Raw genomic sequence first — 56,866 nt, 5'->3', positions numbered from 1 at the left:
TCGTTCCCCTTCTAAATCATATACAGGTATTTTCACTTCTTTATTTATTTCTGCATCATCCAAAATGACCTTTTGCCTTCTAACATCAATTGTTCCCCACTGGCCTAATTGTATTAACGGCCTTACATCACGAATCTCATTTTCAGCTAATTTTAAACTAAGTAAGTCTAACATTGATCCAAGAACTGACACATCTTTAATACGATTATCTGTAAGATTTAACCATTGTAAATTTTTTAATGAAGATAATGGAGTAGTATCTTCAATTTGATTATGAGATACATTCAAATTATTCAATTGTTTCATGTTTAAGATGAACTCAATATTTTTCAGACCTACTCCTTCCAAAGTGAGTTTTTCTAAGTTCATCATGTATTCTAAGCCCGTTATATCTTTTATCTCTTTTCCTTTTTCTTTAAGGATCTCTAATTTTTTAATCTGTAATAAATCTTCTTTTGTGATAGGAGCGTTTAAATTCTCTCTACCTAAATTCTCTTTATTAATATGTTGTTGTAAAGTTTTATCGAGAATTACATTTTCCTTTTGTTCATTATCCTCTTTTATTTCATCTAACCTTTCAACAACATTTTGAATTACTGTTCCATTAAACTTAATACGATTTTCTTCTGGCTTTATATCTAATATAAATTCGTATGTTTTTTCACCGGTAGTACTCCATTTAACAGAACCATTATTAACTATTCCATCTCCATTCTTTAATTGAATAGTATCGAGTGGCTCGCCTTGTAAATTATAGATAGGTATTTTAACTTCCTTATCTTTTTCTACATCATCTAAAAAGATTTTTTGTCTTTGAACGTCAATGTACATTCTTTTTCCTAACTCTTGAACCGGTCTAACATCACGAATTTCATTTGACGCTAGCTTTAAATCATATAAACCTGTTAATTGACTAAGTGGTGTTATATCTGAAATATAGTTTTCTTCTAAATTAAGTGATTGTACAGTAGACATTCTTGATAAAGGTTCGATGTTTTCTAATTCATTTTTAGAAAGGTCTAACTCTACTAATTTTTTCATTGGTGTAATATGTTCAATATTAGTAAGTCCATTGTTACTTAAAGATAAACTCTTCACATTCTTCAGTTGCTCAATCCCAGCAAGATTAGCATTACTAATTTGATTATTTGCTACAGTCAAAGTCCTTAAAGATTTCGCTGTAAATAATGGTTTAATATCTTTTATATAATTACTATTTAAATCTAGCAATTTAATCTTCTTCATTTGACTTAGTGGGCTTAAATCTGAAATTTTATTATTTCTCAAGCTTAAACTCTCAATATGTTCTAACTCAGCCAAAGGTCCAATATCTTCAAGTTCGCCATAGGTTATACTTAATGATTTCAATTGCCTCAAATTCGAGATAAATTTTATATTTTCTAACTTAACTTCTTCCAACGTTAAGTTTTCTAAGTTCTTCATATATTCTAGACCGCTTACGTCTTTTATTCCTTTACTTTTAGCTTCAACGACTATTAAAGATTTAACTTTTAATAAATCTTCCTTAGTTATTGGGGTATCTAAATTTTCTCTATTCAAGTTATATTTATTAATATGCTTTTGTAATTGCTTATCTAATATTACATTTCCATTTTCATCTTGTTGATCCACTTTATCCTCTTTATTTTCCTTTTGTTCTTCTGGAACATTATTTTCTAAATTTAATGTGTTTACTTCAAACTGTACTTGATACTTATTGTCATAAGCCATTGTCGGAATATAAATATGCATTTGCATATTATACCTTTTTCCTAATTCCCCTACTTCAAACTGAATCACTTTCGTTCCATTTTTCTTTTTATCTTCTGATATTACTTTCACATCATGAAACACACCAGGAGTATGTATATCCTCTGTTTTCAAGTATTGAAAGAAATCACTATCACTTAACGTTGCTGTTACAATTTTCTTTCCGTTCTCAACTGTTAATTTCGGATTTTTTATATAAACAGCTGCCATAGACTCTTCATTTGTTTTATCTTTATACGCTTTAATAACAGCGTCATATGTACCATCTTCTAAACCTTGTCCCGTTTTATTCGCCTCAATTGCTACTGCCGCTAAAGCAGGTGTTGAATAAACAGCAAACGGAAGTGATAACGTCGCCGCTATAATCATTGCATTTATATGTTTTCTTTTATTTCTTTTCAACTTGACATCTCCTCCAAAATATATAAGTTAAAATGTAATCATTTCTCGAATAAATGATAATGATTTTCATTATCAATGTCAACTAAAAAAATAAAAAGTTTACAAAAAAATAACCCCTCAAAAAGGGGTTATGCCATTTTTTCTCCGGATTCTTCTCTAAAAAAGCTCTTCATCGCATGGAATACATCTGCTTTTTGCTTTAAAATATAATATCTGAAGTTTTCATCTTTAATATTTTTATAGGCTGACATAAGTGTACTGTGGCGATTGTACTGGTTTAACTCTCTACCATATACACTTTTTTTCACGCACTAACAGAACGTATGTTTGATTCAAAAGTCATACTTTGTTATTATATAGTTAAATATTTCCTATATAGAAGGAGCCATTACATTACATGCTATTAACAACAAGACAATCTCAGATTTTAAACTTCCTACAGAAACGAATACAAGAATACGGTTATCCACCATCTATCAGAGAAATTGGTGAAGGAATAGGAATATCTTCCCCCTCTACAATCCATAGTCACTTATTAAAACTTGAAGAAAAAGGATTTATTCAAAGGGATAACTCCAAGCCAAGAGCAATAAGGATTTTAAAAAATAACTATTAAAAAAGGAGGATACTATTGTGATAACTAGTCAAACAGCAAATGAAAAAGACTAATTAATTAGAAGTATTTTAAAAACACAAAAGGAAATAGCCTCCTTATTATTAGATCATCCAAACCAGAGAAAAATATCTCATCTAATACACGAATGGCATTCTCATAGAAACTTCCTTATAAATAATGCTGCTATAACTAATTTCTCATTAAACGATTGAAAAGGAAAATATAATCAAATTATTATTGTATTTTCATCTTTAAGAATGTAAAATTTTTAAATGTAAACATATACCATTTAAGGGGATGAAAGCACTCATGAAAAAACTATTAGCATCAGCTACAGCATTCACACTATTAACAGTCGGGTATAGTTCCGCTGCATTTGCAGCCAAAAGTCCTAATGACACAAAAAACTGTGGACATTTTAAAAATCAACAAGAGGCTCAAGCTTTTTGGAATCAAAACGGATATGGTGTTGGAAACGATCCACATCGTTTAGACAATGATAAAGATGGCATTCCATGTGAAGATTATACGTATCAAACAAGTACAAGTACTACAACAGACAATAAAGGAACTAACCCCCAAGAACAAACTAAGCAGGAAAATACACAACAAAATAACCAAGTAACCAATAATAAACAACAAACTGAACAAACAGCTGTAAAGGCTGAAACAAAAAAACAAGGCGAAAAATTACCTAATACAGCATCTAACGGTGTTACAATGATGCTTGCAAGTGCTGCTTTAGTATTAGTTGGTTCAATCATTGTATTCCGTCGTAAAAAAACGAATGCTTAAACTAATACTTAAAACGGCAGGAATATCCTGTCGTTTTTAATATGGAGTGATAATCTTGAAAAAAATTGATTGGTTGGGGGTTATACTAATTACTATAGGGTCTTTGGCCTTTGTTTATTACTTTATAGATTGGTATGATGCGAGAAAAACAGTTGAATCCTTAACAAGCACTGAAATTCAACAATATCAAAATATACATCCTGTCACTAATGAGAAAAAAGATGCCAAAAACGAATCAAACAAAGAACAATCCCAACATACTCTACCACATCAAGAATCTAATTCTACAAACACTAGTGAACCATTACCGGAATCACAAAAACTGATTCCAGCTTCTCAAGTTCAACATCAAATGGGAGAACAAATTGCTTACATGGTTATACCGAAAATCAAACAAAAATATCAAGTTTATTGGGGCGCTGATGCTAAAACTTTAAAAAAAGGGGTAGGAATGTTTATTAGTAATATTACCACTACTCCTTCTGGTAATGGACATACTGTTTTAAGCGGACATCGTGACACAGTATTTACTAAATTGGCGGATTTACAAGAAAATGACTATATTTTAGTTGAATATGATAAAAGAATATACATATATCAAATTCAAAAACACTGGATTACAGGTGCAGATGATCGTACTGTGATTATCGAAAAAAATACACCAACGTTAACATTAACTACCTGTTATCCATTTAACTATATTGGGGATGCCCCTAATAGGTACATAATTGAAGCTTCTTTAGTTTCTATACAATAAATTGGTAAGATTTACTTAGTTTGAGGGGGACGATAATATGAAAATTGTTCAATCTATATTTAGGGGATTCCGTTTATTAAGCAAAATAGTTAATCCTATATTAAAGGCATTATCTAAAAGTAAATTTTAAATCTCATAAAAAAAATCCCCTTCTGCATATAAGTGCAAAAGGGGATTTTTTCAAATTAATCTATTCGTTCTACAGATACTGGTTCATAGATAAATAAGAAACGGTACCTTTACACTAACATCTATAAAGATGAAAATCAATATATAAGTACCTACCTATAGAATCAGATAGTATTTTTTATTCATAAAACTATTCTTTTGTATAGTAGTATTTAAGACCTTTCGCATCTAACCATGCAGTTGCTCTATCTAGCTCATTCCCTTGACGGTAATCTGTTTCAAAACGAACTAACCCTTGTTTGTCTCCATAAGAAACAATATTAGATTTATATCCAAGAGCATCCATCATTCCTAACATCTCAGGTACTAACGCTGTACCAAATTCATACGTAACAACTTTACTAAATTTATTCACGATAATCTCCACTCCTCCATCATTTGGGTTTGCTTGAATTGATTTGCCAACAATAACCTCAGCTACCGCTTTAGCTGCCTTATCAAAGTTAGCACGGTATTTTTGCATATCTGTTTCATTATCGATAAAGCAAATTTCAGGGAGTAATCCAGTCTTAGTTTTATTAATCCATCCTAAATCCGTAGAAAATTTAATCCCTCGATCTCTCAATCCAAATGCATCAGCCATTGCCTTTGAAATCTTTGCCGCCAATTCTCTATTTCCGTATGAAGGATGTAACCACACTTCACAACCTGTACCGCCTGGAGTGGCATTTAAATGAAACTGTAAATCTACATCACTATCCACTACACGTAAATGGTTATTGGCTGCATTATTCCAAACATCGTATTTTGTCGTTCCTACTTCGTCAGAACAATTCACATACTTCCATCCAGCTGCTTGTACATATTTAGCAACTGCGTCAAGAAACCTTCTATCCTCCACATGTTCTTTCCCATAAGCGCTATTTGCACCTTGTACGATACTATTGTGACCACCTGATCCTGCGAAACAACCCATTATTCAACATCTCCTTTTAGTGTAAGTTATTTTTTTGTAATACATCTTTTTGTTGTAATCCTTTATTGCTTAAATAGTTATTCTTCCATGCCATATATAGAGTGAAAGCTCCTGTAATTACTGCCACTAAATCATTTGTAATTTTGTCATCAATCGTTTGGTACCCAATAAGATTCAAAACACTGTTAATCACAGCGATTACTAATACGACATAACGACTAATTGAAGCTGCATCAAAGTTTTTCATAACCTCACCTCCTTTCAATAAAAAAAGTGACCGTATATACGATCACTTCCCTGCGAATTTAAAAAGAGCCATTATCCCACCCGTGATAATAGCTCCAACTACTGTAGTACCAATCCAAAATACAAATTTATCTAATCGATCAATCCTTAAATGAGCGCTTTTCGCTGACTGCTGCGCTTCAATTGCAACATCCTTAACGTTGCCAAGCGTATCTAACTTTGTTTCCACCCTTGTTAATCCAACTAATAATTCCTTAAAGTCATCATGTTTTTGTTCTGGCATTTATTAAGCCTCCTTTTAAGCTGCAAAGCAACTTGGATCCATTCCGAAAATATCTGCAATATCTTCCTCACTCCTATCTTTTAAATAGGATTGTGTTGTCGAAATATCCGAATGATTTGCAAGTGATTTTAATTTTTCGAGTGGTACACCTTGAACTTTTAAATTATCTAATCTGCTATGACGAAAACAGTGAGGATTCATTTTATATTCCTTACCTTCTTTTTCGTATAACATCTTAGCAAATATCTTGCACCAATAATTAAATACGCTCTTATTTAACGTTCTTCGTTCACCATTCTTATAAACTCTTACAAACAAATCCGGAATAGTATCTTTACCTCGTTGATTTATATATAAACGAATACATTTCTGTACTCGGGGATTATAATACAATCTGAATTTCTTACCTCGCTTACCACGTACTACATTCGTAAAATAACGTTCTGTTAGTTCTTCTTTTTGAACTTGGTAAATTTCATTCTTCCTTGCTGCACTGTAGTAAGAAAGTGCCAAATAAGTCGCTAACATATATTTTTCTTGTTCAAGTAATTCATCGATTAACCACTCAATTTGTTCTTCAGTTATAAAAGTGATTTCTCTGACTGGATTCTTAGGTAGTCCTCTAACCCGTGAGCCTACATTAAATTCATAATCATAGTCGTCATCATCCGCACAAAACTCTAACGCGGACCTTAATGCACTCATCAGTCCATTTACACGTGCATTAGACATTCCTAGCTCTTGAAAAATAATAGATAAGTTTCGAATATCCTTACGTGTTAATTCAATTAGATTTTTATTTTCGAAGTGTTGATGTAATAGAAACAAAATAATTCGTAAATCCCAATGATATTGCTGTAAAGTGCTTGCCGCTTTCCCTTGTGCTTTCTTTTCGATTAGAAAATCTTTGACTAGGTTTTTGTTTTCTTGGCTAACATACTTTTCATAAATTGCTTGGTCTACTATTCGTTTCACACTGATCATCTCCTCAAAATAAAAAGAGAAGCGAAGTCGCTCCTCCTGATCTATGAATTGAATTTTTACTCAAAGCCGTATTTTGTTCAGTTTTAATTTGTTTTTATAATAAAACTACTAATTGATAAAGTGCTACCCATAAAACTATTGAGAATAAGCCACCCCAAAATAACCCTACAAAGAAATTAACGTCTTTTTTCATAATATATATCCTCTTATATCTATGTGTATTTTCCCTTAGAATATAATAGCATTGTGTACTAACGATGTATTACTTGTGTTTTTTTAATATATTTTTACCTGCTTATCAGAAAATAAAAAAGCCCACTATTGTGCGCTATCGGTAATTAAATCAGCTCTTCCATTATCAGTTAGGTATTTATCAATACGCTCCTTGTACACCTTCATTTTGATAATAATAAACGAATACGTAAAGGCTCCATCGATAACACGTTGTGCCATATATTCAGCCATTAGTTACTACCTCCTTCTTGTGTTTCTGGAGTATTAGAAATGATGAGATCATCAATCGCCGATTGCATAAGGACCAAGCGTTTCTTTAACTCTGCTAATTCATCTGGAGTTGGATTTTGTATAATCATTTCATCTATAGCTTGCTGCATTAATCCCTGCTGTTTCTTAATTTTTTCTAATTCCGATGGTTCTTCTGGTTGCGGTTCTTCTGGCTTCGGCTCAACTGTTTTCACCCATTTACCTTCCTTGAATACAGGTTCGTAAGCTAACCACGGGCAAACTTCTAAAGTACAGTTTTCAGGGATGTCAGGCTCATACCCTACAATGACATCCTCCTCGTATGGTACTTTAATAGGTTCATACTCTACGTTATACATCACACAATCAGGGCATTCTTCTTTAGGAATTGGTTCTGCTGCGTCCTCTTGATCCGACTCATACGTGCCATCTTCAATGGATTGGTGAAGCTCACAAAGTTTTTCTTCTGTGACAACTTCTTTTTGTTCTTCTCGGTAAAAAGTTTGTTTCTCGTAAATCGGTTTCTCATCGATGGGAATCATCTCAGTGAACTTCCCGTTTTCGTCATAACAATAACCATATTGTCTAGCCATGTGATCTCCTCCTTAGTTAACCACAAAAGTCTCTGTAATATAAACGTTCTTACCATTCACACCTAGTCTAACTGTCCCGTCTATGTTAAAAACTACATGGACAGACGTGCCGTCTGTAGCTAGGTAATGCCTGCTTAAAGTTGTAACAGGTCGCATATCAACAGGTAAAGTCGTCACTAAATTCGCCACCGAACCTGTTTTAAGCGCAATAGCCCCTGATATCGTAACTGTGTTCCCTCGTCTATCAGCTACAGGCAGAAAACTTGTATCAAAGTTAATTGCATCAGCTGTCAAGACTAAATCTGCCCGTCCGTCTTTATCTCGCATAGCTACAGGTTTATTTTTATAGGTAAACTTAGTATCACTTACAATTAAAGCTGTAGGTGCATCCCATGGAGCGCTTCCCCATCCCATGTAAGCCTCACCTACAACACCTGAATTGCCCCTTGCGTATCCAATACCTCCGACAGCGGCCTTTGATGTTTCATCAATATAGAGAATCCCTCTGGCACTTGGTGCGTTTGGCATCTCTTGGCGGATCATAGCGCCTGATGTTAATGTGATGTTTCCTGTCATCGTACCACCTGTAGTCTTCAATACGTTCCCATCAGATATAACACTAAATCTCTTGCCTACTGGGTCATATTGCCATACTCTCGCGGCGGATTTATAGTCGTATAAGATCAACTCCCCTGTCGTAGAAGTTTCTAGTCCGTACATCGTCCCCGCGGCATCTCTCCAACGGTAACCTTTGCTCTTAGACCCGACTGAAATATCCATGTCAACATTACCCGTCATCGTACCGCCTGACTTAGGAAGAGCGCCCTTTGCTAATTCCCCGGCTGCAATAAGTTTATCGAAATCCTCACCCTCAAAGTCTTTAAACTTCTCACCTGCGACCATGATTTTATCAAATATTTGAAACTCATTTGTAGATTCAATTGAGTCATTTGATGCAATTGAAGAACGTACTTTAAAACTAAAATCATAAGTATTCACACGTTTTCTTGTTCCATCTTCTGTGCGTTCAATAGAAATTTGACCTTTAACATCCCCAGCTTTCACAAGAGTCTGTGATGTTAATAAGACTTTAATTTTCCCTTTTTCTTTATCTAACAACTCCACTTCTTTATCTTGAAATACGACTGTTTTATCTGGTTTCTCAAAATATACAATGATTTTATCCGTGTCATTTAAAGTGAAGTTTGTTCCATCTTCAGTAATATTAAAGATAAGTTCTGAAATATTTAGATTGTTTTGGGAAAATTCTATATTAGAATGACTAATAGATTTCCGTGTATCTACAGTAATTTCGTATGACTGATTGTTCATTGATTACACTCCTTTTAATCAAAATAAAAAAGACCAGCTTATGAATGCTGCTCTGATTTCTCATTTATAATTTTTGAACTAACATTTTTTCTAAAACCTCAATTCTACGATTCATCTGTTTGTTTGCTTCTTTTAATGCATTGATTTCAGCATCCTTTGCAATTTTTTCTTCTTGAAACGCTCTAATTTGAAGAGATAAAGAAGAATATATTTCAGCTGCATTTCTTTCTTTTGTAACGAAACACTCAGGAGTATTTTCATCATCTGCAATCCAACCATATCGAATTGGAATATCATTTGTAGTAAATATAGTCGAATCGTCTTCTTGACGATTCATCCGCATTTCATACAATTGTTCCATTTCTGTTTTCAAATTATATTGTTGAATATTTAATCCCATAATTTTTTCTAAAGCATTAATCTGTACATCTTTAATGTTCGTTTTATACTTACGTTGTGATGATGTTTCAAAATTACTCGCCATTACAGGTGCATACGAAGTACCCGAACCAGATTTAACCTGTAATTTACCTGCATAACCAGGTACTGCTCCATTTCTAAGTAATAATGTTTGAAATCGTAAATCCGTTTCTCCATTGTTATCCACTACATCAAGCATATTTTTTCCGTTTAAGCTGCAAACAATAGAAGACTGACTTTCCAACCATACGGTTTTAGCCCCGCCGTTTAATGTTATCCCGCCCGTTGCCTCTGCCCAAAACGAGCCACCTTGCGCATAATGACCTATACCTTTACCAGATTTAACAGTTACATTACCATTCATTCCGGCACTAAGATTCAAATCACCTGATCTTTTGAAAGCAACTGAACTTACGAAATAAGGGTCTCCATAAGAATCTTTTCCATTTATTATTCCTAAGAATCCTTGCGTTGGCTGTTTACTTAAGACAACAGAACCGTCTTGAAAACTAGAATCCCCTCCCAATACAACTGTTGGTTGAATTTGACCTGTGCGATCATTATAGTATCCAAGAAAAACTCTGCATAAATCCGACTCCATTAAACGGATGAATTGCTTTTGAATGTGAACATAGTTCCAACCGTCGTTTGTGCGTAAGGTTGAACCAGTTACCTCACCGCCACGTACTAAATCACCAGTAAGTGTTCCAGCGGTAATAAAATCCGCAACAATTCGTCCATCATTTGTAATAGCTGTTCCATAGGGTCCATTTATTCCTCTAGAAGAATACCCCAATCCATTGATATTCCATTGCCAAACCTTTTTAGCAGTCATTTCATCCTTGGTATCCATAATTAAAATACGATCAGGATAAACACGAACATGCCCACCAAACCCAGAGTTAATAAGGTTTGTTGCGTTTTCCTTTGCGGCTTCTAATATAGAGCTGGGCATTTCTAAAATTTCATTTTGAATTTGATCTAATTTGCCAACCACATTTGTAAAAGACTCTTTAAAATTACCTAAAGTTATTTCTATATATTCTTTTTTTATTGGATCATATTTATAAGAAATAGCTTTCGCTTGAATATCAAGATTATCTTCTTTATGTTTAACAGTGACGGTATCACCTAAATATACCTGCTGTAAAACAGCATAATCTTTATACTCCTCTGTTTGAGAAAGTTCTTGGAATTCAACTTTATATGTAGCTTTTGGAAGATCAACCTTTTGAATCGTGTACATGTCCTCGGCGGCTCGACGTAATAATCTATACGCTTCCTCTAAAGGAACAGCATCTTTATCATCTGCATATTCACCAATTGCTGCTTTAATATGTTTAAATTCCATCACTCTTATTTTAGGGTGAGGGTATTTAATAATATTTGGACTATCTACATATTTTTCTGGAAGAAGTAGACCATCAAATCCTTGAGGCATAATTTTAGTGATAGGACTTTTCCAATCAACACTCCCTTCATAGCCAAGTAAATTTTTCTTATGTTCAATCACAACACCACGATTCATGCCACGATTTCTCAACATTTTCACATCAAAGTTATCTCTCTGTAACTCGCCGCCCCAACGATTTATAAATGAATTATCTTGCCCCTTATCTAAAAGAGCTTCGACCGGGTTTTTCCTTACGATACGCGCACTTGCTGTTGTTGTAATGTCAGAGTAAAAAACAAAAGGATGTTTGTATTGACACCCTGTAGATAAACGGTTCATTGCTCCGTTTCCATTTGTTGATTGTATAAATATATCTTCAATCAGATTTTCTGTTAAATCATAAAAAATGTGATAACATTGTACCGTTAATTCGCCCATATTTGGTCGTGGATTAACTACACGGAATAATTGTTCACCATCTGGTGTAGGGACTTTAATAATACTCATACCATCAATTTTGATTCCATGTGGTGCAAATAAAGGATAACTAAATGTAAATGCAAATAAACCGTTGAGTTCTTCCTCAACAGTTGCGTTATAAATATGTTTATCTAAAATACCAATTCCATTGTTAGTAAAATTAGTCTCATCTGCTTTGTATAGCGTAATCATAAATATCTCCACCGTGGTTTTATTTGTATATATTCAACATTTTCTGACCACTGTATGTTATTAGGTCCTACTTTTAGTATTGGAAATTCCCCTTCCATCACATTATTTAATGATACGGTATCTAAATATGCTTCTAATATCTCAGAATCTACTACTACAGAACCTATAACATTCTTTATTCTAAAAGAAATATCATTAATTGTTACTCTTAAATTTCCAACACCAACAATCCATAGTTTTGGTTCTGATTCGAACGTTCCAGGATTATAAATAACACCAGGCTTATCTAGTTTTAAACTTATATCTTCAGTGTATTCAAAAGGGTCAAGAGTAAATTCAACTTGAAACTCTCCATACTCTTCAATCTCATTTGCGATATCACCAATTTCTACAGATTTAATTTTTCGATACACATTATCATCAGTGAAATATAGTGTTTTGCCATTCATGAGCCATGCCTTGATGCGTCGGATTAAAGGTTTTATATTTTCTTCTTCCAATAAGTTAAACTTAATTTTTAAAGGGACGTCCTCGAACGCCCCTTTTTTTGTTAATGCACCATGTCTACCTGGTACTTCTATATATTCTATTTTTTGTTTTGCTGTTGGAATAGCGGGACGATCTACCATGCATATTTTATAGTCACTCGCTAATTCCTTATCAATTCCCATATCTAGCAAATCAATTCCTCCCTATTCCAATATTTAAGTTACGTCCTTTTTGCGTAAACCAATCATCGGCTTTTTCAAACATGCGGTCAATATCTTTATCATTTCGTACAGTATTATAAAAATTAACTTCAATTGGTTGCTGATTAGCACCACCAGAAGTTGTTACAGCCATATTAGGTACACTTTGTAAAAGTGCTTCTCCTAATGCGTTTGATCCATCATCAGCGTTAATTTTGGATAATTGAGAAGCTACATTTTGGATTGTATTAGCTACACTTTGCTTCATGGTTTCTACAACCTCAAACAATTGATTATTCGAAGGCAAATTCTGCATTGTAGCCGCAATTCCTTCACCAATTGATCCGAGTGTTTTTTTATTCAAAGGTAACACCGCTTCCGGTCCGGCTTCGCCAGCACCTTGTAAATTTCCACCGTTCATCCCGAAAATTGTGGGCTTAGTGAAGATGCCACCTTTTGCATACCAGTCTACGTTAATACCCGCTGGAATAGTAAAAGCTTTTCCCATAAATGTCATTGTGCTAGTTTGCAAGCTAAAGTGTGGTAATTTCGGCATTGTAGGACTAGGAATTCTCAGTTTTAAATTACTAAAGAATCCTTTGATTTTATCAATAAAACCGCCCACCTTATTAACCGCTTCCCTAATTGGATCAACAATATAGTTCTTTGCTGCTTCAAACTTTTCGAGAGCCGCATTTTTCACAGAATCAAATTTTGTTCTTGCTGCATTAGCTAAACTATCAAATTTTTCCCTCGTTGAATTGTAGGCTGAAATAACTGGATTGATTATATATTTATAAACTAACTGCCACGCTGCAAGTGTATAAGATTTTATAGATTCCCAATTCCCTAATATCCAGTTGGCTAAATCCGAAATCTTTTGTTTCGTCCAGCTCCACAATTCTTGGACTGGTTGAATTACATACTGTTTTATCAATTTCCACCCTGCTAGTGTGTAAGATTTCGCTAATTCCCACTGTGAACCAAGCCAAGAAACTAAATCACTAAATTTCCGCTTCACTAAAGCCCAAGTTTCCAGGACTGGTTGAATAATATATTGCTTGAATAATCCCCAAGCAACTTGCGCCATAGCCTTGGCAATTTCCCACTGCGTACCAAGCCATGTAACCAATTCTCCAATTTTTGCACGTACCGAATTATAAGCGTCTTGAATTGGTTGGATAATATATTGAGATATTAACATCCAAGCAATTTGTGCTCCCGCTTGTATTAATAACCACCCTGCCTCAAGAATCGTAGAAATAAACGAAATAATAGGATCTAAGAATGTAACTATAGAATTCCATGTTTCTTGCCATTTTTGGAACAATTGCATAAAGAATTGAGATGCCGTTCCAACTAAGTTCGACCACCAAGTTGACGCCGTTTCAACCAAAGAAGAGAGCCACCCTACTACTGTTTCAACTAAAGAAGATAACCATGAGGAAGCCGTCTCTACTAAAGATGCCCAATAAGTCAATGCCGTTTCAACCAAGGAAGAGAACCATATTTTCGTTGATTCTACTAAAGATGACCACCAGCCAGACACTGATTCTACAAGAATAGATAACCAAGTTGATGCCGTTTCAACTATTCCGCTCCAAATTTGCGATAGATATTCGCCTATAGAATTAAAAATATCGATCGTCCATTTTTTTATGGAATCAAAATTTTCATATATCGTAATACTTAAAGCGACTACCGCGGCTACAATGACGGCAAATAGAGCTATCCATCCCATCATGGCAGCCCCTATCCCCGATATAACGACAACTATTGGTGCTAACGCCATAAATGCTCCTGAAATCACACCAATAGCTACTGCTACAGCTGCTAATGTAGCCGCTAATTTAGGGTTGTTAGAAATCCAATCTGCGATTTTAGCAACAACATCAGCTATAACCCCAAGAACAGGTTTGAGAGCCGTTTGCAAGTCTTGCATTGCCTTTTGGAACTTAACTGCTGGGTTCGCATCCATTTTCTTAATGGAATCATTCAATTGTTCCTGCTGCTTTCCGAAATCAATAGTTTTATCTTTCGCGCCTAGCAAAGTATTAATAATGTTTTGCCCTTGATCTTCATACATTGTTCCGAAAAACTTAACACCTAATTCATTCCGTTTGGTTTCATCGTCAACCTCTGATAAAGCCTTTGCAATTTCAGTCATTGCTACTGAACCTGCTTTACCACCGTTTGCTACAGCTACTCCCCATTTTTGAACCTGTTCTGCTGAAATTTTTGTACCTTCAAGAGCTTCTGTCATAGCTTTATCGACACCTTGACCGAATTCAGCCGCTTTAATACGACCTTCTTTCAGACCATCTAAGAGATTATCAATCATTTATATTCAACGTGATTCGCAACGTCACGCCCGTTCTCTTATGAACTGCTATACGTCACCGCATAGATTAGACTATATCTTCAACTACTTGAGTTGCTCCCCGTTTCGAGTGTCATTTGCTTACACCCTACGTCTTTCGACTAGTCGTTGCACGTTCCTTAATAAAAAGGCTTCGCTCAGTATTGTCTCATTTGAGAGTTTCACTGAATTAAAGGAGTTTTTCATTGTATGTCGCCATACAAGGGAACTATAATCTAATTCCAGGTGCCTGTTTCAACCCCAGCTGCCATAATCGCTTGTACTTCTTCAGCATTGTAGCCAGCTCGCGTAAGCTGCCCGCCGTATTCAGCAATGATATCTAATTGTTCTGGTGGGAAACCCATATTAAGCAAGGCATTTGTTAATCCAAGAGCGCCTTCCTGTGTAAGACCTAATTCGCTACCTACTTCATTTACCTCTTGAATTAATTCCGTGAAATCAATACCTGCATATGATTGAGAAATAACAGCTGCGCTTTTTACAAAAGAAGCATTTGCTTCATCACTAACATCTTTATTTAATGCCCATTGTCTCCTTACACCTTCAAGAGCTTCTTCAGCATCTAATCCATATGCTGAAATGCCCCTTACAGCTTCCTCTACAGATTTTTTAGAGGATTCCGGGACATTGAAACTTATGTCAATTTTGGTTTGTAGCTTTGACATATCCATCGATTTTTCAATAGCGGCTGCAATTCCGCCACCTGCTGCCATACCACCGATAACATTTTCAAGTCCTACTTTTAGCCCTTCAAACTTCTTCTCTGTTCTTTCGGCTTCTTGCTGCAGGTTTCTTAATTCATTTTGCACTTGCCGTATTGAATTACCATCATCTACAGACCGGAGAGCCCTTTGTAATTTCTCTATATCCGTTTCTGCTCCTAATGCTTCCCGTCCAATACGTTTAATAGCCTCATCTAATTGAGAAGATGAGGCTGTTCCTTGCTTAATCGCTGACGTTAAATGACCACCTAATGCATTCGCAAAATGATCTACACTAGTTCCAGTTGCTTCAAAAAGAGTTTCTAATTGCTTGGTTGAACTTGCTACTCTTTTTGCTTCATCTTCTTGTTCTTTCAGACTTCGATTTGTGGTTTCAATTTGGTTTTTCAGTTGTTGCTCTGCTGTATTTAACTGTAATAACTTCGTTTCTAGTTTATTAACTTCAGCGGAATTTTCACCATACTGTGATTTAGCTGCCGCTAACTGTTGTTCACAGTTTTTCGTTTGTTGTGCGGCGTTTTGTTGCGCTTGACTTAGGTACTGAAGCTTTGCACCTAACTTTTCTGATTCTGTAGCGTTATTGCCTAATGATGCGCGTTGCAAATCATACTCTGCACGTAATTTCGCTGATTTATTTACAAGCTCTGTTTCTTCTGTTCCTAGTTTATTTATAGCTTGTGCTGTACTACTGTTTTGTTGCTCTAATCTTTGTAAAGCTGATTCGGTTTCTTTGATCTGATTCGAAAATTTTTGTTCAGCAATTTGAGCGTTTCCTAGCTGACGAGATAATTTTTCAACTTCAGTAGAATTTTCACCATACATTTCTTTAGCTTTACTTAATTGCTGTTCTGTAGCTGCAACCTTTTGTGCAGCTAATTGCTGTTGCTGTTGTAAGTATCCTAACTTAGCATTTAATTTTTCGGTTTCTGTCCCACTTAATTTAAGTTGTTCTTGTTGCAATGTGAACTCTTGGCGTAACTTAGAACTTTCATTCTTCATTTCGCCCATTGCTTTATTAAATTCTTGATTAAAAACCTTAAACGTTATTCTTGACTCTGGTCCATTCGCCATATTTTCACCTGCCTTTTCTTAGCGTGGATTAGCTTTCCAACTATCAAAGGCAAGCTTCCCTTCTGCTATTCGCTCCACCGATGCGACGGGAAAATGCCAAAAAACTTCTGGATCAATCCCATAAATTAAAACGTAGAGAACATATTTGTCCTCTACGCATTCAATGTTTATTTTCGGTGGCTTTATTTCTTTTTTCCGCCAGACTTTGCACTACCCGCTAAACCTTTAGCAAAATTATTTTTCTTTCCATTTGTTATATTTGAAATTAACTTAGAATACAGCTCCATTGTTTCTTCAAAAGAATAATGGAATATTTCAATGAATTCTTCAAAGTTATATGGAAATTGTTTATTCGCCCCAAGGCATCCTAAATAAATAATTTTTTGCATCTCAATTTCATTGAAACCCTGTAATGCATCGCTATCGATTTCGTTTGGATTCACGTTTGCTAAATTATTCATTTTAAATAAACTTTGCATAAGTGATTGTTCGATTAAACCTAAACTTTGTCCTCGTTGCATTGCAGCATTCGTAATAAAGCAAGGAACTGTTTGATGATTTTTTTCAATTGCCTTAAAGTACCCATCTACATTTACAACTTCTACTTCTTTTAATTTTACGATTTCGACTTTCATAGGTTACTTGTCCCCTTTTTTGATTGAGTTGTTACTGTTATTTTTACAGTTTTACAAGACTTGGCGTGAATTGTGTATGCCATTTCTCTTTTACCTGCACATCGTCCACTTCATCAAATAATGCTTCATAATAAAATTCACCGTTACTATCTTTAAGTGCTGTAAATTCTAATTCCGTTTCTGCTAATTCATCCGCACCGTTTTCTACCTTGAATTTGAATCCCGTCGTAGATGCACAGTTAGAAAAGGCAACCATTTTCTTTAAATCTGCAAATTCATCAATTACATCCGCTGTTAAAACAAATGATTTTCCTTTTGATTTTGTCCCGTAAGACCATACACCAGCTTTTAAGCCCTCTGTCTTAATTCCAAAAATCTTTCTAAGTACGTCTACACGTAAATGACCAGAAAGAGTCAAAGTCATTTTAGTAGGCTTAGAAACCTTTTTAACCTCTAACCCTTCGCATTTTTTTACCATCTCAAGCATTTCCGTTTCACCTTCAATTGTTCCGACGCAACCGAACTTTGTTCCGGTTTGCTGAACACCACCTTCAATAAATTGAATACCTACGTTTGTAAATGACATAGAATCAAATTCTTCAATAACTGTTTTTGCCATTATGATTAACCTCCTAATGTTTGATTGATAACCTTATCTAATTCTGTATTTAAGCGTTCTGATATCTTCGGCGTAGCTGTTTGCAAACCACGCTCTAATATTTTTCGCGGTGTGTTTTTCTTTGAATTTCCTATCCCTAAATCGGGATACTTTAAATAATTGAATCTAGGTGTTGGGCGAATCATAAAACCTAAGTTTAATTTGCTATTCGTTAAAGCTTTTTGATCTTTGGCGTGTTTTTTATTTCTCACTCGCCCTTTCCACGTAGAAACTGGAATTTTAGGCTGAATGAACTCGACTGCAAGATTCACACCGTCAGTATGCAAAACTCTATTAAGTGTTTGCTCTGATTTCCTTGGTATTTGTTTCATTTTTCTTTCTAAGGCTTCAATATCACCAAACTCAACACTCCATGAATTAGCAGCCATATTTAACACTTCTCGTTACATAAATTTCAATTTCATCAACGTATTCGTCAGTTTCTCCTTTTTGAATAGATGTTTTATCAGAACGCTGAAAAGAATGTCCTGTAGCTTCAAGTGTTGCAATAATATCTAGCATTCTTTCGTCTAAGTCATCTCGATTTTCAGAGTAATAACGAATTAAAACGTGTTGCCTAAGTGTGAATTGGTTTTCTGTTTTTTCAAAGCCACCTGTTTCAAATATGAAGTAATGATAATTTTCTTCTTCATCTTCACTTACTTGATCCTGGTAAATCTCTACATTGAATGCTTCATTTAATTTTTTTATTAACAAGCTATTCATTTTCTGGAGTCGCTTTTTTGATTGTTCGTTACTCAGCAATATGTCCACCTACTTCCTGTAAATAGAAATATAAATACTGTTTATCTGAATCAACTTTTATGACATCGTATTCCAATTGATCTATAACTACTTTTAATTTGTTTTTATTAACAGAACGAAATGAAGGAGGGAATAAAGTCTTTACCTTTTTATCTAACTTTGCATTTAATAATCCGCAAGATTGATAGTCACTGTCCCTTGCTGACAATTCTCTAAAAGCTAGTTTTCCTTCTTCTGAAAAAATACCTTTGATCCGCTTTGCATTTTCACTACGCTTCGTTTCTGTACGTCCGTATTTTAGAAAACCATCATTAAATGTTTCATTGTATGACTTCACCTTTTGCCCTCTCTTTCAAGGCAGATTCTATAATTAAACGCTGCAATTCTCCTCGGAAATTCTTTTCAAAATCCTCCAAGGCGTTGTTATACTCATATCTGCATCGTTCAATAAGTAATTGCTTAACTTGATCTTCTTCTTCAAAAGAAAAAGACGTACCACAAAGTTTTTGTAAATACGCCTTTCCACGTTCAATTGTTTTTATTAATTGTTTATCTTCATCATTCCAAGTGATCCTTAAACGGCTTTTCACATCTTCAAGTAATGCTTCACTTAATGTTTGTTCCATTTTAATCACCACTTGTTGCTGCTTCTTCTACAATTTTTCGGATATCCTCTTTTAATGTCGCTGAAGAAATATCTATATTATATTGATTTGCATAAGCAACTAATTCTGGTTTTAACATACTATTAAAATCAACTTCCTCCACTCTTAATGTGGAGGATTTATTAGGGTGTAGGCGTTTCATTATCAGCATTTAAACCACTGATATCAAATACTAAGAATGATTCGTTATCTTTCGGACGACCATTCGCATATTGTTTAGATAGATACACTGTTTCATCTTCTAAGAATTTATATTCTGTTGATGTTTCAATTTTTTGAGTTGAACCAACACCCATAAAATAATCTCGTGCAATTCCTGCAACCATTTTTCCTTTTGGAACAGCTAGAGATTGAAGAACTGTTGCTGGAATTGGTAATACACCAGATACATATGCACCATTTTGTGTTAAGAACGTTGTTGCTGGAAAGATTTTTTCCCAATAATCAAGTGGATTCACAATCATTAACGCATTACTTACTGCACGACGACCATCTTTTGTAAGTGGTGCCATTACTTCTTTACCTAATGCTTTGGGCGATAAACTAGTAAGTGCGATTGCCTTTTTATCTGGATAAACACCTGCAGTAACTGCTCCATTAAGATCTTTCATCATTCCAATCGGTTGATCTTTACCAGTACCATTTACAATTGCCTCTTCTAATGCAATAGCCATTGATTCAGTTAAAATTTCACGAACATAACGATCCAACCAAATCGGGCCCAAATCTAACATTGCGTTACAAACTGGAACGTATGCGCTTAGTTTATATAGATTAGTTGTTATAACTTCAAATCCATCATCCAATAATTCTTTAATTTCTTCACAAAGTTTTCCCCACCAAGCAGACTGTACATTTCCCTTTTTGACAATCCAGTCTGTAACGCCAGTAGTATTTACAAATTCAATGTAGTTCAATAGTGCGTGGTTTGTACGTAAATATTCAAATACACGTTCGAATACAGTTGCCGGAACTAACGTTTCTACACCTGCAAAACCTTTATTAGCAATAACAGTGTTGTAATATGTTTGTTCATCTTTCGTTAAAACTTGTAGCCCTCTACTTACCATTACTTGTTGATCTGTTAAATCTTCGTTTACAGCTTGTCGCGCTTCATTGATAATGTTTTCTTGAATAGAGTTTGCAAAATCAATCATAGCGGTCGCTGCTTGTTCCTCATCACCACTATTCATTGCATTTAATAACTTCTCTCTCATTTCATTTTGTTTTTGAGTTTCACGATCTAAATTTTTCATTTTTAAATTCCTCCTATTTTTATACAAAATAAAAAACACTACCGTTTCGGAGTGTTTAAAGCTGTTAGTAATGTAAATAATGCGTTTTTGCTATTATGAGTAGTTTCTTTTGGTTCTTCTTGTTTTTTGACGGATGACTTATATTTGTTTAATATCTTTGCCTTTGGTTCTAACTCATCACCTTCATCATCTTCTGGGATTTCTATTTCATCTGAAATTTCATCACAGAAACCAAACGTTTTACATTCTTCAGCGGTTAACCAAGTCTCTTCTGCTAGCAGTGTTTCAAGTTCACTTTTCTCTCCTACAAAACGAGTTGTATAACTTTCTGTTACTGCCGTATCAATTTTTTCTAATTGATTAGCTACTTTTCTTAAATCCTCTGAATTACCTGCTGCATATGTCCATGCCTTGTGAATCATCATCATCGTATTTTTCGGCATAATAATTTTATCTGCTGCCATTGCGATAACAGAACCACCTGATGCCGCTAAACCATCAATATAAACATTAACCTTCGCTTTATGATTTTTAAGAAGATTATGGATTGCAATAGATTCGAATACATCACCACCTGGTGAATTGATATGAATATTAATCGTACCGGTAGAAATGTTGTCCAATTTATATTTCACGTCATCAGCCGTAATATCAGCAAACCAACCTGAACCAATAGAACCATATAAAAACAGGTCGGTTTCATCATTTTCTACTTTATTAAATACTTCAAAACGTTTATTAATTTTTGGAATTTGGATTGTTGTCACCTTTTACACCTCCTTTCATCGCTTCTGCGCTTTCAACTGATTCATAGTTCTTAGTAACATAACGCATTTCTGCCCATTCCTCATCTATAGGTTCACGCCCTAACATTCGTAAAATATCATTAATTGAATTTACACCAATTCGGAAAAATACATCACAAGCATTTGCAAGCTCTGTAATGTCCACATGTTTAATTCGACTTGTATCAACTTTCAAATATGTTCGCCCTAAGTACTCTTCTTTTGTATAAAACTTCCGATTTATTTCATCTGTAATTAATTCTATAAGTGGATTGATACAAAACATAAGGAAATTATCCGTTTGTTTAGATACATCAACCACATCACCTTTTAACATTCCTTTTGGTACATGAAAAGCCATAGAAACAAAATCAATAATGTCATCTACCAATGATTTAATATCTCGACTATCTAATTTATTTCCCTTTGAAGTATTGCTGAAATTATCTAATTCGTATCCATCTTGTAATTGGAAAACGGCACCTGCATTATCCGCTTCGAAAAATGTTTTAAACTGGTCATTAAACATTGCATCAATTTGTTCTTGCATCTCATCAGTTTGTGGTCTTAAAAAATCGCCTTTCACTACAACTCGCATAGCATTAGAGCGCTTATAAATGTTCGTTGCAGAAGTAATTAACTTTCCCCAGCTTCCATATAAACCATCTATTACATTCATGATATTTTCATCATTTAATTGAAAGTAAAAAACTTCACTCTCTTTAAATACCTTCTGGGTAAAAGTGAAATCATTTATTGTAACGTTTGTATACCAATTTTCTCTTAATGCAAATTCTTCTTTATTGAAGCTATCGGCTACATAAAGTTGATCGTTATGCATTATTACTAAACACTCGTTATCATAAATCAAATGTGAAACTAAGCTATGCATAAATTGAGATGCGTTTTGATTTTGATTTGGCTGTACATTAAATAAATAATGGTTTTCATTTCGGACTTCTTTTCCTTTTTCAAAAGTTTGGAACTCACAACGTACAAGCGTGTTCGCAATTAGATCTACACAAGTATTTACAGCTAATTTTTTAAAATAAAAATCAAGAGAAGACTCATACAAATAACTTTTTAGTACTTCCCTGTTTCTCTTTCCAAACCAACCGCCTATCCAATCTATTAATCCCATTCCTTCACCTACCTTTCTAATAAGTTCTTACTTTGAACGTTCCCGGAGTGAGTTGTTTATGTTCACTTAATTCCGAATCAAAATTTAAGGCATGCAAAAAGGCGAAAAACCCATCTGTTTTCCGCTTTTCTTTATCAATCTTTTTATATTCAATATTTCCATTCATTTTTTCTTCTTTGTATACATTACCAACATACCAACGCATAAGAGGATCATCGCCAAAAACAATTGTTTGCTTAATAAACATCTCCTCTACAAGCGGGGCTAACATGCTATGTGTGGCTGGTCCACGACGTACAATTTCAACTTCAAATCCTGCTGTAGTTAATGCTTCTTTTAAAATTGTAGAACGATACAAGTCCATGCTAACTTTCTTAATACGATATGTCTTATTCATCATGACAAACCAATTTAATACATGTTCTGCACTTATTGATTTATCATATACAACCGTTAACAGACCTTTTTCAATAGCTATTTTAATTATGTCTTGATTAATGTCTTGTAATTTAGGAGCTGTATGATGCATGAATGTATGTTGCATCCAATAACGTTTCCCGTCTTTTTTAAATAAAATCCCTACTGAACAAAAGTCGCGTATTTGCGCAAAGTCAACAGCTCCTATACATTCTATTCCTTGGATATCGTCAGGAAATGGCTGCTCTGTAGCTAACCTTTCCTCATAGGTAGCAACTTCTTTCCTTGTATCCTCGACAGGTAAATTCATTCTTTTTGTCATGAACTCAATTCGCAATGCACTATTGCGTTTCATATCGTGATATTCTTTACGCATTTTATGCTGTAAATTTTCATTATATCGATATGAAGGATTTGCCTTTTCCCACATTGACTCATCATGAACTTCTTGTTCCTCATCCAGTTTGCATATAAAAGGAAATAGTGTAGAGTCCGGTAATTCTTTATTCAAAACCATTTGTGCTTCTTCTTTCATATCATCCAGCACTCCACCACGAACATTTCCATCTGTCGTAATATAGAAAATCCTTGGGTCTTTCTTTTTACCTAGGCCGGATGTAAAGACTTTTATATTCGAATAGTCCTCATACTCATGTAACTCATCAAATATAACAGTTCCACTTCGCTTACCATCTTTCGTACGAGCATTTGACGTATTAAATTCAAACTTAGACTTTGTTTTTATATGTTTAATGAGTATTTTTGATTTGTAAAAAACTTTTTTTAACTTTCTTGCAAATTTAGGAGTTTCTAAAATATTTAACACATCTTCGAATGATGTTTTCGCCTGATCTTCTGAAGTCGCCACAATGTCTATATCATAATTTTTAATTCCATGATGACCACTTAACATATAAAAGCAATCATAACTGATATACCCGTTTTTACCTGCCCCACGACCAAGTAATAACAAATACCTGTCAAACATAAGACGACCATCTGCATAACGCACACCGTAAATAAACGCATTACAGAACCTCTGCCAAGCAAAAAGAGAAAAAGGAAAGTAAGGGGCTGGCTTCTCTACTGATTTTTCAATAGCCTCTGCATCAATCACCACACCTGGTTTGTCTAACTTCCAACGAAGAAACTTCATAAGTAGCTTTTGTTCTTTGCAACTTTGAATTTCTCCATTCTCAACCATGCGCATATACTCATCGATGTATGGATGATATTGATATGTAGTTGGAAATCTAGATGTCATCGTCATCAGTACCTTCATCATATATTGGTTCTTTCAAGCCAAGCACTTTCAATAATTCCGTCATGCGCTTGTTTGTCTCACGAAATTCTTTTGTAGCTGGATTAGCCTTGACTCCCTTTTGACTCTCACTGTTTTGCCATTCAATCATAGGTCCATTCTTTTTCATTTCTCTTGCTAACTTATTTTTCGCATCAAACAATGTCATGTAATCATCAACAAGATCAACGTAGTGCATACCATGCAAACCGCTATTTTCCAATTGTTGTAATAAATCTTGCTTTATCTGTGCTTTTTTTGATAGTTTTCGCACAAGTACCCCCCCTCTTACTTTTTAATTCGCAAAAATGTTTTAACCGCTCTCCCCCTCCCGTTGAAAGCTCCCCCGAAGGAAAGTCGATTTTATTTTAAGGGGGGTACTTATTTAATTTGTATATATCGTTCAACAAAAGAAATAATATAATTTATTTCTTCTTCAGTAATTGGTAAGAACATTTGAACTCTATCTATATCTAAAAGTTGTTTTACTTTATCAATCGTTAAGTTATTACATCGATTACGATTAATAATATCTCTGACTTGTGTGTATCTATAATAAATAAAACGAGCACCAGCATTAAAGATGTCTCGCTCTACACTTGTTCTATCCTCTGGTTCTAGCATTGCCACTCTCTCAAGGTACTCAGTATCGTACTCACGACCGTTATCGTTTATTATCATGTTTTACCATCTCTCTTCATTAACAAACGCTGGTAGCTTTCCCTGTCCCCTTAAACGGTCATGCACTTCGTTATGGCATGTATTGCATAGAGACATAAGGTTATCGAATGTTAAAGCAAGCTCTGGATATTCTTTCACTTCCTTGATGTGATGAACACAATCAGCCTTACGATACTTCCCTTTATCTCTACACATACAACATTCAAAGTTATCTCTCTTTAATGCCTTGAGCCTTAGTTCACGCCATTCCCTAGACTTATAGAACTTCATAAGCTTGTTATCTCTTATTAACTGAATAAGCTCATGTGTTTCCATATCTTACACCTCACTCATTAACTTGCCTATTAAACTTGTTATCGCTTCTTTCTTTTCTTTCGGCTTCGTTCTTTTGTTTAACCTATTTAATTCTTTAACTACTGGTCGCAATGATTCTAATTCCACGTAATCTTTAAGATTCTCTTCACCAATAGCATTAAGGATTGTACCGATAGCAATCGCATTTTCAAGTTTAGTTAATTGCATTGCTCATTATCCTTTTCAATTAAATGTTCAAGACCTTCTAATGCTTCTTCACCATTCACATATATCGTTACATTTTTCAAAATAGAAATCACATCATCTAATGATTGGATTTTATTCGGATCAATCTTATATTGCTTTACAGTTTTAAGTACTAATGTTTTAGTTTCCACCCTTCATCCTCCTCAAAAATAAAAAGCACCCGAATGGATGCTTTTCTCTCAATAATTCATTTGTATTTTAATTGTGGTACGTGAAGTTTTATTCTTTTTCCAATCACCTAATGTTGTTGCCTTCATCTGCGCCAACCTTATTAAGTAACTGGAAGAAGAGCAAAAGCCCTTCTTCGCTTGAATAACATAAATTGCAATTGAATGTGAAATCAAGAAACAACTATCCATCCAATCTGCAACCATCGCCACCGGTCATGACGATCCATTTTCATTATCAGGAATTTTGTGAGAAATGTTTTCCGCCACTTCTCACAATACAAATATATCATGTTAAAAACCAAAACGTGTCCGTAAATAGTTCGCAAATAGTTCACGAATAGTTCGCGTTTTTTATTTCTGTATTTTTGCACATCGTTTTTCAGCTTCTTTTTGCATAGTTTTGAATAAATATGTTCTTTAATCCTTGAGAATGAATTAGCTATAAACTAGAGTGTGTTAAATTCACCTGTACGCATTTACCTCATATGTATCAAGCCTTCATGTATTATTACAGAAATGAATTTGACACGTTCAGTTTGTAGCTAATTCAAAAATTGATAAAAAAAGAAAGAAATTAGATTTTAAATTTCCTTTGATAATCATTTAATGTATCTTGTTCAATTCCGATATATCTCAATGTTTCTTTTTGCTCTGTATGATTTAGCATTTGCTGTAAAACCGCTACATCTCTAAACTGTTGATAATGATGATATCCGTACGTTTTACGTAAAGAATGTGTCCCAATACGTTCTAATCCAAACTCTTGCGCCGCTTGATTTAGTATCACATAAGCCATTGCCCTTGTAATTGGCTTATTTTTCCCGTTCCGACTTTTGATCAAATACTCGGTTTTCGGCTTTCCTTTTGTATAATCGCGAATTGCCTTCTTTAATTCTGATGGCATCTTAATATCTTTTATTTTCCTCGTCTTCTTTTCACGTATAACAATATTCCATCCCTCTACATCACGAACACGCAAGCGCAATATATCTGATATCCTAAAGCCTGTATTAATACCAAGAAGAAACAGAATGTAGTTTCTCTCATTCTGCTTCTTATAGAATTCCTTTATCTCTTGGATAATCTCTTTATTTCGAATCGGCTGTACAATGTTCATGCTGTTTCTACCTCTCCGTTTTGTGTACTTTGCTTAAACACTTCTTTTCGTAAACTAAAGGCCAAACGTAATAGAGCTTTCCCTTTCACTTTGTAATATGTAGTTCTACCTAATTTAACTTCATCCATTATGTCTGGATCGTACCCTTTATACTCTTCCATATAATACATATATATAATTTTTCTTTCTCTCTTTGGTAATCTATTAACTGCCCTATGAATCCATTTCATGAACCTTTCTCTAGCTTCTTCAAATTGAATTCTCTCAATAGCAATATTTTCTGTAGAGCTATTAAATTCATTCGTTACACATGGAGGAACAATTGAATACGATGGTGTTACTTTAGGAAGTAAATCACTCGGTAACATCGCTAAATATCGTCTGTACTCTTCAAATACTTCTTCTACTGAATCCTTTGTCTTTTCCTCATCAATAACAGGCATTTGAAATTCTAATTGTTTATTCACATTAATTCCTCCAATTTTTTATTTTTGTCTAAAAGCACCGCCATGACCACGCTCATATCTTGGTCTACGAATGCCCATTAATTCCTCTATATCTCGAACACTTAATTTTTCTTTCTTACGCTGCCTATTCTGTTCCTTTTGCTGCTGATTACGAATCTTTTTCATTCCCATCACCTCTAAGCAAAATAAAAAAAGCGGACACCAAACTACAGAGCAATATCACTAATGCTCTTTGTAGTTCAGTGTCCGCTGGTTCTTCCAGTAGGACTAAATGTTTAATTGCTATTATTATATCATTTTCTTGCATTTTTTTAACTTTTCAAAGGATTTTACTTAATAATTTCTAAATCTTCTTTTTCTCCACTTGTGGCGAAAAATTATCATTTTATCGCCAAAGGATTATTTTGTTTAGTTTTTGATCAGTTCAGGATTTTCATAGATATTCCCTACAACCTCTACATCGTCGTAATAATTACCATCTTTATCTTTCACCCCATGCAATCTCCACATCTCTCCATGTTGAAACGCTGGATATAAAATGAAACAAGGCGAACCATCTTGTCTCCAACGAACCTCGAATGTACCGTATGAACCAGTAGACCAAGCTTTTACAATGTCACCCTCATAGATATCAGTGCCGTTTTTATCTTTTAATCCTGTGTATTGAGTTACTTCGTATTCTGGATTATCAATAAATTCACCGATGTGGTAGTCTCTGATAAGGTCTCCTTCGTGAAAATGCTTATATACTTTATCCCATGCACGAAACTTAATTTCTTTCATTTCCCTCTTCCTCCCCTGAATAAAACTCAATATTCCGTCAATACTGTAGATGGAGGAATTTTTATATACCCATTAATTCCTCCCTTTCTTTAAGGGTTGGACAGTTAGTTTTCGCTAACTGTCCTTTATTCATTTGAATAATTAGCACAACTTTGTGCATACTATCTATAAGCTGCTTTCTTAACAGTGTTGGCAGCCCGGAATCTTTTGTCAAAAGGAGCAGTTAGCTTTTGCTAGCTGCTCTTTTATTTCGTATTATTCCAGCCTTGTTCTGTTAATTCCCACCCTTGATTACGCAATTCTAAAGCATCTGACTCTCTTCTTTGTGAAGCTCTTTTAATTGCTCTCTGTAAGCATTGAATTTCTTTTTGTTTGTATTCCAATTGGCGTTCAAACAATTCAATGTTTTTATCTTCATTTGTCACATATCTTTTATAAGCTTCAATTCTTTCTTCAGGCCACTTTTCCATATCCATTCCCCTTTTCAACAAAATGAAATTTTTATACTAATCTTCATCAAGTTCCGTAACAGTTATATAATTTCTAGCATTTTTCCGTTCCGCCACTCGCCTCTTGTATGCAGGCCTCTTATAAAATTTAACCGTTTCAGGACGTACGCCCAAATATTGGGCGCATTGCAATATGGTCCCGACACATACAAATGATTCACCTTTATAAACGGCGTACTCCTTCACTTTCACTGTCACAACCTCCAGTTCAATTAAATGTTTGAAATGTATAAGTAAATTGCAAGCATCGATAATACTAAGGCAATTCCAGCAAAAAACGCGTTGTATAAGTTACCTTTCGAGTGATCAACACAAAAGTATGCTGTTGTGTAAACTGAAAATGATATTATGCTAAAGCACCATACAAACGCCAGGAGTAAAACAGTTGCTATATACACATATTTCACCACTTTCTACTAAAATGTTTTTTGTTCCGGATTAAATTTCCGACTTGCAAATTACCATCCAATTTCCTTTAACCATGCACCTTCACTGTTATAAAAGTTAACTACCATATGTTTGTTTCTGTACTTTTTAGTAATGCTCCGGATTGCTGATTTCAACGATCCTTTATATGAAATAAATCTCTTTTTAATTTGGTTATTACGTCCCTTGAAAGTCATTTCGATTTTGAATGTGTCATTCCATAAATTCATTTTTTCACCTCGCCTTCTAATAATCTTTTGGACTATTTATAATTAATGGTTTTAATTGTATTCATCACACTTTTCATCTTCATCGACTACCTTTTGGTGTACCGAACAATACAGATTATTATCATCGTCTGATAATGAATTGCCGCAGTTTAAACAATCTTCTTTCATGTTTTATCCGCCCTTTTTATTAATTTGTTCCAAACTTTCACATTGTGGCCAAAACTATTTTTTATGCCAAATAGCGTTTTTGTTGAAAATGATGCCCTCATTTTTTTGGACACATTTACCAGTGTTTTTACAAAAAAATTCATGATATGGTTATTTAGTTGAGTACGTCATTACTTGACAATTACCCTTAGGAACCCCGCGGACAAACGGGGTTTCTTTTATTTAAATAACGATTTTTTCTTACTCCTCAACCAGCTAAAACTATGTTAAAATTAATCCATAATTTGTAAGGAGGTATATAAAATGCTCTCACTATATACATGTGTATCTTGTGATCAACCTCTCATACAACACGATGAACATTCGTTTATTCATTACTGTATTAATCCAAATTGCGAAGAAGCAAAACTGCACTTATCTCTGTTGGAAGAGATGGGGTTGTGAACCCTATCTCTTTTTCTATTCAAATACCGATTTTGTCTAAATCCATTCACTACTCTCATACTTTGACATACAATAATAGTGCCTTTCTAAATAATGTGAGTTCGTCACTGTCGTTATAATGAGGTATAAGGAGCGCTCTCGATTAGCGCTCTTTTTATTTAAATAAAGATTTTATTTAATTCCCATTCATCTTTTAGATTTCTTTGAATACATTAATATCATAAGAAATTCAATATGGTGCTCTGGTCCAGTTACCTTGAATTTCTTGCAGACCTTGAGAGAAGAATCCGTTTATAGCAAACGGGTTCTTTTATTTTTGGTCATACAATAAGAATTTTGTTTTAATACTCTACGCAATCCTCACACCAATACAAAATTTTGTTTTTATAACTCCAATCATTTATGCCTCGGATCTGGTTTATATTTAATTTCTTGTCACATAAGTAACAAGTTTTAACTTTTGTTTTTCTCCATCTTTGTTTCTTCATCGCCGCTCCTCTTTTCTTATTCGAATAACTATTTTGTTTGGTTTTTTGACTGTTCAAATGCTTTTTTCTCACAATCTACACATGCTACAATGTCGCCACCTTCATCAAATTGATATATAGACTTTTCTTCAATATCCTTATTTAAAAAGCAAATATCACAATTAAATTGCTGTTTCTTATCCACTAATTCGTCATTGATTTTCTTAGTTAGTTTTACCGTTCCAATATCCTCGTAAGGCTGAGCAATATATCCTTTATCATGTAGAGCTTTAACTACTTCTTGCATATCCTTCCAAGCTTCTGTACCTTGACCGAATTTAATAGTAACTGTATTCATTTTTCATTCCCCTTTACGAATATTCTTTTCCACATTACACATACTATCTACAAGTCAACTTCCCATGACTACACTCTTTTAAAACGGAGCTTGTTCCTCCGGACTGTTTTGGATCGCGGCAGGTAACTTAGTCAATTACCTGCCATTTTCTATTCAAATAACGCTTTGGTTAAAATTTTTGATTCTGCCATTCAGTAATACAAGCTGGTTCAATTTCTTCAAATTCTTGTGTTTCTACATCAAGATCAATGACAGAATAGCTAGGTACTACTAAAAATTCTTTTCCGCAAACGTTACAAGTAGGATCATCAAGTGCATAAACTCCTTTAATTGTGTCAGGATTTTGCAAATCAAAATCAGCATTTTCAAAAACTACAAGACCATTACATCCTTTAACGTTACATTTATGTGCTTCAATAGCCATTTCTCATTCCCCATTTCTTAATAAAATTCAAATTTGGTCTTACTTCACATCAGTACACTTGTGACTAGCTTCTCTACTAAATCCTGGTATAATTCCCCATAGAGAGGAGGTGATACTTATGAAGATTTCAGATTGGATACAAATATCTGGAATAATCGTTTCAACACTTGTCGCTATTACATCCATTTTTATAGCATTAAAATCATTAAAGTTAACTCGAAAATCTATCGAAGAGGCAAATCGACCTTATGTCACATGTTTTGTATCTGCAATTGATACAGGTTTTCAAGCGAAATACTTTATTATTAAAAATTTCGGCAAATCAGGTGCACGAATTATTAATATTGAGTTTAATAAGAGTTTGCCAGATCTTGGGCGTAATGGCACGATTGACTCAATCACTAATAGCCTCATAGCACCAAACCAAAAATTTATGACTGCCGTACCGTCCGAAATGGATGATATAGTTAATGTAAAAATTACATACGAGGACTTTAATAACAATTTATTTGAAGAATCCCATACTATTAATTTCGGATATTCTCAAGATTTAGTTTATACAACTGTTAAGCATTCTCACCTTAACGACACCGCTAATACCATGCAGAATGTTGCTCAATCTATAATCAAACATTTCATCTAAGTTATCTTGAATAACTTACATACTTTTTGTGAAGTTCAATTTCAAACTCAAGACGTTCTATTTCTATTTGAGAAATGTCTTGAGTTTCTCTAAGGCACCTTTGAATTTCTTCTTTTATAGATTCATCGTCACCTATAGGTATCGATATTTTTATATGTGTCTTTATTTTTTCAGTTTGTTTTTCTTCCATTTCTATAGCCCCTCATTTCTCACAAGATTTTTAATCGTATATTAAATTAACTGAGTTTTTCTTTCGTCCATGCGAATTACTTTTCCGTCTTTATAAGTAAATGATTGTTCACCAAATCCACCTTGAGGTGGTTGGATTAATTGAACTTGACCATTTTTAACGATGTAAATACCATTCGTTTTTAAATCTATTTCAGCTGTCATTTCCGCAATATTTTCTTTGATAATTGCCACCGAAACCACTCCCAAATGTGTTATAATTACTTTGTCGAGTAAGTTGAGAGTGATCTCAGCTTTTTTTATTTGTCTATAAATATTGCAAAACATTTTCTGGAACAAATGATTGTTCCGATGATAGATGGAGCCGAATTGGAATCGGCTCTTTTTCATCTCTTGCCCGCTTACAAATTTCTTCAGCTTCTTCCCATACAAATTGTTTATCCTCCGCTCGTTTATAACGCCAAATTCCAATCGCATACTCTTCAAATAACTCATAGCGTTCATCGGGTGCTGTCGTCGGTTTTAATTCCTCAATTGCTTTAGCTTGACGTGGTATTTGCACAACTACATCTGCATACCGTAGTTTTGAGTTCACGCGATGAATATGCGCTTTCTTAGGATCAAATGATACGACTGATTCCACATCAAAGATTGTTAGTTGCTTGGGCACCATTGCTTCTCTCCAATACTTGCAAGCTTGCGATTAATATTCCCTCTAGCTGCGTTAATGTTAGTTGATCTAATGTCTGGCCATTAATTTCTGATAATCCAAGGTCTAATAATTTACGAATAATTGCTAACTTTCTTCGCTCTACTTCCTGACGTAATAGCATTATTAAGCCTCCTGTTGTCTATCAAACTTTCGTTCTAAGCCTACAAACTTACTAAATTCTTTAATGAATGCTAATTCCACAACACCTACTGGACCATTTCTCTGTTTTGCTAAAATGATTTCTGTAATGTTTTTATTTTCGGTTTCACGGTCATAGTAATCTTCACGATATAAGAACGCGATTAAGTCCGCATCTTGCTCAATTTGTCCATTTTCACGTAAGTCTGAGAGTAAGGGCCTTTTATCCTGCCTGCTCTCAACAGCACGACTTAACTGCGATAATGCAACCACGCATACGTTTAGCTCTCGGGCCATAAGTTTTAACTTGCGGCTAATTTCTCCAATTTCTTGCATGCGATTTCCTTTATGCTTGGGATCACCTACAATAAGCTGTAAATAATCAATTGCGATTAAAACTTTTTTATCAGGGTGCTTACGCTTTAGCTTCCTAGTTTTAGCGTAAATCTCTTGCATCGTGACATTTGCTTTATCGTAAATTTCTAATGGCAAGTCATTTATCAATCCCATCGCCTGACTAATCTTCTCCCAATCCTTTAAATTGCAAAGCTTTTTAGGATTCTTCAATTTCGTAGCATCTACATTTCCAGTACTTGAGATCATTCGCTTAATTAATTGCTTTTCTCCCATCTCTAGCGAAAATACCCCTGTTGCTGTATGGGCACTGGCTGCATGAAAAGCGACGTTTAATACAAATGCTGTTTTCCCCATTGAAGGTCGAGCGCCAACAATGATTAAATCACCTTCTTGTAATCCAGCCGTCATTCTATTTAAATCATCGTAACCAGTTGGTATACCAGTTAAATCACCTACATCAACTTGCATTTCCTTATACAGATCCACAAGTGTTTCTTTTAAATTAAATTCATCTGAATAACCTGTTTCTTCAATGGCGCTTAGTTCATCAATCGAAGTACTAATTGCGCTCATATCTTTATCTTGCTGAAGACGGTTATATAAGTTACCAGCAACCTCTTGAGCATGTCTCATCTTCCAAGCTTCAATCACCAGCCCTTCGTGATATGAAAAGTTTTTAGTTGTGGTTACAACTTCTGTTAGATTTACAAAGAATTCAATCCCGCCAATTTGATGCATAAATCCTTCATCGAATTTTCCAATGAGAGCAACAAGATCTATCGGAGCCTCAGCATCCTCTAGCTCTCTCATCGCTTTAAAAATCACTTGATGTGTTGGTAAAGAAAACTGTTTTGCTTTTAGCTGGCAATCTTTAATTAAATCGCCTTCTTGAATAATGCTACCTAAAACACTTTGTTCAGCTTCTACGTTACGAATCATATCGTTACTCATTGAATCAACCATCCATTCTGTTGATTAAGTGCTGCAAGTTCTTCATCCGTTGGAATGTTTTGTTCCCATGATTCTTGCTGTTGTATCACGTTTTTAGTAGATTCCGATAAGCCTTTTTGTTGGTAAGGTACTTGTGACGACTGTTGTGCTTTTGCATATCGTTGAGCACGAAATTCTTTATCAGCGGTTTCAACGTCTGCTACTGTTTTTAAGCCTTTAAGATGCCAATCTCTTAAAATCGTATTTACGTAATTCATATTTCTAGTGTTTTTCTCTAAAGCAATTTCCATAGCTTTTACAACAAGCTCTGCATTTAAATCATCTATCCATCCGTGAATACCATCTGCGATATAAGGTGTAATGAATCCAAAGTTCTGCTCGTAAAAAGTAATTGGATTAACCGCAACAACTTCTTCCGCGCTTGTGCGTTCTTCTTGTTGTTGTTCTTCTTTTTCTTCTTCTTTTTCTTCTTCTTGTCCACCTGTCGTTGACGTATCGTCGGACGTATCGTTAGCATGAAGAAATTCTTCAAAAATAGCACGAATTTTATCGTTTTTAACTTTTGCTGCTACTAAAGCTACTAGGCTAGTATCTCCTACTCCATCTAGTTCTTTACGAATACAATCTTCTACTGGCTTCCCACCTCTATTGAGGTTGTATTTCCCCCAATTAATAATGGCTAGCTCTCGTGTTTCTGGATTATACTTAACTAATTTGTGATGCTTTTCAAATCGATCTAATAGCGCATTAACACTTTCCATTGAGTAACCTAAATCAAAAGCCATTTGCTTTTTCGTAATTTGGTAAACTCCTATTTGTGTAGTACGTGGATTAGTTAAAAGATACAGATTAAACAACTTATCTTCTGGAGTCATTTCCTCAATAACTTTTGCATCCTGCCAAAAAGAAACTTGTACTTGTCTATAAACCGCCATATTATTCATCCTCCCGTTTACATATCGCGAATCCGTCCTCTACACGTAATAAGCGATAATTCTTATATCCTGTTTTGAGATATTGCTTTACTAAGTAGATAAGGTGCTGCTCTGATGTCGATTGCTGAAGAAGTTTAGGATTCAGCAACACTCTATGTAATGATTTGTCTAAAAGCATGCAACACACTCCATTGTTATACAGCTTCTCATTTGGTATAATTATCCTAACTAAAATTATTAAAGCCATTTATTGATCTATCACTCTGCAAAGTGATAGATTTTTTTATTTCTTTCGAGTAACTAATGAAGCATTGATTCCTCTCGCTCGAAAATCCGTTATGATTACACGGTAACTTTTCGATGCCTCATAATCTTGTTTTGCTTCACGAAGCTCCATAAAGTCTTTTGAACAACGAATTAATTCTTCATCCCATCGATCCGCTTCTTCTTTTGTTTGAGCGTTAAATACGTTATGAACACAAGTCACCATACAATCATGTAACTCATTCGCAAACTCAAGATCCTTTGGAAGAACCAATTCAGCTAAACGATTATATTGAGTTTTCATAGGTCTCACCTCTTTCTATTACTCATTGATGCTGTACGCATCGTTACAACCAGAAAGGCTTATTGTAAGGGGATGGGAGGAACAATCCCTTTCTGGTCATAACGACAAGCACAGTGCTTGTCCAAATGATTTATATAATGTTATAATTGCTTTATCATATTTTTGTTAAGGCTACTGTTTCCTAGGCGGTAGCTTTTTCTTTTACCCATTTATGCTTTAAAACAAATGAAGCTTCTATAATTTTGATTCGAATTCCAATTAGTTTCTTCTCTCTTTTTAATTCCTCTAAGTTTTCATCCTCCGCGAATGTTTCCGCTAATTTAATTTCACCTGCTAGCTTTGCATCAAGACGTACTAACTTTTTATACTCTTCCAAACTAGGGTTTATATAATCCACTGTCACTGTTATTCCTCCTTACATTACTTTTGATAACTTCAATAAACTCTCAACCGAATGAACAACCACATTATCTGAAATGGCTTTTCTTAACCAATTACCTCTTACTTCCTCAAGCAATCCTGGATGTACACCCTCTAATGCTTGAATGACACATTGAGTCGCTTGTATCATGTCATATACCTCTTTAGCATGCTGCACGTATTCTTTTTTCTTTGAATCATTCATTTGCCAAGATCTTGTTGTGACTTGCAATTTCATAATCTCTTTTGCTGCTTTAATGCCGTCCTCAGCTTGCTTGATATAATTCATAATCTGTAAGTTCACATCACTCGTCAAACGTGGATCTGTAGGCGGTAATCCAACACCGTATATATGTTTAATCGCCTGCTTGTTTAATGGCGCCCTCGTTGCATCACACCAATCCATCGCTAGTTCAAATGGAACTTGTGAAGTACCAGCCTCAATATTTTTCAAGCGTTCATATGTAATTCCAAGATACGATGCAAGTCCTTTCTTCGTTGTTAACGTTTCATCTTCACAACTTTCTCTAGCTCCTTGTAATAACGCGCCTATTGATGAATTACTATATATACTTGTTCCCATATTCGTTCGCCTCCATATTAAGTTGTTAAGGTATTAAAATATTAATTAGCGGATACTTCCATATTGATTTTATGAATGACTTCATTGAGTCGCATAAGAACTGGATTTTTATTTTCTTGTTCTTTTTGAAACCAATGTTTTCGTTCTTCTGACGACATATTAACTAAGTTTGAATGAATTACTATTGTTACGTTTCCGGACTTAATTGTCTTGGTGTCTTTAACAGAAGATGCTTGTTTGATTACTGACATGTTTCCACCTACTTTTCTGCGTTATTACCGTTCGTTTTTCGCACTTACGTTTTAAAAATTTTTTCTACAGAACTCCCTAATACTTCTGATATTTTTAAAGCAACATCTAAAGACGGTTTATGTTTACCGTTTTCTAAATTAGATAAATACGCTCTAGTAATTCCAACCTTAACTGCTAGTTCTTCTTGAGTTATAGCCTTTTGTTTCCTAAGTTTAGTAATTTGGTTCAATTCATCGTCCCCTTTTTTGTTCGTTTTCCGAACCTTATAAACCTATAATACGTTCTTAAAACGCACATGTCAACACAAAAGTTCGTTTTACGCACTGTTTTTTTTACGCACATCAAATGATAAAATATAATTCATAAAGGAGGGTTATAGAAATGGCTTTTTCAAAAAAATTAAAAGAGTTAAGAGAGGGGAAAGGACTTTCTCAAGAAGAACTGGCTTTAAAATTAAATATCCCTCGTTCATCTATAACTCATTATGAGAATAGTGATGATCGGTTACCAAGAAAATCTCGCCTATTAGAAATTGCTGATTTTTTTAATGTATCAGTAGACTTTTTACTTAGTGATGCGAAGGAAGAAATTCAACTTAGCAAAAAAGAAGAACGTGATATAGCTCGTGATCTAGAAAGAACTCTAGAGCAATTAGATAATAGTGAAGATGCATTAATGTTTGATGGCGAACCTATCGATGACGATACAAAAGAATTAATTCGTATGTCACTTGAAAAATCTATGCGGATGGCTAAAAAAATGGCAAAACAAAAATTCACTCCAAACAAGTATAAAAAATAATGAATGGAGTGAATTGATATGGACATTAAAGAATACGTACTATACATCGCAGAAAAACACCAAACAACCAATCCATTCGAAATTGCTAGCCATAAAAATATCAGCGTTATGTTTGAAAACCTAGGAAATACACTTGGATTTTATAGCACTTATAAAAGAATGAAGTTTATCCATATAAACAATCAAATAGATGAAATTACACAACGGTTTGTATGTGCGCATGAACTTGGTCATGCGCTACTTCATCCAAAAGCAAACACCCCATTTTTGAGAAATCAAACTCTTTTCTCTGTGGATCGCTTAGAAGTTGAAGCAAATACATTCGCTGTTGAACTTTTATTATCTGATGACATGATTTTTGATTACGAAAATACTAATTTATCAATCCAAGAAGTTGCTGAGATACATGGTATTCCAAAAAGTTTTGCTCGTTTAAAGACTTATACATATTAACCAAGAGCAACTTCCTTATTGATTTTATGAATAATTTCGTTCAGTTTCATAAGAACTGGATTTTTTCGCTCTTGCTCTTTTTGAAACCATTCACGTCTTTCATCAGAGGTCATATGAACTAAATTAGAGTGAATGACAATTGTAACTTGTCCAGATTTAAAAGTTTTACTATCCATGTCTTCCCCTCCCTTTTGAATATGTATATGTTCACTTGGAGGGTGGACAACCTATAAAAGATAATGATCATTTCGACAAAAAGAATGCTTTTACCATTCTTTTTTTCTATGTCATTTTTGTGTATAGTGAATTTAATACAATTGTATAGAGGTGATTTAAATTGTATCGTCCTGAATCTCTTGATGTATGTATATATTTGAGAAAGAGTCGTAAAGACGTAGAAGAAGAACGACGTGCGTTAGAAGAAGGGAATAATTATAATGCCTTAGAACGCCATCGTAAACGTTTATTTGCCATAGCTAAAGCTGAAAATCATAATATTATCGATATATTTGAAGAGGTTGCTTCTGGAGAATCCATCCAAGAAAGACCTCAAATGCAACAATTACTTCGTAAATTAGACGGAAATGAAATTGACGGCGTGTTAGTAATTGACTTGGATCGACTTGGACGTGGTGACATGTTAGATGCTGGAATGATTGACCGTGCCTTCCGTTATTCTTCTACCAAAATAATTACTCCTACTGATGTGTACGATCCAGATGACGAATCATGGGAGCTTGTCTTTGGTATTAAATCTTTAATATCGCGACAAGAACTTAAATCTATTACGAAACGCCTTCAGAATGGAAGAATCGACTCCGTTAAAGAAGGGAAACACATTGGTAAAAAGCCGCCATATGGATATTTAAAAGATGAAAACTTAAGATTATATCCGGACCCCGAAAAGGCATGGGTAGTAAAAAAAATATTTGAATTAATGTGTGATGGTAAAGGAAGACAACTGATTGCTGCCGAATTGGACAAGCTAGGAGTAGATCCACCTGTAACCAAAAGAGGTGCTTGGGATGCTTCTACAATCACCTCTATCATAAAAAATGAAGTTTATACCGGGGTAATTGTATGGGGCAAATTTAAACATAAAAAAAGAAATGGGAAATATACGCGTCAGAAAACTCCTCAAGATAAATGGATTGTATATGAAAACGCTCATGAGCCAATCGTTTCTAAAGAATTATTTGATACTGCGAATGAAGCGCATAGTAGTAGACATAAACCTGCTGTCATTTCTTCTAAAGAATTAACGAACCCTTTAGCCGGTATTTTAAAATGTAAATTATGTGGATACACAATGTTAATTCAAACTAGAAAAGATAGACCACATAATTACTTACGTTGTAATAATCCTGCATGTAAAGGTAAACAAAAACAATCTGTATTTAATCTAGTAGAAGAAAAACTACTATATTCCTTGCAACAAATAGTAGATGAATACCAAGCTCAAAAAATAGAAGAGGTAGAAGTAGATGATTCGAAGCTTATATCATTTAAAGAGAAAGCAATAATTTCAAAAGAAAAAGAATTGAAAGAGCTGCAAAATCAAAAAGGAAATTTACATGACCTTCTTGAACAAGGTATTTATACTGTGGAAATTTTCTTAGAGAGACAAAAGAATCTTGTAGAACGGATTACCTCTATTGAAAATGATATAGAAGTACTGCAAAAAGAAATTGAAATAGAACAAGTTAAAGAACATAATAAAACAGAATTTATTCCAGCATTAAAAACAGTTATTGAATCTTACTATAAAACAACGAACATAACATTGAAAAATCAATTATTAAAAACTATACTAAGTACAGTCACGTATTATCGTCATCCAGACTGGAAAACAAATGAATTCGAAATTCAAGTTTACTTCAAAATATAAAAAAGCCTGTATTTACAGGCTTTCTCTAATTGTACACATGATAGTGTATTAAACTGATTCACTTCCCCATACCCAAACATATTACACTTCTTCATTAATTCTTCAACAAGTTTTACACATCTAGCATTATCTGATGTTAAATTATCACCGTCTGAAAAATGGAATGGATAAATATTATAGCGGTCTGGTGAGTATTTATTATCAATTAGCTCGAGTGCTTTTTTGTATACAGAAGAACAAATTGTTCCGCCACTTTCTCCTTTTGAGAAAAACTCTTCTTCTGGAACTACTTTTGCCTCTGTATGATGGGCAATAAATTCAATATCTACTGTTTCATACTTTGTACGTAGAAATCTCGTCATCCAGAAAAAGAAGCTCCGTGCCATATATTTCTCCCATATGCCCATCGATCCACTCGTATCCATCATCGCTAATACAACAGCTTTTGAATCTGGCTTTAATACTTCATTCCAAGTGCGGAACTTTAAATCTTCTTGATGAATTGGATGGAAAGATGCTTTACCACGCATCGCATTTCGTTTATATGCGGATATCATCGTTCTTTTCTTATCGATGTTGCCCCATAATCCCGTTTTTCTAATATCATTAAATTCAACATGTTCAATCCTGTTTTCATCCATTTCTTTTCTCTTTAAATTAGGCAGCTCTAACTCTTTGAAAAATGCTTGCTCTAATTCCAAAATAGAGACTTCAGCTTCATAATAATCTTCCCCAGCCGCATCCCCTGCTCCTTGCCCTTTTCCTGGTCCTTTTTGCTTTTGACCACCTGATCCATCTCTCGCAACGACATCACCAACTTTGCTGTCACCATTTCCTTGCCCAACGTGTTTGTTTTTATCATAATTGTACCTAATCTTATATTCATCTAAAGAACGAATTGGTATTTTTACAACATCCTTACCATTAGACATAACAATGCTTTCTTCTGTTACAAGATCGGGTAAATTATTCTTAATTGCCTCTTGTACTTTCTCTTGATGGCGTTGTTGGTCGTCATATCCTTTGCGATGGAGGGACCAGTTTTCCTGTGAAATCGTATAATTTGGTTGGTTTTCTTCACCCATTTCTTTCCCTCCTTACTGTAATTGTCTTCCTATATGAACAGCAAGCTAGAAATTTTGTTTTATACTGTACCAGCTAGAATGAAAGGTAACTGCCCATCGAAAATCATCCCATAAACATATATAACGTTTTTCATATAATACTCCGAGCATCCTAAACAAAATTTTGCCACTCACATACTAGAAAAGAATCATTCAGCCTTTGATAAGAAAGAAACACAATGCATAGTTGCACACATTTACACTTTGCAACATATTGTATTGTGTTGGCTTTTTTCGTATGAATGGTTGGTTACTCTATCATATGCATATTGTAAAAATAATTGACAATAAATTCATAAAATTGCATCTTAATTTATTACATTTGGACAAGGTATGACACTTTACACATATGACTGGATAATAAAACGCTGTCCCGCAAAATACAAGAGACAGCGTTTTGTTATCAAACTATCGATTTAGCAGGCTACCTACATAGCGTAATAATTCATTTGCTGAAGAAGAATTATAGCCGTGCTCATCAATTAAACGTGCAACAACATCATTAATTTTCTTCAGCTGATTTTCGTCTGGTGTTTTCGTTGATGTTGTAATTTTCACTATATCTTTTAAATCAGCAAATAGCTTCTTCTGAATCGCTTCACGAAGACGTTCGTGCGAATTATAGTCGAAGCGTTTTCCTTTACGTGCATAAGCAGAGATGCGAATTAATATTTCTTCCCGGAATGCTTTTTTAGCATTTTCTGAAATTCCAATTTGCTCCTCAATCGAGCGCATTAACTTTTCATCTGGGCTCATTTCTTCACCTGTTAACGGATCACGTAATTTCGACTTATTGCAGTACGCCTCAACGTTGTCTAAGTAATTATCCATAAGTGTCTTAGCGGATTCTTCATACGAATAAACAAACGCTTTTTGTACTTCTTTTTTAGCAATTTCATCATATTCTTTTCTTGCTAATGAAATGAAGTTCATATAGCGCTCTCGGTCTTCATTACTAATCGATGGATGCTGATCCAATCCATCTTTTAAAGATCTAAGCACATCTAGAGCATTAATAGATGGTACCTCTTTTCGAATAATTGTAGAAGAAATGCGGTTAATAACGTAACGAGGATCAATACCTTTCATACCTTCATCTTGATATTCGCGTTGCAACTCCTCTACATCAATCGCATTATAACCTTCTACCGTTTCTCCATCATACAAACGCATCTTTTTAATTAAATCAATATCTGGACGCTTCGGATCTTTTAAACGAGTTAAAATCGTAAACATTGCTGCAACCCGAAGTGTATGCGGTGCAATGTGCACATCGGACACGTCACTTTCACGAATCATTTTTTCATAAATATGTTCTTCTTCACTCACTCGTAAATTATATGGAACTGGCATTACAATAATTCTTGAGTGTAATGCTTCATTTTTCTTATTTGCTATGAAAGAGCGATACTCTGTTTCATTCGTATGCGCTACAATTAATTCATCTGCTGAAATAAGTGCAAATCTTCCCGCTTTAAAATTCCCTTCTTGCGTAAGCGATAATAAATGCCATAAAAACTTCTCGTCGCATTTTAACATCTCTTGGAATTCCATCATCCCACGGTTTGCCTTATTCAATTCTCCATCGAAGCGATACGCTCGTGGATCTGATTCTGAACCATATTCTGCAATTGTAGAAAAGTCCAAGCTACCTGTTAAATCTGCAATATCTTGTGATTTAGGATCAGAAGGGCTAAATGTACCAATACCAGTTCGGCGATCTTCAGAGAAGAAAATACGCTCCACAACTACATCTTCAATTCTCCCACCATATTCTTGCTCTAGGCGCATAACGTTGAGTGGTGATAAATTCCCTTCAATTCTTACTCCATACTCATCAAAGAAATCATCTCGTAAATGATGCGGAATTAAATGAAGTGGATCTTCATGCATTGGGCACCCTTTAATTGCAAAAATTGCTCCTCGATCTGTTCTTGAATATGTTTCTAATCCTCGTTTCAACATCGTAACTAATGTTGATTTACCTCCACTAACAGGACCCATTAATAATAAAATACGTTTTCTAACATCTAATCGTTTTGCAGACGGATGAAAATATTCCTCTACAAGACGTTCTAAAGCATCCTCTAACCCAAATAGCTGATTACTAAAGAAGTTATACTTTCTTCTACCATCAACTTCTTCAATTCCAGCATCTTTTATCATATTGTAAATGCGAGAGTGTGCTGTTTGAGCCACCCATGGTCTTTCCTTCACAAGCTCCAAATACTCCGCAAACGTACCTTCCCATTGTAAGCGTTCTTCTGCTTCTCGATGCTGTTCAATTTTTTTTAGAATATCCATTATAGCTCCTCCCCCATCTCCTTGTTCAATCGGATTATTATAAAAGGTATGCTAGGATGTCCTTAAACATTCTTTAAATCAAAATGAAATATACAGTAGTGTTATAAAATTCTCTCCAAAATTCAAAGAAAATTCTGTATAATATAGGTATTAAAGTTTTTACACCTCTATTCATTTTAAATAAATTCTTTTCTTCCAAGAACATTACATACATTTCGATTCATATTTCAGATTCGTAAACTGAAAAAATAGGAGGGATATTAGTATGAAATTATTATTAATTTTAGGTGTATCACTCACATTTCTTACAGCTATTTTTACATCTGGTTACAATGATAAACCCGGTACACATAAAAAGTGATGTGCTTCTTAGCACATCACTTTTTTTATCGATTATTTATAATACACATTTTCCACATCATATTTTGATAAAGGGCGGCTATAATAATAACCTTGTACAAACTTCACATTCTTTTCCTTCAAAAATTGTATTTGTTCCGCTTTTTCTACCCCTTCTGCAATTACATTCAATTCCAACGTATGAGCTAGATGAATAATTGCAGCCGTAATATTCGTATCGCGTTCATCTACATGTATACCTTCCATAAAAGAACGATCAATTTTCAAAGTATCAATTGGATACGTTTTTAAATAACTCAAAGATGAATACCCTGTACCAAAATCATCTAAATGAATCTTTAAATTTTGTTCTTTTAATTGTAGCAATACTCTTTTCGATATATCTTTATGTATAAGGGCTCCTTCTGTAACCTCTATCGCTAATAAATGAGCTGGTACATTGTACTTATGTAAAGCTCGTGTAATCATCTCTATTAATGTAATAGAGCGAAAATGCCTGGCTGAAATATTAACTGCAATTGGGACAACTTCATATCCTTTATTTAACCATTCGCGTATTTGTCGACACACTTCATTTACTACCCATTCATCAAGCTTAATAATAAATCCTGTTCTTTCTGCTAGCGGAATAAATTGATTGGGAGAGACAAATCCTAATTCTTTATTCTCCCACCTTATTAAAGCCTCCATACTAGCTATTTTTTTCGTTTCAATATTAATTTGCGGCTGATAATATAAGAAGAATTCATTTTTTTCTATAGCACGATGTAATTGGTTTTCTATTATAAATCTTTGTTCACGCTCACAATCTAACCCACTGCAATAAAAATGATAATGCCCTTTTCCTTTTTCTTTTGCTTTTTCCAAAGCAGCATCAACTCTTTGGAATAATATCTTTTCATCTTCTCCATCTGTTGGAGCCATTACAATTCCGATTGAAGCACTTAAATACACGTCCTCTTCTTCGATTACAAAATGTTCACTAATCCTTTTCAGTATGTTTTTGGAAACTCCCTCTACACGTTCTTTCGTTATATTTTCTATTAACATAACAAATTGATCATCGTGTTCTCTAAATAAGTGTATACCGGGTATTTGAAAACTGCTTAAACATTCTGTAACTTTTTGTAACACTTTATCTCCTTCTTTATGACCAAACGTATCATTAATAAGGTGAAATTCATCTAAATCTATAAAGATAAACGCAAAAGCTACCTTCTCATTTAAAAAATCATTTAACTTATTTGTACATGAAATTCTATTCATTAATCCTGTTAGCTGATCATAATAAGCTAAATATTCCGTTCTCATTTCATTTAATATTTGCTTTGTAACATCCCTTGTAACAATATATACTCCAACAATTTCACCATTTACAATAATCGGGATAGTTCTCAAGGAAATATAGAGCTCGTACCCTTCTTTATGAACATATTTCTTTGAAACAATTTGCTTTGCCCTTCCTTGCATGGCTTCTTTAAATATAATTTGAAAATCTTTTTCATATTCTTTATTAATAAATTCAAAAATAAACTTATTATTTAATTCTTCAAATCGGTATCCAAATATTTCATACGTTGCTGGATTTGCATATGTAATTCTTCCTATAGAATCTATAGATATGATGGAGTCATTATTATATTCTAGTAATGACTTAAACAGCATTTGTTTTTCCTCTATCTCCATCTTCTCCTCTATTTGAGCTGTGATATCCCTTGTAATACAAATAATAAACTGACATACTCCTTCTTCATCAAATACAGGATTAAGTGAAGATTCATAATGTAAATTACCAGTTGGTAAACTAACTACATCACAAAAGGTATGTGCTTTCGCTTCGCTCGCTACTTTTGCATATTGCACTTGCAATATTTCCGCCGTATCTTCCGGTAATACTTCTGCAAAAGTTTTTCCATAACATTCTTCACTTAGCTTCGCATAATCCATACCTAACTTATTTACATAAATATATGTAAATGTTTCATCATCAATAACTTTAACAATAAATACTAAATCTTGAATAGCATGTAATAATCCTCTTCTTATTAAATCCATATCTATCATACTTAAAAAGGTATTTTGATTACTATATTGTTCCTTCATATTTATCTCAACCCGTCTGATCTATTTTTATTCATATATCCCATTTTATATGAATATGTATCCTTTTTTAAATGTATGATTACATATTATTTTTATTTTTAGAAAAAAAGTCGCCATATGGCGACTTTTAATAAACAATTTCTAAATCTAATCCTGGATAATTTTGTTGACGGAATGCTTCATAAATTAAAATAGCTGCTGTATTAGATAAATTTAATGAACGCACTTTATCAGTCATTGGAATACGTAAACAATGATCGAAATTTTCTTCGATTACATTAGCTGGTAAGCCGTTCGTTTCTCTTCCAAATACAAAATAGTAATCCTTCTCACGTTTGCTATAATCAAACGCTGTATGAGCTTTCTCGCCATACTTTGTTAAATAGAAGAATTCACCGTCTTTATTTTTCTCATAAAACTCTTCAATTGAATCATAATACGTAATTTTCACGTGCTGCCAATAATCTAATCCTGCACGCTTTAACATTTTATCATCCGTTGAAAATCCAAGCGGTCTAATCAAATGTAATTCTGTTCCAGTTGCTGCACAAGTACGAGCAATATTCCCTGTATTTGCTGGAATTTCTGGTTGATATAAAACAACATGTACTCCCACGCGATATTCACCTCTGTTTTTTGTCTACTACGTATTATACCACTTGAGCGAAAAATCTCTACCCATTAATAATATGAAAGAATTTATATTTCATTTGTGGTGTATATTTACTAGAATCTTCATAGTTCCAATAACGCCGACGGCTATTCGCTGAATGTGCATTTACAAGTGGCATACCATCTGCGTCTTTTGCTACTACAATCGTCGTATGGTTCCACCTACCATCATCCTCGAAATCATAAGCGATGACATCACCAAGAATAAGGTCCTCTGGCCTTTCTACAGCTTCAGCTCGAAGTCCTGATGTAGCACCTGACAAATACCAATAAAAAGAGTGTGCAACAGCCCAGCTCCAACTCCACTGATTCTCCCTTTGCCACCATCCTTTACGAATATTAGGATATCCATTCATTGGTACTTCTCCAGTATGAAGACATTGAGAAATAAAATTCGTACAATTATCAGGGAAATTACGATATGCAGGGTTTCGATCATCCCACCAACGCTCTGCATATTTAACTGCCTCTAAACGGTTGTACTGATAGGAACCGTACTTCTCTTTTGTAACTTCCCTTTCTAATGTCTCACTCATTCCAACTGCTTCTGGCACTTCAATAGCATAATCACCTATTATCCGGCTATTATTTAAACAAACTCTTCGTTTTAATTGTTCCTCTTCAATATAAAATAATTCTTTATGCTTAATTAAATATTTAAAATGTATTTGATAATCAATTTCTTGATGATTGCTATTATTTAATTGCCTCATAAAAGAAACATCCGCAGTTGCTTTTACTATCTCTGCATTACGCTTTTGAAATAATTGTTTCTTTCTCTTTGCTATTTGTAATAAATCTTCAGCAATACCATCTACATTTGTTCGTTTCTCTGTTATATATGCTAAAAAGTGTTGGACTTGCTTTTCAATATTTATTTTTACAACCATTTCGTCTCCCTCCCATATTACAATATGAAAAAGGGAGATATTATCTACTCTTTTTTCTGCGCTAACAGTTCAAGTCCGCGATTCATTTCATGAAGAACCTCTTCGTCTTTCTCACGTTGCATCGCTTTTTCAATAGCTTCGCCCACGCCGTCTCCACCAATTTTTCCAAGCGCCCACGCTGCCGTCCCGCGAAGCACTGGTCTTGGATCATCTTTCATAACACCTATTAAATCTGGAATTGCTGATGCTTCTTTAAAATGTGCAAGTGCCAAAATTGCATTTCGTTGCAACGGTTTTTTACCTCTCCATGAACCAGACATAATTCCATATTTCTCTTTAAAATCACGATTGCTAATTGTTAAAAGCGGTGTTAATAACGGTTTAACTAACTCAGGATCTGGTTCCATCTCAGGGTGATTATGAAAATCCATTCCTTTATTTTTCGGACAAACTGTCTGACACGTATCACATCCATAAATACGATTACCTATTTTGTCGCGATACTCTTCTGGTAGGAATCCTTTCGTCTGTGTTAAAAATGCTATACACTTCTTCGAATCTAACTGTCCTCCTTGTATTAAAGCACCTGTAGGACAAATATCAATACACTTTGTACAGCTCCCGCATTGGTCTTCTATCGGCTGATCTGGTGGGAAGGGAACGTTTGTAATCATTTCTCCTAAATATACATACGAACCAAATTCAGGTGTAATAATAGAGCAGTTCTTACCGCTCCATCCAATACCAGCACGCTCTGAAACAGCTCGATCACTTAATTCACCCGTATCAACCATTGACTTAACTTCTATATCGGGAAGTTTTTCGATTAAATATGCTTCTAATTTCTGCAAACGATCTCGTAAAACTAGATGATAATCTTGTCCCCAAGAAGCACGACAAAAAATCCCACGGCGTTCTCCACGCTTACTTAATGGTGCATTTTTTAATTTTGAAGGATACGCTAATGCAATCGCAATAATTGATTTTGCACCAGGTAATAGAAGCTGTGGATTCGTTCTCTTTTCTATATCAGGCTCTTCAAATCCAGATTGATAATTTAATTGTTGCTGCTGGATTAACCGCTGCTTTAATTCTTCAAATGGTGAAGCACTAGCAAAGCCTATTTTATCTATACCAATCGTTTTACTATACGCAATAACATCTTGCTTTAATTGTTCAAAATCCATTCCTAATCGCCTCCTCAGATGAATCCATCCTTTATGTAACGATCTATTAGTTAGCAATTCACTTTCGGAATACTATTCTTTACTTCTATTTTCGCATACAATTACGTTTTCCAAACATTAAAAAACGCAATGCCTCGTTTATCTCGGAAACGAAACACTGCGTTGATCACAATTTATAGAAAAACATTTAATAAAATTTGGAGCGGGTGAAGAGAATCGAACTCTCGACCAGAGCTTGGAAGGCTCTTGTTTTACCACTAAACTACACCCGCAAATATGAAATACATATAAGATATTAGAATAACTTATGTAAAGTAGTATAGCATGTAAAAAAAGCGGAAGCAAGAATTTTATCGAAAAAAGTCGAAAAAGTGATGAGTAGCTCATCACTTTTTCAATTCTTTATCAATCGCCTTCTTCATACTATCGAAATCAGGGTTTGCAAGATTTCCGTTTATATATACTGAAGGAGCACCTTGAACTTTTAATTTTTGAGCACGATCTGAATCTTTACGTACTTTTTCTTTTATTTCTTTACTGTGTAAATCTTTCTTAAATTGATCTACATCAACTTTCGGAAGCTTCTCTTTCACAATGTTAAGAAGTAATTCTTCTGTAATCCATTCTTCCGTATCTTTCTTTTGACTTTGATAAATCTCATCATAGAAAGTCCAGAATGAATCTTTATCTTGTTTATAAATTGCTTCACCAGCTGCTGCACCTAAATCAGAGTCTTTCCCAATAAACGGAAAATTAATAAAGTATAACTGCACTTTACCTTTATCAATATACTCTTCTTTTAATCGTGGCAATACTGTTACATCCCAAGTACGACAAGCGGGACATTTGAAGTCTCCAAATTCAACTACCTTAACCGGAGCATCATCTTTCCCTAAAGATTGTTGTGTGGAATAAGCAAACATCTCATTCCCTTTATCTTTTTTGTCATTTATGATGCTATACGCAATCGTTCCGATCACAATCAATACTGCAATGGAAAAAACTATACCGAGAGCCATGAGTTTGTTCGATGATTTCATATACATTCCTCTTTAATTTCATATTCTGTATACAGCATTGTACACAATACACATAATATCAACACTTATATACGTCACGCAATGAACACGCTCACATAAATTACAAAAACACAATAATTGTGACGATATTGTGTCACGATTTGTCACAATTTATTCAAAAAAAGAAGCTCCTATGTAGGAACTTCCATTAGCTTACTGCTTTTTCACGAGCACTATTTAACATCGACTGCTCTGTTTTTATATCATGACGAATGACTAACTTCTCACTAACTGCTTGCACATACTCATCATGATTGATATAGCCTTCTTTCTCCATCAATCTCAAAACGACATTTCGTCTCTCTACGGCCTTATCATAATTTTGTGCCGGTGAGTAATAAGCAGGTGCCTTTACTACAGCAGCCATCATTGCACTTTCAGCCAATGTTAATTGGCTCACCTTTTTACCGAAGTATAGGTTTGCTGCTTTTTCAATTCCCCATGCTCCTTCTCCGTAATAAATATTGCTTACATACAATTTTAAAATTTCATCCTTCGTAAATGTACGTTCAATTTTTTTCGTATAGAAAATCTCTTTCCACTTACGAGAAAATGTACGTTCATTCGTTAAAAAAGCATTTTTAGATAACTGCTGTGTAATTGTGCTTCCGCCTTGCACAACACCACCAGCTTTTATATTTTCAACAGACGCTCTGACAATCGCTATATAATCTAAACCGTTATGATGATAAAACCTTTTATCTTCTGTCGCAATAAATGCATGTGTCAATGATTCTGGTACCTCTAACTTAGCCGGTACATGTAATTTACTAATATCACTTTTCTCAATCATTACATTTCCAATGAATAATAACGTAAAACTTAACAATAATAATAAAATAATGGCTTTATAAAAAAACTTAGTCATTGGATTTAATGCAACTTTTTGATGATAGTTCACCCTAGATAATACTCGTTCTTTCATCTTAAACACCTCTTTTCCACATAGCGTATAACTCTTACTTTAAGAATACCTTGTTGTAAAAAAATATCCCATCGATTTCTCTTACACGTACCTTACATCATTGTAAGGTATAAATTGAAACTTTCATCAGACCCCCATCAATCTGGCTGCCCGGCAAATAGCGGGATAAAAAAGTATTGTATCACAGTCCTTTTTTATCTACTATTCATCTGAAATATTGAATATAGATTATGCTAAATCAATAGCAGATTAGATCTTAAGGCTATTATACTTTCTCTATTAAAGCGCCCTATTTTCATTATATCATCTACCAATATATATACTTTTGAGTATCTAGTAATCTAAATGTACATAATATATCATATATTATACAGAACAAACGTTCTTCAAATCAATACTAACGCTATTATTATTTTGACCTTTTTCTTAAACAGTATACAAAAAAGAGTAGTGATTTGACTGTATCTCAAATCGGCTACTCTTTTCTTTACAATCTTCCTATTAAGTTATACGGCTGCACTTCCCACGTTTCATACGGAATGAAATGGGTTGCTCTCATCGCATCAAGCGTTCTGGATTTCATATGAGGACGCGTTATATACTCATTTATGTTCTCTTCGTTTAAAACTACAAATTTAGCCTCTTGTATTTCTTCATGTTGAATTTTTATTTCACCGCTTACATATGCTACTTTAAAAACGACAGCTAAAATGTTCATGGAAGCATTATAATAAACTCCTGTAACTCCAAGCAGCTTCACAGTTAAACCCGTCTCCTCAAGCATTTCCCTACAAACAGCTTGATCGAGTGCTTCCCCTTCTTCTACCTGTCCTCCTGGTAACTCCCACGTATCAGCTCGCCAGTGTACCTTTGCTAATAACACTTCATCTTTTTCATTTGTTAAATAGCCTGCTACAGCAACGATATGTTTTGGTGTTTTTTGTTCCATGTTAAGCCTCTTAGCAATAATGAATATTTCATATATCCCTATAAGCATATTCCCTGTTTACAATAAAATACCTTTATTAAAAAAGCCCCTATTCGTTAAACGAACAGGGGCTTTTATCGTATTATTCTCCTAAGTCTACGTTGTGATAAACTTGTTGTACATCTTCTAAATCTTCTAATGCATCAACCATTTTTTCAAATTGTGCTTGTGCATCTTCAGGAAGTGTTACATCGTTTTGTGCAAGCATTGTTAATTCGGCAACTGTAAATTCTTCAACACCCGCATCTTTAAGAGCAGATTGTACTGCGTGGAATTGATCTGGTTCAGCATACACGATAACAGCATCTTCTTCTTCAAGGATGTCACGTGCATCCACATCTGCTTCCATTAAAATCTCAAGAACTTCATCTGATGTTTTCCCTTCAAGGCCGATAACAGCTGTTGCATCAAACATGTAAGCTACAGAACCGTTTACACCCATGTTACCACCGTTTTTGCTAAATGCAGCTCGTACATCTGCTGCAGTACGGTTTACGTTGTTTGTAAGTGTATCTACAATTACCATAGCTCCATTTGGTCCGAATCCTTCATAACGAAGCTCGTCATAATTTTCTTCTGAACCACCTTTTGCTTTTTCAACTGCACGATCGATAATTGTTCTTGGAACATTGTATGTTTTCGCACGTTCTAATACAACTCTAAGCGCTTGGTTTGATTCCGGATCTGGCTCGCCTTGTTTTGCCGCTACATAAATTTCACGTCCAAATTTCGCGTATATACGGCTAGTATTTGCATCTTTTGATGCTTTTTTATCTTTAATATTATTCCATTTACGACCCATACTTTCCACTCTCTTTCCCGTTTTAAATCTACATAAAAATATTAATATGAAATATCATGTGTGTTCAACACATTTTTAAAAGAAATATAAAAAGTTCATTTTTGATTCATATTACAGACATAATATAAATCACTATCATTTTGTTCTTTCGACAAGTTATATTATACATGAATTCCTACGTTTATTACGAATTTTAGAAGCACATAACATAATTTAGCAAAAAAATTCTACCATTTCACCAACACACTATTTATGCTTATTTTGTAGTGTGATGAAAATATAAAAAGACTCTACACATTTGGTGTAGAGTCTTTTTATTACGCCGTTCGTGATACCGATGGTCGGGGTCGAACCGACACTCCCGAAGGAACACGATTTTGAGTCGTGCGCGTCTGCCAATTCCGCCACATCGGCACAAAAGAAAAGGCGGCAACCGGATTTGAACCGGTGATAAAGGTTTTGCAGACCTCTGCCTTACCACTTGGCTATGCCGCCATATAAAATTTTAGTGGAGCGGAAGACGGGATTCGAACCCGCGACCCCAACCTTGGCAAGGTTGTATTCTACCACTGAACTACTTCCGCAAAAATGGCTGGGCTAGCTGGATTCGAACCAGCGCATGACGGAGTCAAAGTCCGTTGCCTTACCGCTTGGCTATAGCCCATCGAATTCTTACTTAATTATATGTAAGTATCCATTAGATTATTTATAATTTTTAAAATAAAAATGGGGCGACTGATGGGAATCGAACCCACGAATGCCGGAGCCACAATCCGGTGCGTTAACCACTTCGCCACAACCGCCATGTTGTGTAAATATATTTGGCAGGGGCAGTAGGAATCGAACCCACACTGGAGGTTTTGGAGACCTCAGTTCTACCTTTAAACTATGCCCCTATGTAAATGGTGGAGGGGGGCAGATTCGAACTGCCGAACCCGAAGGAGCGGATTTACAGTCCGCCGCGTTTAGCCACTTCGCTACCCCTCCGAAACTTACATGGTGCCGGCTAGAGGACTTGAACCCCCAACCTACTGATTACAAGTCAGTTGCTCTACCAATTGAGCTAAGCCGGCGTATTTTATTAAAGTAAATGGTGGCTCGGGACGGAATCGAACCGCCGACACGAGGATTTTCAGTCCTCTGCTCTACCGACTGAGCTACCGAGCCTTATTAAAATGGCGGTCCCGACCGGGGTCGAACCGGCGATCTCCTGCGTGACAGGCAGGCATGTTAACCACTACACCACGGGACCATTTGGTTGCGGGGACAGGATTTGAACCTGCGACCTTCGGGTTATGAGCCCGACGAGCTACCGTGCTGCTCCACCCCGCGATAATATTATTCATATAGTTTATATGGTGGAGGATGACGGGATCGAACCGCCGACCCCCTGCTTGTAAGGCAGGTGCTCTCCCAGCTGAGCTAATCCTCCAAAAGTGGTGACCCGTACGGGATTCGAACCCGTGTTACCGCCGTGAAAGGGCGGTGTCTTAACCACTTGACCAACGGGCCAAATATTATAAATCCTATGGCGGAGAGCAAGGGATTCGAACCCTTGATACGCTTGTGACGTATACACGATTTCCAATCGTGCTCCTTCGGCCAACTCGGACAGCTCTCCAATGGCTCCGCAGGTAGGAATCGAACCTACGACCGATCGGTTAACAGCCGATAGCTCTACCGCTGAGCTACTGCGGAATAATATTGCCTGGCAACGTCCTACTCTCACAGGGACAAGGTCCCAACTACCATCGGCGCTAGAGAGCTTAACTTCCGTGTTCGGTATGGGAACGGGTGTGACCTCTCTGCCATCATTACCAGACATTATTCTTTTGAGACAATCATTATTATAACTTATTTTCTTTAAAAGTCAACAAGTTTTTTATGTTCTCTCAAAACTAGATAACATTGCTACATATTATATGGTTAAGTCCTCGATCTATTAGTATTCGTCAGCTCCACATGTCACCATGCTTCCACCTCGAACCTATCAACCTGATCATCTTTCAGGGATCTTACTAGCTTACGCTATGGGAAATCTCATCTTGAGGGGGGCTTCATGCTTAGATGCTTTCAGCACTTATCCCTTCCGCACATAGCTACCCAGCTATGCCCTTGGCAGAACAACTGGTACACCAGCGGTGCGTCCATCCCGGTCCTCTCGTACTAAGGACAGCTCCTCTCAAATTTCCTACGCCCACGACGGATAGGGACCGAACTGTCTCACGACGTTCTGAACCCAGCTCGCGTACCGCTTTAATGGGCGAACAGCCCAACCCTTGGGACCGACTACAGCCCCAGGATGCGATGAGCCGACATCGAGGTGCCAAACCTCCCCGTCGATGTGGACTCTTGGGGGAGATAAGCCTGTTATCCCCGGGGTAGCTTTTATCCGTTGAGCGATGGCCCTTCCATGCGGAACCACCGGATCACTAAGCCCGACTTTCGTCCCTGCTCGACTTGTAGGTCTCGCAGTCAAGCTCCCTTATGCCTTTGCACTCTACGAATGATTTCCAACCATTCTGAGGGAACCTTTGGGCGCCTCCGTTACACTTTAGGAGGCGACCGCCCCAGTCAAACTGCCCACCTGACACTGTCTCCCGGGTCGATAAGACCCGTAGGTTAGAATTTCAATACAGTCAGGGCGGTATCCCACCAGCGCCTCCACCGAAGCTAGCGCTCCGGTTTCAAAGGCTCCCGCCTATCCTGTACAAACTGTACCAAAATTCAATATCAGGCTACAGTAAAGCTCCACGGGGTCTTTCCGTCCTGTCGCGGGTAACCTGCATCTTCACAGGTACTATAATTTCACCGAGTCTCTGGTTGAGACAGTGCCCAAATCGTTACACCTTTCGTGCGGGTCGGAACTTACCCGACAAGGAATTTCGCTACCTTAGGACCGTTATAGTTACGGCCGCCGTTTACTGGGGCTTCAGTTCAGAGCTTCGCTTACGCTAACCCCTCTCCTTAACCTTCCAGCACCGGGCAGGTGTCACCCCCTATACTTCGCCTTACGGCTTCGCAGAGAGCTGTGTTTTTGCTAAACAGTCGCTTGGGCCTATTCACTGCGGCTTTCCGTTAAGAAAGCACCCCTTCTCCCGAAGTTACGGGGTCATTTTGCCGAGTTCCTTAACCAGAGTTCTCTCGCACACCTTAGGATTCTCTCCTCGCCTACCTGTGTCGGTTTGCGGTACAGGCACCTTTTATCTCGCTAGAAGCTTTTCTTGGCAGCGGGGAATCAAAGACTTCGCTCCATAAGGAGCTTCCCCATCACAGCTCAGCCTTTACGATAAGCGGATTTGCCTACTTATCAGCCTAACTGCTTGGACGTGCACAACCAATCGCACGCTTCTTCTATCCTTCTGCGTCCCTCCATTGCTCAAACGATAAAGAGGTGGTACAGGAATATCAACCTGTTGTCCATCGCCTACGCCTGTCGGCCTCGGCTTAGGTCCTGACTAACCCTGAGCGGACGAGCCTTCCTCAGGAAACCTTAGGCATTCGGTGGACGGGATTCTCACCCGTCTTTCGCTACTCATACCGGCATTCTCACTTCTAAGCACTCCACCAGTCCTTCCGGTCTGACTTCACTGTCCTTAGAACGCTCCCCTACCACTGATACCATTCGGTATCAATCCGCAGCTTCGGTGGTGTATTTAGCCCCGGTACATTTTCGGCGCAGAGTCACTCGACTAGTGAGCTATTACGCACTCTTTAAATGGTGGCTGCTTCTAAGCCAACATCCTAGTTGTCTAAGCAACTCCACATCCTTTTCCACTTAATACACACTTTGGGACCTTAGCTGGCGGTCTGGGCTGTTTCCCTTTTGACTACGGATCTTATCACTCGCAGTCTGACTCCTAAGGATAAGTCATTGGCATTCGGAGTTTGACTGAATTCGGTAATCCGATGAGGACCCCTAGTCCAATCAGTGCTCTACCTCCAAGACTCTTACACTTAAGGCTAGCCCTAAAGCTATTTCGGGGAGAACCAGCTATCTCCAGGTTCGATTGGAATTTCTCCGCTACCCACACCTCATCCCCGCACTTTTCAACGTGCGTGGGTTCGGGCCTCCATTCAGTGTTACCTGAACTTCACCCTGGACATGGGTAGATCACCTGGTTTCGGGTCTACGACCACGTACTAAACGCCCTATTCAGACTCGCTTTCGCTGCGGCTCCGCCTCTTCAGCTTAACCTCGCACGGGATCGTAACTCGCCGGTTCATTCTACAAAAGGCACGCCATCACCCGTTAACGGGCTCTGACTATTTGTAGGCACACGGTTTCAGGATCTCTTTCACTCCCCTTCCGGGGTGCTTTTCACCTTTCCCTCACGGTACTGGTTCACTATCGATCACTAGGGAGTATTTAGCCTTGGGAGATGGTCCTCCCAGATTCCGA

Annotated in this window: 66 protein-coding genes, 16 tRNA genes, 2 rRNA genes and 1 pseudogene (2 of these 85 running past the window's edge); 7 read left to right on the top strand and 78 right to left on the bottom strand. The window is 35.6% G+C overall.

Features of this window, described 5'->3' with window-relative positions; translation table 11 throughout:
- Window positions 1-2,172, bottom strand: the 5' portion of a protein-coding gene (locus NST14_RS03200) for an NEAT domain-containing protein (protein WP_229143119.1). It extends 600 nt beyond the left edge of the window; the window shows 2,172 of its 2,772 coding nt (coding positions 1-2,172); its start codon is at window positions 2,170-2,172; its stop codon lies off the left edge, out of view.
- A 128-nt stretch (window positions 2,173-2,300) separates the two neighbouring features.
- Window positions 2,301-2,456: pseudogene (locus tag NST14_RS03195) on the bottom strand (sporulation protein YhbH); the annotation flags it as partial.
- A 113-nt stretch (window positions 2,457-2,569) separates the two neighbouring features.
- Between NST14_RS03195 and NST14_RS03190 the strand changes: the two are divergent.
- The 3 genes from NST14_RS03190 (at window position 2,570) to NST14_RS03180 (ending at window position 4,340) form a co-directional block, all read left to right on the top strand.
- Window positions 2,570-2,788: a LexA family protein gene (locus tag NST14_RS03190; RefSeq protein ID WP_000927788.1), complete on the top strand. Its 219-nt coding sequence runs from the start codon at window positions 2,570-2,572 to the stop codon at window positions 2,786-2,788.
- Window positions 2,789-3,097: 309 nt separating this feature from the next.
- Complete coding sequence (locus NST14_RS03185; RefSeq protein ID WP_000734520.1) at window positions 3,098-3,583, top strand: excalibur calcium-binding domain-containing protein; 486 nt, start codon at window positions 3,098-3,100, stop codon at window positions 3,581-3,583.
- Window positions 3,584-3,638: 55 nt separating this feature from the next.
- On the top strand, window positions 3,639-4,340 hold the full coding sequence (locus tag NST14_RS03180; RefSeq protein ID WP_000717793.1) for a class D sortase: 702 nt from the start codon (window positions 3,639-3,641) through the stop codon (window positions 4,338-4,340).
- A 319-nt stretch (window positions 4,341-4,659) separates the two neighbouring features.
- Here NST14_RS03180 and NST14_RS03175 read toward each other — a convergent pair whose 3' ends face one another.
- The 35 genes from NST14_RS03175 to NST14_RS03005 all read right to left on the bottom strand — a co-directional run bounded on the left by NST14_RS03175 (window position 4,660) and on the right by NST14_RS03005 (window position 31,140).
- The gene (locus NST14_RS03175; protein ID WP_000501726.1) at window positions 4,660-5,445 is read right to left on the bottom strand and encodes an N-acetylmuramoyl-L-alanine amidase C-terminal domain-containing protein; all 786 of its coding nucleotides are present in this window, start codon (window positions 5,443-5,445) and stop codon (window positions 4,660-4,662) included.
- 16 nt (window positions 5,446-5,461) lie between these two features.
- Entirely contained in the window at window positions 5,462-5,692 is a 231-nt protein-coding gene (locus NST14_RS03170) for a phage holin (RefSeq protein WP_000787571.1), read from the bottom strand.
- Window positions 5,693-5,734: 42 nt separating this feature from the next.
- Window positions 5,735-5,974 (bottom strand): hemolysin XhlA family protein, encoded by a 240-nt coding sequence (locus tag NST14_RS03165; RefSeq protein ID WP_001115041.1) that lies wholly within the window; start codon window positions 5,972-5,974, stop codon window positions 5,735-5,737.
- A 15-nt stretch (window positions 5,975-5,989) separates the two neighbouring features.
- A complete protein-coding gene (locus NST14_RS03160) occupies window positions 5,990-6,949 on the bottom strand; it encodes a tyrosine-type recombinase/integrase (RefSeq protein WP_341118234.1) in 960 nt (319 codons plus the stop codon).
- A 327-nt stretch (window positions 6,950-7,276) separates the two neighbouring features.
- Window positions 7,277-7,423 carry a hypothetical protein gene (locus NST14_RS03155; protein WP_229143643.1) on the bottom strand — a complete coding sequence of 49 codons (147 nt, stop codon included), beginning with the start codon at window positions 7,421-7,423 and terminating at the stop codon, window positions 7,277-7,279.
- On the bottom strand, window positions 7,423-8,034 hold the full coding sequence (locus NST14_RS03150) for a hypothetical protein (RefSeq protein WP_341118230.1): 612 nt from the start codon (window positions 8,032-8,034) through the stop codon (window positions 7,423-7,425). The genes NST14_RS03155 and NST14_RS03150 overlap by 1 nt, the downstream gene beginning before the upstream one ends.
- Before the next feature lie 12 nt (window positions 8,035-8,046).
- Window positions 8,047-9,366: a BppU family phage baseplate upper protein gene (locus tag NST14_RS03145; protein ID WP_341118228.1), complete on the bottom strand. Its 1,320-nt coding sequence runs from the start codon at window positions 9,364-9,366 to the stop codon at window positions 8,047-8,049.
- A 64-nt stretch (window positions 9,367-9,430) separates the two neighbouring features.
- Window positions 9,431-11,851 carry a phage tail spike protein gene (locus NST14_RS03140; RefSeq protein WP_000631935.1) on the bottom strand — a complete coding sequence of 807 codons (2,421 nt, stop codon included), beginning with the start codon at window positions 11,849-11,851 and terminating at the stop codon, window positions 9,431-9,433.
- Window positions 11,848-12,531, bottom strand: a complete 684-nt coding sequence (locus NST14_RS03135; RefSeq protein WP_000886390.1) for a phage tail domain-containing protein — start codon at window positions 12,529-12,531, stop codon at window positions 11,848-11,850. Before NST14_RS03135 ends, NST14_RS03140 begins: the two co-directional genes overlap by 4 nt.
- Window position 12,532: 1 nt before the next feature.
- A complete protein-coding gene (locus NST14_RS03130) occupies window positions 12,533-14,881 on the bottom strand; it encodes a phage tail tape measure protein (RefSeq protein WP_341118225.1) in 2,349 nt (782 codons plus the stop codon).
- A 254-nt stretch (window positions 14,882-15,135) separates the two neighbouring features.
- Window positions 15,136-16,713 carry a hypothetical protein gene (locus NST14_RS03125; RefSeq protein ID WP_001273474.1) on the bottom strand — a complete coding sequence of 526 codons (1,578 nt, stop codon included), beginning with the start codon at window positions 16,711-16,713 and terminating at the stop codon, window positions 15,136-15,138.
- Between the two features lie 182 nt (window positions 16,714-16,895).
- Window positions 16,896-17,348, bottom strand: coding sequence for a hypothetical protein (locus NST14_RS03120; RefSeq protein WP_098487665.1), 453 nt, complete (start codon window positions 17,346-17,348; stop codon window positions 16,896-16,898).
- A gap of 43 nt (window positions 17,349-17,391) precedes the next feature.
- Window positions 17,392-17,967: a hypothetical protein gene (locus NST14_RS03115; RefSeq protein ID WP_001140846.1), complete on the bottom strand. Its 576-nt coding sequence runs from the start codon at window positions 17,965-17,967 to the stop codon at window positions 17,392-17,394.
- Window positions 17,968-17,972: 5 nt separating this feature from the next.
- Window positions 17,973-18,395 carry a hypothetical protein gene (locus NST14_RS03110; protein WP_000729815.1) on the bottom strand — a complete coding sequence of 141 codons (423 nt, stop codon included), beginning with the start codon at window positions 18,393-18,395 and terminating at the stop codon, window positions 17,973-17,975.
- Window positions 18,385-18,771 carry a hypothetical protein gene (locus NST14_RS03105; protein ID WP_341118222.1) on the bottom strand — a complete coding sequence of 129 codons (387 nt, stop codon included), beginning with the start codon at window positions 18,769-18,771 and terminating at the stop codon, window positions 18,385-18,387. The genes NST14_RS03110 and NST14_RS03105 overlap by 11 nt, the downstream gene beginning before the upstream one ends.
- A complete protein-coding gene (locus NST14_RS03100; RefSeq protein WP_341118220.1) occupies window positions 18,761-19,108 on the bottom strand; it encodes a head-tail adaptor protein in 348 nt (115 codons plus the stop codon). The genes NST14_RS03105 and NST14_RS03100 overlap by 11 nt, the downstream gene beginning before the upstream one ends.
- The gene (locus NST14_RS03095) at window positions 19,092-19,397 is read right to left on the bottom strand and encodes a head-tail connector protein (RefSeq protein ID WP_341118219.1); all 306 of its coding nucleotides are present in this window, start codon (window positions 19,395-19,397) and stop codon (window positions 19,092-19,094) included. The genes NST14_RS03100 and NST14_RS03095 overlap by 17 nt, the downstream gene beginning before the upstream one ends.
- A 161-nt stretch (window positions 19,398-19,558) precedes the next feature.
- Window positions 19,559-20,692, bottom strand: coding sequence for a phage major capsid protein (locus tag NST14_RS03090; protein WP_341118217.1), 1,134 nt, complete (start codon window positions 20,690-20,692; stop codon window positions 19,559-19,561).
- Window positions 20,693-20,730: 38 nt separating this feature from the next.
- On the bottom strand, window positions 20,731-21,459 hold the full coding sequence (locus NST14_RS03085) for a head maturation protease, ClpP-related (protein ID WP_048520069.1): 729 nt from the start codon (window positions 21,457-21,459) through the stop codon (window positions 20,731-20,733).
- On the bottom strand, window positions 21,431-22,618 hold the full coding sequence (locus NST14_RS03080) for a phage portal protein (protein ID WP_048520070.1): 1,188 nt from the start codon (window positions 22,616-22,618) through the stop codon (window positions 21,431-21,433). Before NST14_RS03080 ends, NST14_RS03085 begins: the two co-directional genes overlap by 29 nt.
- A 16-nt stretch (window positions 22,619-22,634) precedes the next feature.
- Window positions 22,635-24,305 carry a terminase TerL endonuclease subunit gene (locus tag NST14_RS03075; RefSeq protein ID WP_048520071.1) on the bottom strand — a complete coding sequence of 557 codons (1,671 nt, stop codon included), beginning with the start codon at window positions 24,303-24,305 and terminating at the stop codon, window positions 22,635-22,637.
- Complete coding sequence (locus NST14_RS03070) at window positions 24,289-24,609, bottom strand: P27 family phage terminase small subunit (RefSeq protein ID WP_048520072.1); 321 nt, start codon at window positions 24,607-24,609, stop codon at window positions 24,289-24,291. Before NST14_RS03070 ends, NST14_RS03075 begins: the two co-directional genes overlap by 17 nt.
- Before the next feature lie 107 nt (window positions 24,610-24,716).
- Window positions 24,717-25,016: a hypothetical protein gene (locus NST14_RS03065; protein ID WP_069297363.1), complete on the bottom strand. Its 300-nt coding sequence runs from the start codon at window positions 25,014-25,016 to the stop codon at window positions 24,717-24,719.
- A gap of 3 nt (window positions 25,017-25,019) precedes the next feature.
- Window positions 25,020-25,331 (bottom strand): HNH endonuclease, encoded by a 312-nt coding sequence (locus NST14_RS03060; protein ID WP_069297362.1) that lies wholly within the window; start codon window positions 25,329-25,331, stop codon window positions 25,020-25,022.
- Window positions 25,332-25,334: 3 nt separating this feature from the next.
- Complete coding sequence (locus tag NST14_RS03055) at window positions 25,335-25,538, bottom strand: hypothetical protein (RefSeq protein WP_001177578.1); 204 nt, start codon at window positions 25,536-25,538, stop codon at window positions 25,335-25,337.
- The gene (locus tag NST14_RS03050; protein ID WP_069297361.1) at window positions 25,529-25,708 is read right to left on the bottom strand and encodes a hypothetical protein; all 180 of its coding nucleotides are present in this window, start codon (window positions 25,706-25,708) and stop codon (window positions 25,529-25,531) included. Before NST14_RS03050 ends, NST14_RS03055 begins: the two co-directional genes overlap by 10 nt.
- Window positions 25,709-26,321: 613 nt before the next feature.
- Window positions 26,322-26,864: a tyrosine-type recombinase/integrase gene (locus NST14_RS03045; protein WP_001028530.1), complete on the bottom strand. Its 543-nt coding sequence runs from the start codon at window positions 26,862-26,864 to the stop codon at window positions 26,322-26,324.
- The gene (locus NST14_RS03040; RefSeq protein ID WP_001041414.1) at window positions 26,861-27,331 is read right to left on the bottom strand and encodes an ArpU family phage packaging/lysis transcriptional regulator; all 471 of its coding nucleotides are present in this window, start codon (window positions 27,329-27,331) and stop codon (window positions 26,861-26,863) included. Before NST14_RS03040 ends, NST14_RS03045 begins: the two co-directional genes overlap by 4 nt.
- An 18-nt stretch (window positions 27,332-27,349) precedes the next feature.
- Window positions 27,350-27,496 (bottom strand): hypothetical protein, encoded by a 147-nt coding sequence (locus tag NST14_RS03035; RefSeq protein ID WP_000723865.1) that lies wholly within the window; start codon window positions 27,494-27,496, stop codon window positions 27,350-27,352.
- Between the two features lie 243 nt (window positions 27,497-27,739).
- Window positions 27,740-28,114: a YopX family protein gene (locus NST14_RS03030; protein WP_000658754.1), complete on the bottom strand. Its 375-nt coding sequence runs from the start codon at window positions 28,112-28,114 to the stop codon at window positions 27,740-27,742.
- 245 nt (window positions 28,115-28,359) lie between these two features.
- Complete coding sequence (locus NST14_RS03025; protein WP_000417046.1) at window positions 28,360-28,584, bottom strand: hypothetical protein; 225 nt, start codon at window positions 28,582-28,584, stop codon at window positions 28,360-28,362.
- Window positions 28,585-28,620: 36 nt separating this feature from the next.
- Window positions 28,621-28,815 carry a hypothetical protein gene (locus NST14_RS03020; RefSeq protein ID WP_098813852.1) on the bottom strand — a complete coding sequence of 65 codons (195 nt, stop codon included), beginning with the start codon at window positions 28,813-28,815 and terminating at the stop codon, window positions 28,621-28,623.
- 266 nt (window positions 28,816-29,081) lie between these two features.
- Window positions 29,082-29,279 carry a hypothetical protein gene (locus NST14_RS03015; protein WP_076875654.1) on the bottom strand — a complete coding sequence of 66 codons (198 nt, stop codon included), beginning with the start codon at window positions 29,277-29,279 and terminating at the stop codon, window positions 29,082-29,084.
- Window positions 29,280-30,407: 1,128 nt separating this feature from the next.
- On the bottom strand, window positions 30,408-30,716 hold the full coding sequence (locus NST14_RS03010) for a hypothetical protein (protein WP_001099201.1): 309 nt from the start codon (window positions 30,714-30,716) through the stop codon (window positions 30,408-30,410).
- Between the two features lie 169 nt (window positions 30,717-30,885).
- On the bottom strand, window positions 30,886-31,140 hold the full coding sequence (locus NST14_RS03005) for a hypothetical protein (RefSeq protein ID WP_000963458.1): 255 nt from the start codon (window positions 31,138-31,140) through the stop codon (window positions 30,886-30,888).
- A 118-nt stretch (window positions 31,141-31,258) separates the two neighbouring features.
- Between NST14_RS03005 and NST14_RS03000 the strand changes: the two genes are divergently transcribed.
- Window positions 31,259-31,783 (top strand): hypothetical protein, encoded by a 525-nt coding sequence (locus NST14_RS03000; RefSeq protein ID WP_000703029.1) that lies wholly within the window; start codon window positions 31,259-31,261, stop codon window positions 31,781-31,783.
- A 1-nt stretch (window position 31,784) separates the two neighbouring features.
- Here NST14_RS03000 and NST14_RS02995 read toward each other — a convergent pair whose 3' ends face one another.
- The 12 genes from NST14_RS02995 to NST14_RS02940 all read right to left on the bottom strand — a co-directional run bounded on the left by NST14_RS02995 (window position 31,785) and on the right by NST14_RS02940 (window position 37,117).
- The gene (locus tag NST14_RS02995) at window positions 31,785-31,973 is read right to left on the bottom strand and encodes a hypothetical protein (RefSeq protein WP_000391590.1); all 189 of its coding nucleotides are present in this window, start codon (window positions 31,971-31,973) and stop codon (window positions 31,785-31,787) included.
- 41 nt (window positions 31,974-32,014) lie between these two features.
- Window positions 32,015-32,206: a DUF3954 domain-containing protein gene (locus NST14_RS02990; protein ID WP_000974685.1), complete on the bottom strand. Its 192-nt coding sequence runs from the start codon at window positions 32,204-32,206 to the stop codon at window positions 32,015-32,017.
- 73 nt (window positions 32,207-32,279) lie between these two features.
- Window positions 32,280-32,642, bottom strand: coding sequence for a hypothetical protein (locus NST14_RS02985; RefSeq protein ID WP_001126008.1), 363 nt, complete (start codon window positions 32,640-32,642; stop codon window positions 32,280-32,282).
- Window positions 32,617-32,805, bottom strand: coding sequence for a hypothetical protein (locus NST14_RS02980; RefSeq protein ID WP_000926793.1), 189 nt, complete (start codon window positions 32,803-32,805; stop codon window positions 32,617-32,619). Before NST14_RS02980 ends, NST14_RS02985 begins: the two co-directional genes overlap by 26 nt.
- Window positions 32,806-32,807: 2 nt before the next feature.
- Entirely contained in the window at window positions 32,808-34,130 is a 1,323-nt protein-coding gene (dnaB, locus tag NST14_RS02975; protein WP_000063899.1) for a replicative DNA helicase, read from the bottom strand.
- Window positions 34,127-35,065, bottom strand: a complete 939-nt coding sequence (locus NST14_RS02970) for a DnaD domain-containing protein (RefSeq protein ID WP_000312162.1) — start codon at window positions 35,063-35,065, stop codon at window positions 34,127-34,129. Before NST14_RS02970 ends, dnaB begins: the two co-directional genes overlap by 4 nt.
- Before the next feature lies 1 nt (window position 35,066).
- A complete protein-coding gene (locus NST14_RS02965) occupies window positions 35,067-35,243 on the bottom strand; it encodes a hypothetical protein (protein WP_000923250.1) in 177 nt (58 codons plus the stop codon).
- Window positions 35,244-35,348: 105 nt separating this feature from the next.
- Window positions 35,349-35,633, bottom strand: a complete 285-nt coding sequence (locus NST14_RS02960) for a hypothetical protein (protein ID WP_000857128.1) — start codon at window positions 35,631-35,633, stop codon at window positions 35,349-35,351.
- A gap of 181 nt (window positions 35,634-35,814) precedes the next feature.
- Entirely contained in the window at window positions 35,815-36,036 is a 222-nt protein-coding gene (locus NST14_RS02955; protein ID WP_000215307.1) for a hypothetical protein, read from the bottom strand.
- Window positions 36,037-36,048: 12 nt separating this feature from the next.
- Entirely contained in the window at window positions 36,049-36,636 is a 588-nt protein-coding gene (locus tag NST14_RS02950) for a hypothetical protein (RefSeq protein WP_000537287.1), read from the bottom strand.
- Window positions 36,637-36,677: 41 nt separating this feature from the next.
- Complete coding sequence (locus NST14_RS02945) at window positions 36,678-36,887, bottom strand: hypothetical protein (protein WP_000111277.1); 210 nt, start codon at window positions 36,885-36,887, stop codon at window positions 36,678-36,680.
- Between the two features lie 44 nt (window positions 36,888-36,931).
- A complete protein-coding gene (locus NST14_RS02940) occupies window positions 36,932-37,117 on the bottom strand; it encodes a helix-turn-helix transcriptional regulator (RefSeq protein ID WP_001071960.1) in 186 nt (61 codons plus the stop codon).
- Between the two features lie 152 nt (window positions 37,118-37,269).
- On the opposite strand from NST14_RS02940, the gene NST14_RS02935 reads away from it, so the two are divergent.
- Window positions 37,270-37,689, top strand: a complete 420-nt coding sequence (locus NST14_RS02935) for a helix-turn-helix domain-containing protein (protein ID WP_000885768.1) — start codon at window positions 37,270-37,272, stop codon at window positions 37,687-37,689.
- A gap of 18 nt (window positions 37,690-37,707) precedes the next feature.
- Window positions 37,708-38,142 carry an ImmA/IrrE family metallo-endopeptidase gene (locus NST14_RS02930; protein WP_000351741.1) on the top strand — a complete coding sequence of 145 codons (435 nt, stop codon included), beginning with the start codon at window positions 37,708-37,710 and terminating at the stop codon, window positions 38,140-38,142.
- On the opposite strand, the gene NST14_RS02925 is transcribed toward NST14_RS02930, so the two are convergent.
- On the bottom strand, window positions 38,139-38,318 hold the full coding sequence (locus NST14_RS02925; protein WP_000377559.1) for a hypothetical protein: 180 nt from the start codon (window positions 38,316-38,318) through the stop codon (window positions 38,139-38,141). The genes NST14_RS02930 and NST14_RS02925 overlap by 4 nt on opposite strands.
- A gap of 161 nt (window positions 38,319-38,479) precedes the next feature.
- On the opposite strand from NST14_RS02925, the gene NST14_RS02920 reads away from it, so the two are divergent.
- A complete protein-coding gene (locus NST14_RS02920; protein WP_000286209.1) occupies window positions 38,480-40,030 on the top strand; it encodes a recombinase family protein in 1,551 nt (516 codons plus the stop codon).
- Here the strand turns inward: NST14_RS02920 and yhbH are convergent.
- The 28 genes from yhbH to NST14_RS02780 form a co-directional block, all read right to left on the bottom strand.
- Window positions 40,015-41,115, bottom strand: a complete 1,101-nt coding sequence (yhbH, locus tag NST14_RS02915; protein WP_000503508.1) for a sporulation protein YhbH — start codon at window positions 41,113-41,115, stop codon at window positions 40,015-40,017. The genes NST14_RS02920 and yhbH overlap by 16 nt on opposite strands.
- Before the next feature lie 447 nt (window positions 41,116-41,562).
- On the bottom strand, window positions 41,563-43,458 hold the full coding sequence (locus NST14_RS02910) for a PrkA family serine protein kinase (RefSeq protein ID WP_000353279.1): 1,896 nt from the start codon (window positions 43,456-43,458) through the stop codon (window positions 41,563-41,565).
- Between the two features lie 393 nt (window positions 43,459-43,851).
- Window positions 43,852-45,921, bottom strand: a complete 2,070-nt coding sequence (locus NST14_RS02905) for a sensor domain-containing protein (RefSeq protein WP_000664307.1) — start codon at window positions 45,919-45,921, stop codon at window positions 43,852-43,854.
- Window positions 45,922-46,048: 127 nt separating this feature from the next.
- Window positions 46,049-46,537 carry a tRNA (uridine(34)/cytosine(34)/5-carboxymethylaminomethyluridine(34)-2'-O)-methyltransferase TrmL gene (gene trmL / locus NST14_RS02900; RefSeq protein ID WP_000538147.1) on the bottom strand — a complete coding sequence of 163 codons (489 nt, stop codon included), beginning with the start codon at window positions 46,535-46,537 and terminating at the stop codon, window positions 46,049-46,051.
- Between the two features lie 58 nt (window positions 46,538-46,595).
- Window positions 46,596-47,483, bottom strand: a complete 888-nt coding sequence (locus tag NST14_RS02895; protein WP_000260539.1) for an amidase domain-containing protein — start codon at window positions 47,481-47,483, stop codon at window positions 46,596-46,598.
- 44 nt (window positions 47,484-47,527) lie between these two features.
- Window positions 47,528-48,670 (bottom strand): tRNA epoxyqueuosine(34) reductase QueG, encoded by a 1,143-nt coding sequence (queG, locus tag NST14_RS02890; RefSeq protein WP_000345218.1) that lies wholly within the window; start codon window positions 48,668-48,670, stop codon window positions 47,528-47,530.
- A gap of 198 nt (window positions 48,671-48,868) precedes the next feature.
- Window positions 48,869-48,942: transfer RNA gene (locus NST14_RS02885), tRNA-Gly, on the bottom strand.
- Between the two features lie 114 nt (window positions 48,943-49,056).
- Window positions 49,057-49,710, bottom strand: coding sequence for a DsbA family protein (locus NST14_RS02880; RefSeq protein WP_000842720.1), 654 nt, complete (start codon window positions 49,708-49,710; stop codon window positions 49,057-49,059).
- 187 nt (window positions 49,711-49,897) lie between these two features.
- Window positions 49,898-50,674 (bottom strand): transglycosylase domain-containing protein, encoded by a 777-nt coding sequence (locus tag NST14_RS02875; RefSeq protein WP_000664704.1) that lies wholly within the window; start codon window positions 50,672-50,674, stop codon window positions 49,898-49,900.
- A 487-nt stretch (window positions 50,675-51,161) separates the two neighbouring features.
- Complete coding sequence (locus NST14_RS02870) at window positions 51,162-51,623, bottom strand: NUDIX hydrolase (RefSeq protein ID WP_229143733.1); 462 nt, start codon at window positions 51,621-51,623, stop codon at window positions 51,162-51,164.
- 121 nt (window positions 51,624-51,744) lie between these two features.
- Window positions 51,745-52,464: a YebC/PmpR family DNA-binding transcriptional regulator gene (locus NST14_RS02865; RefSeq protein WP_000532946.1), complete on the bottom strand. Its 720-nt coding sequence runs from the start codon at window positions 52,462-52,464 to the stop codon at window positions 51,745-51,747.
- Window positions 52,465-52,796: 332 nt separating this feature from the next.
- Window positions 52,797-52,878, bottom strand: a tRNA-Leu gene (locus NST14_RS02860).
- A 10-nt stretch (window positions 52,879-52,888) separates the two neighbouring features.
- Window positions 52,889-52,959, bottom strand: a tRNA-Cys gene (locus NST14_RS02855).
- Window positions 52,960-52,973: 14 nt separating this feature from the next.
- Window positions 52,974-53,048 (bottom strand) — tRNA-Gly (locus NST14_RS02850).
- Window positions 53,049-53,053: 5 nt separating this feature from the next.
- A tRNA-Gln gene (locus tag NST14_RS02845) sits at window positions 53,054-53,128 on the bottom strand.
- A gap of 63 nt (window positions 53,129-53,191) precedes the next feature.
- Window positions 53,192-53,267: transfer RNA gene (locus NST14_RS02840), tRNA-His, on the bottom strand.
- A 19-nt stretch (window positions 53,268-53,286) separates the two neighbouring features.
- A tRNA-Trp gene (locus tag NST14_RS02835) sits at window positions 53,287-53,360 on the bottom strand.
- Between the two features lie 7 nt (window positions 53,361-53,367).
- A tRNA-Tyr gene (locus NST14_RS02830) sits at window positions 53,368-53,451 on the bottom strand.
- Between the two features lie 10 nt (window positions 53,452-53,461).
- A tRNA-Thr gene (locus NST14_RS02825) sits at window positions 53,462-53,537 on the bottom strand.
- A gap of 18 nt (window positions 53,538-53,555) precedes the next feature.
- Window positions 53,556-53,631, bottom strand: a tRNA-Phe gene (locus NST14_RS02820).
- A gap of 9 nt (window positions 53,632-53,640) precedes the next feature.
- Window positions 53,641-53,716: transfer RNA gene (locus tag NST14_RS02815), tRNA-Asp, on the bottom strand.
- Between the two features lie 3 nt (window positions 53,717-53,719).
- Window positions 53,720-53,796, bottom strand: a tRNA-Met gene (locus NST14_RS02810).
- 24 nt (window positions 53,797-53,820) lie between these two features.
- Window positions 53,821-53,896 (bottom strand) — tRNA-Val (locus NST14_RS02805).
- 5 nt (window positions 53,897-53,901) lie between these two features.
- Window positions 53,902-53,976, bottom strand: a tRNA-Glu gene (locus NST14_RS02800).
- Between the two features lie 17 nt (window positions 53,977-53,993).
- A tRNA-Ser gene (locus tag NST14_RS02795) sits at window positions 53,994-54,085 on the bottom strand.
- A 2-nt stretch (window positions 54,086-54,087) separates the two neighbouring features.
- Window positions 54,088-54,162 (bottom strand) — tRNA-Asn (locus NST14_RS02790).
- 8 nt (window positions 54,163-54,170) lie between these two features.
- A 5S ribosomal RNA gene (rrf, locus tag NST14_RS02785) occupies window positions 54,171-54,286 on the bottom strand.
- Window positions 54,287-54,386: 100 nt separating this feature from the next.
- A 23S ribosomal RNA gene (locus NST14_RS02780) occupies window positions 54,387-56,866 on the bottom strand (it continues 443 nt past the right edge of the window).

The organism is Bacillus sp. FSL W8-0519 (genome assembly GCF_038005585.1).
GTDB lineage: Bacteria > Bacillota > Bacilli > Bacillales > Bacillaceae_G > Bacillus_A > Bacillus_A paranthracis.
The sequence above is the reverse complement of the archived record's forward strand: the minus strand, read 5'-3'. Positions and strand labels throughout refer to the sequence as shown.

Bases quoted from the DNA above. Each gene is read 5' to 3' on its own strand.
- NST14_RS03190 (WP_000927788.1), top strand. From the start codon at position 2,570: ATGCTATTAACAACAAGACAATCTCAGATTTTAAACTTCCTACAGAAA.
- NST14_RS03185 (WP_000734520.1), top strand. From the start codon at position 3,098: ATGAAAAAACTATTAGCATCAGCTACAGCATTCACACTATTAACAGTC.
- NST14_RS03175 (WP_000501726.1), bottom strand. From the start codon at position 5,445: ATGGGTTGTTTCGCAGGATCAGGTGGTCACAATAGTATCGTACAAGGT.
- NST14_RS03170 (WP_000787571.1), bottom strand. From the start codon at position 5,692: ATGAAAAACTTTGATGCAGCTTCAATTAGTCGTTATGTCGTATTAGTA.
- NST14_RS03165 (WP_001115041.1), bottom strand. From the start codon at position 5,974: ATGCCAGAACAAAAACATGATGACTTTAAGGAATTATTAGTTGGATTA.
- NST14_RS03155 (WP_229143643.1), bottom strand. From the start codon at position 7,423: ATGGCTGAATATATGGCACAACGTGTTATCGATGGAGCCTTTACGTAT.
- NST14_RS03150 (WP_341118230.1), bottom strand. From the start codon at position 8,034: ATGGCTAGACAATATGGTTATTGTTATGACGAAAACGGGAAGTTCACT.
- NST14_RS03145 (WP_341118228.1), bottom strand. From the start codon at position 9,366: ATGAACAATCAGTCATACGAAATTACTGTAGATACACGGAAATCTATT.
- NST14_RS03140 (WP_000631935.1), bottom strand. From the start codon at position 11,851: ATGATTACGCTATACAAAGCAGATGAGACTAATTTTACTAACAATGGA.
- NST14_RS03130 (WP_341118225.1), bottom strand. From the start codon at position 14,881: ATGATTGATAATCTCTTAGATGGTCTGAAAGAAGGTCGTATTAAAGCG.
- NST14_RS03125 (WP_001273474.1), bottom strand. From the start codon at position 16,713: ATGGCGAATGGACCAGAGTCAAGAATAACGTTTAAGGTTTTTAATCAA.
- NST14_RS03120 (WP_098487665.1), bottom strand. From the start codon at position 17,348: ATGAAAGTCGAAATCGTAAAATTAAAAGAAGTAGAAGTTGTAAATGTA.
- NST14_RS03115 (WP_001140846.1), bottom strand. From the start codon at position 17,967: ATGGCAAAAACAGTTATTGAAGAATTTGATTCTATGTCATTTACAAAC.
- NST14_RS03110 (WP_000729815.1), bottom strand. From the start codon at position 18,395: ATGGCTGCTAATTCATGGAGTGTTGAGTTTGGTGATATTGAAGCCTTA.
- NST14_RS03095 (WP_341118219.1), bottom strand. From the start codon at position 19,397: ATGGAACAAACATTAAGTGAAGCATTACTTGAAGATGTGAAAAGCCGT.
- NST14_RS03090 (WP_341118217.1), bottom strand. From the start codon at position 20,692: ATGAAAAATTTAGATCGTGAAACTCAAAAACAAAATGAAATGAGAGAG.
- NST14_RS03080 (WP_048520070.1), bottom strand. From the start codon at position 22,618: ATGGGATTAATAGATTGGATAGGCGGTTGGTTTGGAAAGAGAAACAGG.
- NST14_RS03075 (WP_048520071.1), bottom strand. From the start codon at position 24,305: ATGACGATGACATCTAGATTTCCAACTACATATCAATATCATCCATAC.
- NST14_RS03065 (WP_069297363.1), bottom strand. From the start codon at position 25,016: ATGATAATAAACGATAACGGTCGTGAGTACGATACTGAGTACCTTGAG.
- NST14_RS03060 (WP_069297362.1), bottom strand. From the start codon at position 25,331: ATGGAAACACATGAGCTTATTCAGTTAATAAGAGATAACAAGCTTATG.
- NST14_RS03055 (WP_001177578.1), bottom strand. From the start codon at position 25,538: ATGCAATTAACTAAACTTGAAAATGCGATTGCTATCGGTACAATCCTT.
- NST14_RS03045 (WP_001028530.1), bottom strand. From the start codon at position 26,864: ATGAACATTGTACAGCCGATTCGAAATAAAGAGATTATCCAAGAGATA.
- NST14_RS03035 (WP_000723865.1), bottom strand. From the start codon at position 27,496: ATGAAAAAGATTCGTAATCAGCAGCAAAAGGAACAGAATAGGCAGCGT.
- NST14_RS03030 (WP_000658754.1), bottom strand. From the start codon at position 28,114: ATGAAAGAAATTAAGTTTCGTGCATGGGATAAAGTATATAAGCATTTT.
- NST14_RS03025 (WP_000417046.1), bottom strand. From the start codon at position 28,584: ATGGAAAAGTGGCCTGAAGAAAGAATTGAAGCTTATAAAAGATATGTG.
- NST14_RS03015 (WP_076875654.1), bottom strand. From the start codon at position 29,279: ATGAATTTATGGAATGACACATTCAAAATCGAAATGACTTTCAAGGGA.
- NST14_RS03010 (WP_001099201.1), bottom strand. From the start codon at position 30,716: ATGAATACAGTTACTATTAAATTCGGTCAAGGTACAGAAGCTTGGAAG.
- NST14_RS03005 (WP_000963458.1), bottom strand. From the start codon at position 31,140: ATGGCTATTGAAGCACATAAATGTAACGTTAAAGGATGTAATGGTCTT.
- NST14_RS03000 (WP_000703029.1), top strand. From the start codon at position 31,259: ATGAAGATTTCAGATTGGATACAAATATCTGGAATAATCGTTTCAACA.
- NST14_RS02995 (WP_000391590.1), bottom strand. From the start codon at position 31,973: ATGGAAGAAAAACAAACTGAAAAAATAAAGACACATATAAAAATATCG.
- NST14_RS02980 (WP_000926793.1), bottom strand. From the start codon at position 32,805: ATGCTATTACGTCAGGAAGTAGAGCGAAGAAAGTTAGCAATTATTCGT.
- dnaB (WP_000063899.1), bottom strand. From the start codon at position 34,130: ATGAGTAACGATATGATTCGTAACGTAGAAGCTGAACAAAGTGTTTTA.
- NST14_RS02970 (WP_000312162.1), bottom strand. From the start codon at position 35,065: ATGGCGGTTTATAGACAAGTACAAGTTTCTTTTTGGCAGGATGCAAAA.
- NST14_RS02965 (WP_000923250.1), bottom strand. From the start codon at position 35,243: ATGCTTTTAGACAAATCATTACATAGAGTGTTGCTGAATCCTAAACTT.
- NST14_RS02960 (WP_000857128.1), bottom strand. From the start codon at position 35,633: ATGAAAACTCAATATAATCGTTTAGCTGAATTGGTTCTTCCAAAGGAT.
- NST14_RS02950 (WP_000537287.1), bottom strand. From the start codon at position 36,636: ATGGGAACAAGTATATATAGTAATTCATCAATAGGCGCGTTATTACAA.
- NST14_RS02945 (WP_000111277.1), bottom strand. From the start codon at position 36,887: ATGTCAGTAATCAAACAAGCATCTTCTGTTAAAGACACCAAGACAATT.
- NST14_RS02935 (WP_000885768.1), top strand. From the start codon at position 37,270: ATGGCTTTTTCAAAAAAATTAAAAGAGTTAAGAGAGGGGAAAGGACTT.
- NST14_RS02930 (WP_000351741.1), top strand. From the start codon at position 37,708: ATGGACATTAAAGAATACGTACTATACATCGCAGAAAAACACCAAACA.
- NST14_RS02925 (WP_000377559.1), bottom strand. From the start codon at position 38,318: ATGGATAGTAAAACTTTTAAATCTGGACAAGTTACAATTGTCATTCAC.
- yhbH (WP_000503508.1), bottom strand. From the start codon at position 41,115: ATGGGTGAAGAAAACCAACCAAATTATACGATTTCACAGGAAAACTGG.
- NST14_RS02910 (WP_000353279.1), bottom strand. From the start codon at position 43,458: ATGGATATTCTAAAAAAAATTGAACAGCATCGAGAAGCAGAAGAACGC.
- NST14_RS02905 (WP_000664307.1), bottom strand. From the start codon at position 45,921: ATGAAGGAACAATATAGTAATCAAAATACCTTTTTAAGTATGATAGAT.
- NST14_RS02895 (WP_000260539.1), bottom strand. From the start codon at position 47,483: ATGGTTGTAAAAATAAATATTGAAAAGCAAGTCCAACACTTTTTAGCA.
- queG (WP_000345218.1), bottom strand. From the start codon at position 48,670: ATGGATTTTGAACAATTAAAGCAAGATGTTATTGCGTATAGTAAAACG.
- NST14_RS02880 (WP_000842720.1), bottom strand. From the start codon at position 49,710: ATGAAATCATCGAACAAACTCATGGCTCTCGGTATAGTTTTTTCCATT.
- NST14_RS02875 (WP_000664704.1), bottom strand. From the start codon at position 50,674: ATGAAAGAACGAGTATTATCTAGGGTGAACTATCATCAAAAAGTTGCA.
- NST14_RS02870 (WP_229143733.1), bottom strand. From the start codon at position 51,623: ATGGAACAAAAAACACCAAAACATATCGTTGCTGTAGCAGGCTATTTA.
- NST14_RS02865 (WP_000532946.1), bottom strand. From the start codon at position 52,464: ATGGGTCGTAAATGGAATAATATTAAAGATAAAAAAGCATCAAAAGAT.